The organism is Sphingopyxis sp. H073 (assembly GCF_001468395.1).
In the GTDB taxonomy this organism is placed as follows: Bacteria; Pseudomonadota; Alphaproteobacteria; order Sphingomonadales; family Sphingomonadaceae; genus Sphingopyxis.
Genome location: NZ_LNSG01000004.1, coordinates 339,917 through 395,945 on the forward strand (window position 1 = coordinate 339,917; position 56,029 = coordinate 395,945).

Genomic DNA, 56,029 nt, shown 5'->3' on the forward strand with positions numbered 1-56,029 from the left:
ACATCGGAAACGATCCGCGTCTCCGATTCGATCCTGCTCTATCGCTCCGGCGGCAAGCTGGTCTATCGCAACGATCTGAAAAGCGCCTGCCCGGGGCTTGCCCGCGACAGCGACATCATGGTCGTCGAGCAGTTCGGATCGTCGACCTGCTCGGGCGACTTTTTCCACCTCGTCGACCGGTCGAGCGGCATCCGCGGTCCGACGTGCGTGTTCGGTGATTTCGTCCCCTATCGCAAACCGGCGGGGGACGGGGGCTGAGCCACGAGGCTCGGTCGCAGGCGGGGCGCCGGTATGCGCCGAGCTCTTCGGGTCGCACCCCCGCCTGCACCTTGATCGATGGTCACCCCCCGTACAGGGCGGCGATCTTGTCCTCGTAAACCTGCCGCAGGATGTGGCGGCGGATTTTCATCGACGGCGTCATCTGTTCATTCTCGATCGTGAAGGGTTCGTCGGCGAAGTCGAACTTGCGCACCTTTTCGATCACCGACAGCTGTTCGTTGACGCGGTCGACCGCGGCGCGAACGGCGGCGCGGAACTTCTCATGCTCGCGGAGCAGCTTGAGGTCTTTCGGCAAGCCCTGCGCTTCGGCCCATTCGGTCGCCCATTCGGGGTCGGGCACGAGGATACCGACCAGATGCGGACGCTTGTCGCCATAGACCATCGCCTGCAGGATTTCGGGCTGGAGCGTCAGCATTCCCTCGACGCGCTGGGGCGATACATTGTCGCCCTTGTCGTTGACGATCAGATCCTTCTTGCGGTCGGTGATGACGATGCGGCCCTTTTCGTCGATATGACCGATATCGCCGGTGTGCAGCCACGGCCCCTTGTCGGGCTCGGCGGGATCGGGGACCAAAACGCGCTCGGTCTCGGGCTTGTTACGCCAATAGCCCTTCATCACCAGCTCGCCGCGCACGAGGATTTCGCCGTCGTCGGCAATTTTCACTTCGGTGTTCATCAGCGGCGGGCCGACGGTGTCCATCTTGAGCCCCACCGACGGGCGGTTACAGCTGATCACCGGCCCCGCCTCGGTCTGGCCATAGCCTTGCAGCAAGGTCAGCCCGATCGAATGGAAGAAGACGCCGATCTCGGGGTTTAGCGGCGCGCCGCCCGAGACGAGCGCCTTCATCCGGCCGCCGAAGCGCTGCTGGATCTTCGGGCGGAACAGCTTGTTGAGCAGGATGTCGACCGGGCGGTCGAACACCCCCATGCGGCGCTCATAATCCTTTTCGCCGACGCGCAGCGCTTGCCCCAGCATCCAGTTCGCGAGCTTGCCCTGCTTCTCGACCGACTTGATCATCCGCGCGCGGATCACCTCGAACAGGCGCGGCACGACGACCATGATCGTCGGCTTCGTCTCTTCGATGTTCGAGACGAGCTTCTCCAGCCCTTCGCTGTAGTAGATTTGCGCCCCGACCATGATCGGCAGGAACTGTCCGCCCGAATGCTCATAGGCGTGGCTGAGCGGCAGGAAGGACAGGAACACCTCCTCGTCGCCGATCCCGAAGTCGTTGACGAGCACTTCCGCGGCCCCCGCCGCATTGTGGAGGATCGCGCCATGATGCTGCATCACGCCACGCGGCGCGCCACCGGTGCCACTGGTGTAGATAAGGCAGGCGGTATCGTCGCGCGTCATCGCCTGCCCACGCGCCTCGAAGTCGGCGCGATACGCCTCGCCGCCCGCAACAAGCGGCTCCCAGTCGAGCACCTGCACATCGCCCTGCTGGCCGACGCGCATGTTCTCCATCGTGATCACGGTCTTGACGTTCGAACGCAGCACCGCGGGCATCAGCACGCGCGCGAGTTTCGCGGTCGAGACGATCACCGCACTCGCGCCGCTGTTGTCGAGGATATGCTGGTGATCGCGCTCGGTATTCGTGGTGTAGGTGGGAACCGTGATGCAGCCCGCCGCCATGATCGCAAGGTCGGCGATGCAGAATTCGGGGCGGTTCTCGCTGACCAGAACGACGCGGTCGCCGTCCTTCAGTCCCAGCTCGCGCAGATTGTGCGCGAGCGCCGAGACCTGGTTCGCGACCTGCCGCCAGCTCAGCGGGTGCCACGTCCGGTCGGCCTTGCGCCACAGAAACGGATCTTCGCCGCCGCGCCCCGCACGGTCGAAGAACATCGCGACCAGACTCGGGAAATGGTCGAGATGAGGGTTTACGAGCTTCATGCCTTCGTTTCTCCCGGGAGTGTCATTGGTGTTCTTGTCGTTGTTGGCAGGGTCTTAGCCCTGCGGCGGCGCGCCATCCACTGCCGATGTTCCGGGTCCGCGCGGATCGGCCGCGCCCTGCCAGCCCTTGTCGGTCCGCTCGACCGCGTTCAGTTTCGAGCCGAGATCGGTCGCGGTGAAGCTGTAGCCAAAGGGTTTCATCTTCGCGGCAATCGCCTGCCCCGCCGCATTATTCTCGATCACGACCCCGCGCTGGCCGAAATAGAGATTGGGTAGCTCCATCGCCGACTTGGCGTCGAGGCCCCAGTCGAGCACGCCGATCAGCGTCTTGGTCACGTGCATGATGATCCGCTTGCCCCCCGCCGAGCCGACTGCAAGCACGACCTTCCCGTCGGGGCCGTAAACGATCGTCGGTGACATCGAGGACAAGGGGCGCTTGCCCGCCTGGACGCGGTTCTGTGTCGGGATGCCGTCTTTTGCAGGCGCGAGGTCGAAGTCGGTGAGTTCGTTGTTCAGGAAATAGCCGTTCGCCATCAGCTGGCTGCCGAAGATGCTTTCGACGGTCGAGGTCATCGAGACGACGTTACCTGCCGCGTCGACCGCCACGAAATGCGTCGTTCCCTGCTCCTTGACCGGCGGTGCCTCGGCGCGCGGTTTAGCGCCCGGCGGCGCGCCGGGTTCGTAGCGACCGGCCGCGCCGAAAGGCGAAATGAGCTGGCGGCGCTCGGCAAGATAGGCCTTGTCGAGCAGCCCCTTCACCGGGACATCGACGAAATCGCTGTCGCCGAGATAGGCGGCGCGGTCGGCATAGGCGAGCTGCATCGCCTCGGCGAGCAGGTGCCAGCTCATCGGATTGTCCTTGCCCATCGCCTTCATGTCATAGGCTTCGAGCATCCCGAGAATGCCGAACACCGTCGTTGCGCCCGACGAGGGCGGTCCCATGCCGCAAACCTTGTAGATGCGATAGGTGGTGCAGACCGCAGGGCGTTCCTTTGCCTTATAGGCGGCGAGATCCTTGAGCGTCAGCTGGCTGGGGTTGCGCGGCGCCTTCGCGACCGCATCGCTGATCGCCTTGGCATTGGCGCCCGTGTAAAAGGCCTCGGGGCCGCGCGCGGCGATGTCGCGCAGGATCGCAGCATAGGCCGGGTTTTTGATCGTCGTGCCGACCGGCGCGGGCTTGCCGTCGACATAATAGATCGCGCGCGCCGCCGGGAACTCCTTCCACATCGGCTCGAACTGCACGAGCCAGCTGTTGAGAGCGGGCGTGACCTGATAGCCTTCCTCGGCAAGTTTGATCGCGGGCTGGAAAAGCGCCTTCCACTCGAGCTTGCCCCATTTCTTGTGCGCCATTTCCATCAGGCGGACGTTGCCGGGAACGCCGACCGACAGGCCGCCGGGGATGACGTCCATATAGCCGCGCGGCTTGCCGTCAGGGCCGAGAAAGCGGTCGGGCTTCGCCGCGGCGGGCGCGGTTTCGCGGCCGTCGATCGTCGAGATGCTGCCGTCGCCCGCGTTGTGATAGACCATGAAGCCCCCGCCGCCGATGCCGCTCGACTGCGGCTCGACAAGGGTCAGCACCGCGACCATCGCCACAGCCGCGTCGGCGGCGCTACCGCCCTGATGCAATATTTCGCGCCCCGCCTCGGTCGCGCGGGGATCGGCAGACGAGGTGACGCCTTGTGCGGCGGCGAGCGACGGGATGGCGAGGAGGAAAAAGCTGGCAGCAGCGAGGAGTCGTTTGATCATGCGCGCGACATTGGCGCGCGGCTCAATTCAGTGCAACCCTAACACGATCCTCCCTGTGGCGAAGCCCTGGGGAGGTGGCAGCCCAACGGGCTGACGGAGGGGCTTTGACGCTGCCCCTCCACCGCGCGCTACGCGCGCGGTCCCCCTCCCCATCGCTTCGCGACAGGGAGGATTATTCCCCTGCCCCGACTGCATCGGCAACGCGCGCGAAGCCATCGCGCGCCGCAAGCCTTTCAAGACCGCTTGCGATGCGCGCCGCAAGCCCCGGCCCTTCATAAACCATCGCCGAATAGATCTGGATCAGGCTGGCGCCGGCACGGATGCGGTCCCATGCCTGTTCGGGCGAGGCAATGCCGCCGGCGGCGACCAACGGCAGCTTGCCGCCGCTCGCGCTGCGGAAATCCTTCACACGCTGGAGCGCGAGTTCGGCAAGCGGGGCGCCCGACAGGCCGCCCGCTTCCCCCGCGTGGCGCGAGGCGAGCGGTGGTCGCGCGATCGTGGTGTTCGAGACGACCACCGCCGCGAGCCCCTTTTCGAGGGCAACCGCGACGATGTCATCGATGTCGGCAGGCTCGAGGTCGGGCGCGACCTTCAGGAAAACCGGCTTGGCCGCGTCCACGGGTTGCGCGGCAGCGACGCCGTCGAGCAGCGCCTCTAGCGCCCCCTTGTCCTGCAGCGCACGGAGCCCCGGCGTGTTCGGCGACGAAATATTGACCGTCAGATAATCGGCGAGCGGCGCCATCGCCGCGGCGCCCTTCGCATAGTCGGCGATGCGATCGATGCTGTCCTTGTTTGCGCCGATATTGATCCCAAGCGGTACCGGCAGGCCGTACCGGCGCAGACAGGCAATGCGTTCGGCTGCCTTTTCCTGCCCGCCATTGTTGAAGCCCATGCGGTTGATCACCGCGCGATCCTCGACCAGCCGGAACAGGCGCGGGCGCGGATTGCCCTCCTGAGGCAGCGGCGTCAGCGTCCCCACCTCTACGAAACCGAAGCCGAAATGCGGCATCGCGTGCGCGACGCGCGCATCCTTGTCGAAGCCCGGCGCGAGGCCGACGGGGTTCGGGAAATGCAGGCCCGCGAGTTCGGTCGCGAGCACCGTGCTGGTCAGCGCATGGCGCGCGCGCGGCAGCGGCTGGAGCGCGTTCAGCGTCAGATTATGCGCGGCTTCTCCGTCTGTCGCGTGAACAAGCGGACGGACGAGCGCATAGGCGGCATCGGCGGCGGAAGCAAAGAGCGACATGGCCCGCCATTGCGCGTGCCGGGGCGCTATGGCAAGCCCGAGCCCATTCAAAAAACAGGGAGATCAAAGTGTCGCAGTTCCGCCTAGCCGCCCGCCTGTCCACCGCGTTACCGGCCACGCTGATTCTGATCGCCGCGACCGCCTGTACGCCGGCGGCGGTCAGCGAGGCGCCCGCGACGGCATCGACCGAAGCCCCGCCGGTAGCGCCCGCAGGTGCGACGCTTGCGCAATTCTTCGATAAATATGACGCCGCGCAGCTCTCGCTGAGCCCGCAGGGCAAGGCCTATCGCGGCATTCGCGACCAGGACTACGGCCGCTGGAACGACGTCAGCGACGAGGCCGCGGTGGCGAACCAGAAGCTGCAACAGGCGAGCGCGGCGGCGATGCGGAGCAGCTTCGACCCCAAGACGCTCTCGCCCGACGACGCGCTCTCCTTCGAACTGTTCAACGCGCAGGCCGAGCGCGCCGACCGCCTGTTCGCCTATCGCGACCATGGTTATATCTTCGACCAGATGAACGGGTCGCAAAGCCAGCTTCCCGCTTTCCTGATCAACATCCACCGCGTCGCCAATGTCGCCGAGGCCGAGGCCTATGTGTCGCGTATCCGCGGGCTGGGGCCTTTGCTCGACGAGCTTTCGGCGCAGTCGGCCGCGCGCGCCGCGAACGGCTATGCGCCGCCCAAATGGGTCTATGCCTATGTCATCTCGGATATCGACAATCTGCTGACGCCCGACAATGCGGTGATCGAGGACATCGGTGCCAAGGTCGGCAAGCTCGAGATCGACGCCGCCGAGAAGGCACGGCTGATCGCTGCGGCGAAGGCGGCGTGGAACGAGAGCGCCGGCCCCGCCTACGCCCGGCTGAAAGCCGAGATGACGCGCCAGCAAGCCGTGGCGCCGACGCAGGACGGCATATGGCGGATGCCCGATGGCAAGGCCTATTATGAGGTGCTGCTTGCGAACTACACGACGACCGACATGACCGCGGCGCAGATCCACGACCTCGGCCTCGCCGAAGTCGCGCGGATCCATGGCGAGATGGAAGCGATCAAGAAGAAGGTCGGCTTCAAGGGGACGCTGCCGCAATTCTTCGAGCATCTGCGCACGAGCCCGCAATATTACTATACCACCCGCGAGGCGTATCTGGCCGACGTCGCGGCGAAGGTGAAGGCGATGGAGGCGCGGCTTCCCGCCTTCTTCAACACGCTGCCCAAGGCGCCGCTGCAAGTGAAAGCCGTCGAGGCGTTCCGCGAGAAATCGGCGGGCAAGGCCTTTTACCAGTCGCCCTCGCCCGACGGCTCACGTCCCGGCACCTATTATGTAAATCTCTACGATCTCAAGGACATGTCGAAGACCGAGCTCGAGGCGCTCGCCTATCATGAGGGGGTTCCGGGGCATCATCTGCAGCGCGCAGTGCAGACCGAATTGACCGGCCTGCCGCCTTTCCGGCGTTTCGGCGGTTTTACCGCCTATACCGAAGGTTGGGGCCTTTATTCGGAGGAGCTGGCGAAGGACATGGGCTTCTATTCCGATCCCTACAGCGATTTCGGGCGGCTCGGCATGGAACTGTGGCGGGCGTGCCGCCTCGTCGTCGACACCGGCATCCACGACAAACGCTGGAGCCGCGAACAGGCGATCAAATATCTGAAGGACAATACGCCGAACCCGCAGGGCGATATCGAGAAGGCGATCGAGCGCTATATCGTCTATCCGGGACAGGCGACCGCCTATCTGATCGGCAAGCTCAAGATCATGGAACTGCGGACGCGCGCGCAAGCCGCGCTGGGTTCAAAGTTCGACTTTCGCGCCTTTCACGATGTGGTGCTCGAATCGGGTCCGGTTCCGCTCGACACCCTCGAGCGGCGCGTCGATGCGTGGATCGCGAAAACGAAGGAACGTTAACAGACAATTGCGGGTTGACGCTTGGCGGCAAATAGAAAATTATAGTCGCGCCAAAAAGGCGGCAATAAAGCTGCCCAGGGTCGGTCTCGTCATGTCGGAAATCACTTCTACGCCATCGGGCGCAGACGGCGAAACGCCGTTCGAGCTCCAATATTTTCCGCCCGATCCCGATCTCGCGGAGATGGTCTCCAGCTTTTACTTCGTGCGCATCGATATGCCGGTGTTCGACGAATATGAGCGCGCCGACCGTCCGCAATTCCGCATCATGAGCAGCACCGCGGGCGAATATGTCTTTCCGGACGGCCATTGCTTTCCCGCCGCGCGCGCAACGATTGTCGGCCCGACAAGCGGGAGCGTCCGCGCGCGCGGGACCGGGCCGCTGCGCATCTATGGCTTCGGCCTGCTTCCCGTCGGCTGGGCGACACTGATGGGCGACCATGCCGACAAGATGACCGATCGTGCGATGGATGCCGCCGATCTGTTCGGCGACTGGATCGACGGCGCAGTCGGCGCGCTGATGGGAGCCGCGAACAACGACGAACGGCTCGTCATCGCAAACAATCTTGCGCGCGAGATATTGAAGAAGAACGAGCCCGCCCCCGCCTGGTTCACGCGCACGGTCGACCAGTGGCTGACCGAATCGCCCAGCCCGCAGGTACCCAAACTGGTCGAGGCGACGGGCATGTCGATCCGATCGGTCGAACGGATGACCAAACATTATTACGGCCTCTCGCCGCGGATGCTGGCCCGCAAATATCGCGCGGTCCGCGCCGCCTCCGCGCTCGCGCGTGGCCAGACGCTCGACGATGCGCAGCTTGGCGACGCCTTTTACGACCAGTCGCACCTGATCCGCGAGATAAAGCGCTTCGCAGGCGCGACGCCCGGCCAACTCGCCAATCCGACACGCTATACCGAGGCGACGACACGAGGGCGCAAGCAGCTCGCTGGCAAGGTCAGCCCGCTCGTTTCGGATACCTGACCGCGAAGCCCCCAAGCGACGAAACGAAATAAAATAGCGCCGAATGCCGATTTGGCGTTTTCGTACAATCGCGAATCATGCGTGGGGCATAATCCGTCCCTGCGACCCAGAAGAGCTCTTCCTCTGACGAGGACCGAGACCTTCATCTTGGCACCCGTTTGGCTTCGGCCGGGCGGGTGCCTCTTTTCTTTGGGGCCCGCAAACCAGCCTTTCTTGCGCCGCGCGAACCGCTCGCCTATATAAGTGGAGTAATTTGCTCCAGTTAAGAATCGTTCGCAATTCCAGCGGGAAGAAACGTGCGCCTGTCGAACCTTGCCGATTATGCCGTCGTGCTGATGAGCGCCGCCGCACGCCAATGCGGGTCGGTGGCAATTCACGCCGGCCTGCTCGCCGAGCAGACGGGCATTCCCGGCCCGACGGCGCAGAAACTGGTGAGCCAGCTCGCGCGCGCCGGCCTGCTCGTAGCCTCGCGCGGCAGCGGTGGCGGGGTGCGGCTCGCGCGGCCCGCAGCGGCGATCAGCGTCGCCGACATCATCGAAGCGGTCGAAGGACCGATCGCCCTCACCTCCTGCGTCGCCGAGGGGCGGCACGACTGTTCGCTCGAGGGAAGCTGCAAGGTCCAGCCGCATTGGGGCGTCGTGAACGGCGCGGTCCGCGCGGCGTTGCAAGAGATCAGCCTAGCGTCCCTGAGTGTCGCCCCCGCGAAGGGTGCCGGGAGTCACGTGCCTCCCGACACGGCCGCTGGAGGCAGCGCACAGACGACAACGGCCCCCGCCTTGGCGGGGGCGACGAGTTAGAGATATGACCGAGAACACCGAACTCCCCCTGAAGGATCAGGCCGCGCACGACGCCGCCGCAAAAGTCGCCGATTACGAGCATGGCTGGTCGTCGGCCATCGAGACCGACTTTGCGCCCAAAGGGCTCACCGAGGATACGGTTCGCTTCATCAGCGCCAAGAAGAACGAGCCCGAATGGATGCTCGACTGGCGGTTGAAAGCGTTTCGCCACTGGCAGACGATGGAGACGCCCGACTGGGCGAAGCTCAACGTGCCGCCGATCGACTATCAAGACGCGTACTATTATGCGGCGCCGAAGGCGAAACCCAAGCTCTCGAGCCTCGACGAGGTCGATCCCGAGATCCTCGAGGTGTATAGAAAACTCGGCATCCCGATCGAGGAGCAGAAGGTGCTCGCTGGCGTCGAGGGCGCGCGCAAGGTCGCGGTCGACGCGGTGTTCGACAGCGTCAGCGTCGCGACGACCTTCCGCGAGGAATTGAAGCGCGCGGGCGTGATCTTCCTGTCGATTTCGGAAGCGATCCGCGAATATCCCGAACTAGTGAAGAAGTGGCTTGGGCGTGTCGTGCCGATGCACGACAATTATTTCGCGACATTGAACTGCGCGGTCTTTTCGGACGGGACGTTCGTCTATGTGCCCGAGGGCGTGCGCTGCCCGATGGAGCTTTCGACCTATTTCCGTATCAACGCCGAGAATACGGGGCAATTCGAGCGGACGCTGATCGTCGCCGACAAGGGCGCCTATGTCTCCTATCTCGAAGGCTGCACCGCGCCGATGCGCGACGAGAACCAGCTTCATGCCGCGGTGGTCGAACTGGTCGCGCTCGACGATGCCGAGATCAAGTACAGCACGGTCCAGAACTGGTATCCCGGCAACGCCGAGGGGCTGGGCGGCATCTATAATTTCGTGACGAAACGCGCGCTCTGTCAGGGCAAGCGCAGCAAGGTGTCATGGACGCAGGTCGAAACCGGATCGGCGATCACGTGGAAATATCCGAGCTGCGTATTGAACGGCGACGACAGCGTCGGCGAATTCTATTCGGTCGCAGTCACCAACAATTTCCAGCAGGCCGACACCGGCACCAAGATGATCCACAATGGCAAGCGCACCCGCTCGACCATCGTCAGCAAGGGGATCAGTGCGGGGAAGTCGAACAACACCTATCGCGGCCTCGTCCGTGTCGCGCCGAACGCCGAGGGCGTGCGCAACTTCACCCAATGCGACAGCCTGTTGCTCGGTGACCAGTGCGGCGCACACACCGTGCCGTACATCGAGGTCCGCAACCCGAGCGCAACCGTCGAGCATGAAGCAACGACGAGCAAGATCAGCGACGACCAGCTTTTCTATGCAATGCAGCGCGGGCTGGGGCAGGAAGAAGCGGTCGCGCTCATCGTCAACGGCTTCGCCAAGGAAGTGCTGCAGCAATTGCCCATGGAATTCGCCGTCGAGGCGCAAAAGCTGCTGGGCATCAGCCTCGAGGGAAGCGTCGGATGATGCCCCAAACTGAGACAATCTTCCGCGCCTGGTCCGACCACGACGCCGAAGATGGGCGCTTGTTAACTATAATTTCCTCCAGTCCGCATCCGGGGACATGGCGAAACGCGCCGCTGTCCTATTATTTTCTTCGGTCCGATTCGGTCTGGAGGCAGCGCTATGGCACGCGGTTTGGAATTCAACTGGGCAGAGGCCGATCTGGTCGTACATCCGGTCCAGGCGATCGCCGCCTATCCTACGCAACAGGGCGTAGCCATCCGGCAGCAGAAGGGATCATCGGAGCGCGGAGATCGCGACGACGTGATCACCATTCCGCACCATGCCATAAACCTGCTGATCCGGCGCCTGCAGCAATTGCAGAACACCAGCGTGATCAGTCTGGAAGAGGTTGGCAATTCCGAACTGGTGGAAATCTTCGCCGCCGAATAGGCGCCGCCGGGCTCGCCGCTAGCCTTTCTTTGAGCGCGACGTTGATTGCGGGTGCGGCATATGCGCAGCCCGCGCAGGCCAGTGCGATGATGCTGGCTCAAGCCAACGACCGCTGCATGACGACCTACGCGGTCCGCATGACCAAGACCGATGCAGCCGACGATGCGATTTTTGCGGCCGCGACGGAGGGCTGCAAGGAACTGAAAACCCAGCTCTTCAGTGCGATCGACAAGGAATATCCGGTCGAGCAGGCCAGTGGCCTGAAGTCGCAGCTCGACGCGGCGGCAAAGCCGAACTTCATGACCTTATTGCAGAAGATGCGTACCGACCGCGTGCAACGCGGCGGAAATTGAACGGACATATGATGCTCAAAATCGAAAACCTCCACGCCACCGTCGCCGACAAGCCGATCCTGAAGGGTCTGTCGCTCAGCATTAATGCGGGCGAAATTCACGCAATCATGGGTCCCAACGGCGCGGGCAAGTCGACTTTGTCCTATGTTCTCGGCGGGCGGCCGGGGTATGAAGTCACCGAGGGTTCGGCGACCTTCGACGGACAGGATCTGCTCGATATGGACCCGCACGAGCGGGCCGCCGCCGGGCTGTTCCTGGGCTTCCAGTATCCGGTCGAAATCCCCGGCGTGTCGAACGTCCAGTTCCTGCGCGAAAGCCTGAACGCCCAGCGCAAGGCGCGTGGGCAAGAGCCGCTGTCGGGCGGCGATTTCCTGAAGCTGGCGCGCGAGAAGGCGGGGCTGCTCAGGATGGACATGGACATGCTCAAGCGTCCGGTGAACGTCGGCTTTTCGGGCGGCGAGAAGAAGCGCAACGAGATGGTCCAGATGGGCATCCTCGACCCCAAGCTCGCGATCCTCGACGAGACTGACAGTGGCCTCGACATCGACGCGCTGCGCGTCGTCGGCGACGGGATCAACGCGATCATGCGCCGCCCCGACAAGGCGGTGCTGCTGATCACGCATTATCAGCGCCTGCTCGACTATGTGCAGCCCGATTTCGTGCATGTTCTAGCCGCAGGGCGCATCGTCAAATCGGGCGGCCCCGAACTGGCGCTCGAGCTCGAACGCGAAGGCTATGCGGAGATCGCGGCGTGATCATTCCCCTGCGCCTTCCCTTCCATCGTCATGCCGGACTTGATCCGGCATCCATGACCGCGTGGGCCCCGGATCAAGTCCGGGGTGACGACGTGTGGGAGGTCGTGGTTTGACGATCGCCACACTTCCCACCCGGCGCGACGAAGCCTGGCGCTATAGCGATATCGACGCGGTGACCGCGGCGTGGCCGCTACCTGCGCCCGAGAGCATCATCGTGCCCGCGGGCGGTAAATTTGCACGCGCAATCGTGCAGGACGCCGGCGACATCCGCCAGATTGAACTGGTGCTCGGCAAGGGTGCGGTCGCTCATTTGCATGTTCTCAACATCGGCGGCGCCTATGGCCGTATCGAGCTCGCGGTGACGCTGCACGAAGGCGCCGACTTCAGGTTCGGGGCGGCGCAGATCGGCGGCGGCGAGCAGAATCTCGAGATCGTCACCACCGTCACACACGCCGAACCCGGCGCGACGTCGCGACAAGTCGTGCGGTCGGTCTTGGGCGGCACCGCCACCGGCACCTACCTCGGCAAGGTCGCCGTCGCGCGCGATGCGCAGCAAACCGACAGCGAACAGGATGTGAAGGCGATGCTGCTCGACCGCAGCGCGACCGCCAACGCCAAGCCCGAACTCGAAATCTTCGCCGACGATGTGAAATGCGCGCACGGCTGCGCGATCGGCGAACTCGACGCCATGGCGCTATATTATCTCCAGTCGCGCGGCCTGCCACCCGCCGAGGCGAAGAAGATCCTGCTGCAGGCCTTTGTCGCGGGCGTGTTCGACGGTGCGGAAGATGAGGAGCGGTTGCAGGCGCTGGCGCTGGCGAAGTTGGGAGAGCTGGTATGACCACCACGACCGCCCTCCGCACCTTCCCCGACGTCCGCGCCGACTTTCCCGGTCTGCCGCCCGGCTGGCACTATCTCGACACCGCAGCGACCGCGCAAAAGCCGCAGTCGGTGATCGACGCCACTGTCAACGCGATGGGCCGCGACTATGCGACGGTGCATCGCGGCGTCTATGCGCGATCGGCAGATATGACCCTCGCCTACGAAGCCGCGCGTCGGCGGATCGCGGCCTTCATCGGCGCGCGCGAGAACGACGTGACCTTCGTGCGCGGCGCGACCGAGGCGATCAACCTTGTCGCCTACTCGCACCCGCGAAAGGGTCGGGTGCTGCTCTCTGTGCTCGAGCATCACAGCAATATCGTGCCCTGGCAGCTTGCCGGCTGGCAGGTCGATGTCTGCCCGCTCACCGCCGACGGTTGTATCGACCTCGATGCGGCAGAGAAGCTGCTGACCCCAGACCACAATATGGTCGCCTTTGCGCACGTGTCGAACGTGCTCGGCAGTCCGCTCGACGTTGCACGCGCGGCGGAACTCGCGCACCGCGTCGGCGCCGAGCTGCTGATCGACGGCTGCCAGGCCGTGCCGCGGCTGCCTGTCGATGTCGTCGCGCTCGGCTGCGACTATTACGCCTTCTCGGGCCACAAGCTCTACGGCCCCACCGGGATCGGCGTGCTGTGGAGCAACAAGCTCGACAGCCTGCCACCCTGGCAGGGCGGCGGGTCGATGATCGACCGCGTTACCTTTGAACGCACGACCTACGCCCCCGCCCCTACACGCTTCGAGGCGGGCACGCCGGCGATCATCGAGGCGATCGGGCTCGCGGCGGCCGTCGACTATGTCGAAGCGATCGGGATCGACGCGATCCACGCCCACGAGATCGCCTTGGTGACGAGCCTGCGCGAACAGCTCGCGCGCAAGAACAGCATCACGCTCTACGGCCCTGAAAACAGCGCCGGAATCGTTAGTTTTTCGATGGCGGGGGTTCATCCGCACGACATCGGCACTATCTTGGACGAGAGCGGGGTCGCGATCCGCGCCGGGCACCATTGCGCGCAGCCGCTGATGGAGCATCTGGGGGTGCCCGCGACCGCGCGCGCAAGTTTTGGCGTTTACAGCAATCAGGACGATGTGGCGGCGCTGGTCGATGGCCTCGCCCGCGTCGAGAGGATTTTCGGATGAGCGAGGATCGCATGATCAAGGTGGAAGAAGTCGCGAGCGTCGAGGCGCCGCCGAAGGCGCGCGTCGAGGATGTCGAGACGGCTCCGGAAAAGCTGGAACGCAAGCGCGACTATCTGGAAGGCTTCCTGGCGGCCAAGCCCGCGGCGGTCGAGCCAGGCGCGGTTGGCGGCGATTTGTACGAGGCCGTGATCAACGCGCTGAAGGACATCTACGACCCGGAAATTCCGGTGAACATCTACGACCTCGGCCTGATCTACAATGTCGAGATCGACGAGGGGCATGTCATGGTCACGATGACGCTGACGACGCCGCATTGCCCGGTCGCCGAATCGATGCCCGCCGAGGTCGAACTGCGCGTCGGCGCGGTGCCGGGTGTCGGCGATGCCGAGGTCAATCTGGTCTGGGATCCGCCGTGGTCGCCGCAGAATATGAGCGACGAAGCGCGGCTCGAACTGGGAATGCTGTGATGACCGAAACGAAAACTCGTGCTCGCCCTGCTGCGGTGACGCTTACCGTCGGCGCCGAAGAGCGCATCGCGAAGCTGATGGCGTCCGCCCCCGATGGAGCGATCGGCGTCCGCCTGTCCACCCCGCGTCGCGGCTGCTCGGGGCTCGCTTACTCGGTCGACTATGTCACCGAAGAGCAGAAATTCGACGAGAAGATCGAGACCCCCGGCGGCATTTTCTACATCGATGGCGCGTCGGTGCTCTACCTGATCGGCAGCACGATGGACTGGGTCGAGGATGATTTCGCAGCGGGCTTCGTGTTCGAAAATCCGAACGCCAAGGGCGCGTGCGGCTGCGGCGAGAGCTTTACCGTCTAACTAGCGGCAGATCGACCAACCCGCCGTCCGCACCGCCATATCGAGGTGGAAATGATCGGCGTGCGCCGCATTATGGTCGGGTGACAGCACCGTAGAGAACAGGTCGCACGACCCGTCGCGGACCTCGTGCAGGAATTCGCTGCGCTTGTCGCCCGGCGCCCAGTCGTTGATCAGCGAAATGCGCGTCCCGTCGGCGAGAACGAAAGCCGAAATGTCGATCGCATTGGCGGTCGAATGCTCGCTCTGAGCCTCGCGGCCCGCGATCTTGCGGCAATTGTAGCTGCCGAGATTTTCGAGCTCGACGACATTCTGCCCGAAATATTTCCGCGCCGCGGGTTGCACGACATCGCGCGTCCAGAGCGCCATCGCCGCGGTCACGGCGCAGCCAGGCGCGGCATTGGCAGGGCGCATGGTGGGCACAAGAGCGTTGCCGGTCAGCACCATCCGCTGGGTCGCGCGGCACTGCCCCCTCCCGACGACAGGCCGTCTCTCATAGCCTGCCTTCGCCCGGTCGAAGGCAGCGAAGCAGGCGGCATCGTCACCCGCAAAGTTCATCAGCTTGCGGTGCGTCGCCCAGCCCTGCGGATGCTCGAATTCGAAACGCGCGCCGGGGAAATGCTCGGGATGCGCGCGCACCCACTGCATGACGCGGATTGCGCCGATCGCCAGCACGACGGCGATGGCGAACCAGATCAGGTAGGCGCGCAGGCTTTTCATTTGCCCCAGATGGCGCGCGGCGCACCAACGGGCAAGTTCAGAGCGGTTCGAACGTCACCGTCAGCCCGTCCTTCGGACGAGGGATAGGAAGCATCTGCCAATCGGGAGCGTAACCGTCACGCACCACGATGCGATGCGTTGTCACGACATGGTGAAAGAAGATTTTCGCCTGCATGTACGCGAAGTGCAACCCCAGGCACATATGCGCGCCGCCGCCGAAGGGCACCCATGCATATTTGTGCCGCTCGCGCGTTGCCTCGGGTGCGAAGCGCATCGGGTCGAACTTTTCGGGCTCGGGCCAATGCTCCTCCATCATATGCGTGAAGGCCGGACTGACCCCGACCGACGTACCCGCCGGGATACGATAGCCGCCATATTCGAAATCCTTTAGCGCGCGGCGCGGGAAGCTTGGCACCGGGGGGACGAGACGAAGCGACTCCTTGAACGCCCATTCGGTCAATTCCAGCTCGCCGAGGCCGTTATGCCCGACCCCCTCGCCCGCCGGCGCGACGCTCAGCATCTCCTCGCGCAGCCGGTCCTGCCACTCGGGATGTTTCGCGAGCTGGTACACCATCGTGGTGATCGAGCTGGTGATCGTGTCGTGCGCCGCCATCATCAGGAAATTCATATGATCGACGATCGCACCGGTCGTGAGATATTCGCCGTCATCGTCCCTCGCGCGGCAGATCTGGCTGAAGATATCCTCGCCCGCGCCGTCACGGCGCTCCGGCACCATCTTGCCGAAATAGTCGACGAGATAGGCGCGTCCCTTCACGCCGCGGCCCATTGCGGTGAAGGGCAGCGGACGGCGCACGACCCCGATCGACGCCTGCACCATGTCGACGAAGGCCTTGTTGACCTTGTCCGCCTCCGGCCCCCACGGGATGCCGAGGAAGCTGGTCGCGGCAAGGTCGAGCGTCAGCTCCTTGATCGCAGGGTAGAATTTGAAGGTCTTGCCGCTCCACGCGGCGACGCGGTCGCGGATTCCTTCGTTCAGCGAATCCGCATAGTGCCGCATCGGCTCGGGCTTGAAGGCGACCGACAAAACCTTGCGGTCGGCGCGATGCTTCTCGAAGTCCATCAGCATCAGCCCGCGCGGGAAGAGCAGGTTGAGTACCGGTCCCCACCCCTGTTCGGACGAGAATATCTTCTCGCGGTCGAACATCACCAGTTCGTTCGCCTCGGGTCCATGCAGCGCGACGCTGCGCCCGCCGAAGCTGTTGTTGCGATAGACGCGGCCATATTTGCCGACCATGCGCCGCGTGAACGAGGGATAATCGCGAAGTTGTTCGAGCGTGTTGCCGATCACCGGCATCCCGTCCTCGCCCGGTATATGGTCGAGCGCGGCGTCGGGATTGCGCGGCAGCCAGTGCGCGGTGTCGGGACCGAAGCGGCCTTCGGACCAGTTGAACTTCGCTGGGGCGTTCATGGAAAACCTCGTCCGTCGTTGCGATTGGCGGCAAGCTATCGAACTACTGACATCGATGCAAGTAGCGCGTGTCGCAGCGCCCGGACTCCATTCACCGCAAATTCAACTCGACTCGCGCAATCTCGCGGCAAGATGACGGGTCGCATCCGTTTGACCCTCAAAGGATAAAGTCATGGCCAAGGCATTCCGACGCTCCCTCGCTATGACGCTTGGCGCGCTTGCCACGACCGCGCTCGGCGGCTGCTATTATGGCGATGTGTACGGCAGCAGCTACGCCTCGGGCGGTGACTGCGCCTCGCGCTATGGCGCCGACTATTACGATTATGACGGTTATGCCTATGACGACGGCTATGGCTATGACTGCTATGATGCGTCGGACTATGGCGGCGGCTTCGCGCAGATCGGCTTCGGCGGCGGCTGGTACGACGATTATTATTATCCGGGCTACGGCCTCTGGCTCTTCGACAGCTATCGCAACCGCTATCCGCTGCGCGGCCAGTATCTGAATTACTGGGGCGGACGGCGCGCGTGGTGGAAGCATCATGGCGGCCATGGCGACGGCAACTGGAACCGGCCGGGCCACGGCGATGGCAATGGGCGTCCCGGACGTCCTGGCGGCTGGAACGGCCATCCCGGCGGCGACGGCCAGCACGGAACGCGCCCGGGCTGGGGCAGCGGCGGCCAAGGCGGCAATCCGCCGACCACGACCAATCCCGTTCGCCCCGGTGGCGGCCCCTCGGCCGTCCGCCCGCGCCCGCCGCGCGGCGAAGGCGGCAGCTATGTCCGCCCGCGTCCGGCGCCGCCGGTGGCGCAAGGCGAGGCGACGGCAGATCGGCCAGCCGGTGCGCAACGCCCGGTGCGGACATGGTCGCCGCGGCAGGGTGGCGGCACGCCGCGCGGTCCCGAGGCGGTCCGGCCGCGCCCTGCTCCCTCGATCGACCGGCCGGCTGCGGTGCGACCACAGGCCGCGCCGCCGTCCGCGGCGCCGCGCTACACGCCGCCCGCGCAGCGGCAGGCCCCGGCGCCCGAACGGTCGCAGCGGTTCGAGCGGTCGATCACCCCTGACAAGGACTGACGCGGCGCGTCAGGCATCGGCGGGCGGCGTCCGCTTGTCGGCGACCATATCCTCCTGAAGTTCGAGCCCGCGCGCGCCGTGGTGGGCGGTGTGCGCGGGGGCGTGCGGCCGCTCCTCGAAGGCGGGGTCCGGTTCTTCCAGCATCCCTTCCCATTTGGTGATGACGCTGGTCGCGACCGCGTTGCCGACGACGTTGGTCGCGGTCCGCCCCATGTCGAGGAAATGGTCGATCGCGAAAACGATCGCGACACCCTCGACCGGCAGGTCGAACATCGCGAGCGTCGCGGTGATGACGACGAGGCTGGCGCGCGGCACCGCCGCGATCCCCTTCGACGACACCATCAGGGTCAGCAGGATCAGGATCTGCGTCGCGATGGGTATGTCGATGTCATAAGCTTGCGCGATGAAGATCGTCGCGAAGCTGGCGTACATCATCGACCCGTCGAGGTTGAAGCTGTAGCCGAGCGGCAGCACGAAGCCCGAGATGCGGCGCGGCACGCCGAAGCGGTCGAGCTGTTCGAACAGTTTCGGCATCGCCGCTTCCGACGACGCGGTCGAAAAAGCGATCAGCAGCGGCTCGCGGACGTAGCGGACAAGCTCGACGATCCGCCTGCCGAGGAACAGCGCGCCGACGCCGAGCAGGATAACCCACAGCAGGACAAGCGAGATGTAGAATTCGGTCAGCAGCTCGGCGTAAGTGGCAAGGATGCCGAGGCCATATTGCGCGACGACCTTGGCCAGCGCCCCGAACACCGCGAACGGCGCAAGACGCATGACATAGCCGGTGATCTGGAGCATCAGTTCGGCGAGCGCCTCGGCGCCGCGGACGAGCGGCTTGCCCTTTTCGCCCAGCGCCGACAGGCCGACGCCCGCGAACAGCGCGAAGACGAGGATCTGGAGAACATTGTTCTCCGCCATCGCCTGGATGACATTCTTCGGGAAGATATGCTCGATGAACTCGAACATATCGAGCTTCTTGACCTCGCCGACCTCCGCCGACGAATGCGCGCCGACCGCGAGATGCAGACCGGCGCCGGGCTCGAGCAAATTGACCATGATCAGCCCGAGGCTGATCGAGATCAGGCTGGCAAGGACGAACCATGCGATCGCGCGGGTGCCGATGCGCCCGAGCGCCGAACTGTCGCCCATATGCGCGATGCCGGCGATGAGCGTGCCGAGGATCAGCGGCGCGACGAGCATCTTGATGAGGTTGAGGAAGATGGTGGCGAGGGTACCGAACCCCTTCAGCCAATATTCGAATTCGGGGCTGTCGGCGGGCACGAAGCTCCGCACGAGAAAGCCGACGACGATCCCGAGGACCATGCCGAGCAAGATGTATAAAGTGAGGCGACGTGCCATCCAGAACTCCCCTGTCCCGCTGGTGCGGGCGTTTCATCATGCGGGGGTAACAGGCTGGTCGGCGGCGGGCAATCTCAGGTCAGGAAAAACACGATCGCGAGGCACGTCGATACGCCGGTGATGATATTCAACGGCACACCGATCTTCACGAAATCGACGAAGCGATAATCGCCTGCGGCATAAACGATCGTGTTCGTCTGATAGCCGATAGGGGTCGCGAAACAGGCCGACGCACCGATCATCAGCGCGATAACCAACGGACGGGGATCGACGCCAAGCTCTGACGCCATTGCCAATGTCACGGGCGTCATCAAGGCTGCGACCGCATTGTTGCTGAGCAGTTCCGACAGGATCAGGGCGAAGAAGTAGATGCCGAATACCAGCACCCACGCCGGCTGTCCGGCAAGCATCGGCTGCGCCCAGCCGACCATCATCGCCACGGCCCCGCTCTGCTCGAGCGCTAGCCCGACGGCGAGCATCGCGAAGATCAGGATCAGCACATCGCCGTCGATCGTCCCCCACGCCTCCTCGCTGTCGATGCAGCGCGTCACCAGGATGACGCCGATGGCAATGATCGCGGCCACCCCGATCGACATGATATCCAACGCCGCGAGCGCGACGACCGATGCCATGCACAGGATCGCGATCCACGCCTTGCCCCGGCGAAAGGCGCGCACCTTCGCGAGGTCCGCGCCGATGAGGTGCGGATTGTCGCGCAGCGCCTCGACCTCGCGCGGCCCGGCCGCGACGAGCAGGCGGTCGGCGGGGCGGATGCGGACGCTGGCGAGGTCGGGGCCGGGTTCGTGCGCCGGACGGTCGAGTCCGATGATCCGCGCGCGAATCTTTTGCAGGAACGGAATATCGATCAGCCGCTGACCGATCGCCGGATGGTTCGATGCGATCATCGTTTCGACGACGAGGTCGCCTTCGGCAGGCTCCCCCCCGCCGATCCCGAGGCCGAAGCGGCCCTGCTCGCGCCAGGTCATGAGCGTCGCGCCGTCGACGCGGACGATCAGCCGGTCACCCGCGGCCAGAATCCAGCTGTCGAGGTCGGCGCCGCGCACGACCGCGGTGCCCCGGCGCACGCCGACGATACGGCCCGAGCGCGGCAGGTCCCGGAACGCTTCGACCGTCATGGCGACGAGATCGTCGTCCTCGCTCAAGACGAGTTCGGTCAGATATTGGTGCGCATCATGCGTCCCCGCGGGCCCGCTTATCGGCTTGTCCGAGGGCAACAGCCACCACATCAGTGCAAGGCCGATCATGCCCGACGCCGCGGTGACGAGGCCGATGGGGGTGATCTCGAAAATGCCGAAACGCTCCATCCCCGCCTGCCGCACGATGCCGTCGACCACGAGGTTGGTCGAGGTGCCGATCAAGGTCAGCGTGCCGCCCAGCACCGCAACGATCGACAGCGGCATCAGCAGCTTTTTTGCGCTCACCCCCGTTACCTCGGCAAGTTTCAGCACGATCGGGATCAGGACGACGACGACCGGGGTGTTGTTGAGGAAGGCCGAGGCGACAAGCGCCCCGACGAGCACTTCGACGATGGCGAGGCGCGGGTGTTTTTCGGCGCGCTTCATGATCGCGTCGGCGACGCGCTGGATCACCCCGGTGCGGATCAGCGCGCCCGACAGCACGAACATCGCGCCGATGACGATCGGCGCCGAATTGGAAAAGACCGAATAAAGTCCATCGGCATCGAGGATGCCGAGCGCGAGATAAGTGCAGGCGCCAAGGATCGCGATGACCGTCGCAGGCAGGCGCTCCATCAGGAAGCCGACAAAAATGCCGGCCAATACGAGCAGCGAAATGACCGCCTGATGCGCTTCGATAAAGGCCCTCAGCGCCTCGATCATGTCAGCCGTTCTGCGCCCTGTGCAGCAGCTTGTGGTCGGCGAGAACGAGCGCCATCATCGCCTCGACCACCGGCGCCCCGCGGATGCCGACGCAGGGATCGTGCCGCCCCTTGGTGACGATGTCGGCCGCCTCGCCCGCCTTGTTGATCGTCGGCACGGGGGTGAGGATCGAGCTGGTCGGCTTGAAGGCGACGCGCACGACCACCGGCTGGCCGGTCGAGATGCCGCCCGCGATGCCTCCGGCATTGTTCGACAGGAAATCGGGGCGGTTGCTGCCGTCGCTCGCCGGGCGCATCGGGTCGGCATTTTCCTCGCCGCGCAGGCGCGCCGCGTGGAAGCCCGCGCCGATCTCGACGCCCTTCACCGCGTTGATCCCCATCATCGCGGCGGCGAGGTCGCTGTCGAGCTTGGCATAGATGGGCGCACCCCATCCCGCGGGAACCCCGCTCGCGGCGCATTCGATCACCGCGCCCAGCGAACTGCCTGCCTTCCGGGCGGCGTCCATCAGCCCCTCCCAGCGCTGCGCCGCAGCCGGGTCGGGACAGAAAAAGGGATTGCGATCAATTTCTTCGAGGTCGAAGTTGGCGGGATCGATCGCATCGCCGCCGATCTCGGCGACCCAGGCGTGGATCTGCACCTCGGGAATGATCAGCCGCGCGACCCCGCCCGCCGCGACGCGCGCCGCGGTCTCGCGCGCGCTCGACCGGCCGCCGCCGCGATAGTCGCGAATGCCGTATTTCGCGTCATAGCTGTAATCAGCGTGGCCGGGACGATAGGCCTGCGCGATCTCGCCATAGTCTTTCGACCGCTGGTCGACATTCTCGATCATCAGGCTGATCGGCGTACCCGTCGTCTTGCCCTCGAAGGTGCCTGACAGGATGCGCACCTGATCGGGTTCCTGCCGCTGCGTCGTGTGGCGCGACTGGCCGGGGCGGCGCTTGTCAAGATAGGGCTGGATATCGCCTTCGGACAGCGAGAGACGCGGCGGACAGCCGTCGACGACGGCGCCAAGCGCGGGACCATGGCTTTCCCCCCACGTCGTGAAGCGAAGGACGCGTCCGAAGCTGTTGAAACTCATTGCCCTATCCCATCCGGCCGAATGCGGGAGCGTAGTCCGCTCGCCCGCCTAGCGGCCAAGCCGCGTCCGAGTCCAGCATCATCGCCATGAAATGCGGCCCCGCAAAGGGCGATGCGAAACGCGCTGCGAGGTCGGGCGAATAGCCGAAACGCGGGTAATAAGATTCGTGACCAAGGACGAAGCTGATCTGCACACCCTGTTTGCGCAGATCATCGAGCGCGGCGCGGATCAGCGCATCGCCGATCCCCTGCCTCTGGTGATCCGGGGCGACCGACACTGGCGCAAGTCCGGCCGCCGACAGCGCCGCGCCGTCGGCCGCGACATCCATCCGGCTGAGCAGAACATGCCCGACGATTGCGCCGTCGCGCTCGGCGACGAGTGACGTCAACACGTCACCATCGGCCTCGAGCATCCGCACCAGCCGCGCCTCGCCCTGATGCCCGAATCCGGTGCCGGCAAAGGCCGCGCGGATCACCGCGCCGATCGCGTCGCCATCCGCCGCCGTCGCGGCACGGATGGCGATGCCGTCAGGCAAGCGCAATGTCCGGCGCGTCTTCCTGCTTCATGCCCACCGTATGATAACCCGCATCGACATGGTGCGTTTCGCCCGTCACGCCGCTCGACAGGTCGCTCAGCAGGTAAAGCGCCGAGCCGCCGACGTCGTCGATCGTGACGTTCCGGCGCAGCGGCGCGTTATATTCGTTCCATTTCAGGATCAGGCGGAAATCGCCGATGCCCGAGGCGGCGAGCGTCTTGATCGGGCCGGCCGAAATCGCGTTCACGCGCACGCCCTGCGGACCATAATCGTTGGCGAGATATTTGACGCTGGTCTCGAGCGCCGACTTGGCGACGCCCATGACGTTGTAATGCGGGATCACCTTCTCGGCGCCATAATAGCTGAGCGTCAGCAGCGAGCCGCCGCCGGTGCCCGTTTCGGGATCGAAGGGCGTCATCATCGCCGCCGCGCGCTTGGCGACCGCGGTGAAGCTGTAGACGCTGATGTTCATCGTCATCAGGAAGTCGTCGAGCGTCACGTCGGCATAATGGCCGCGCAGCGCTTCCTTGTTGGTGTAGCCGATGGCATGGACGACGAAGTCGATCGTCGGCCAGCGGGCTGCCAGCGTCGCGAAAGCCGCGTCGAGATTGTCCATATCGGCGACGTCGCAATCGAGCAGGAAATCGCAGCCGAGTTGCTCGGCGAGCGGCTTCACCCGCTTTTCCATCACCTCGCCCTGATAGGAAATCGCCAGCTCGGCGCCATGCGCGTGCAGCGCCTTGGCAATGCCCCAGGCGAGCGACTTGTCGTTCGCGAGACCCATGATCAGCCCGCGCTTGCCCTTCATCAGACCCGTCATTTTTCTTCTCCGGCCTTTTTGTCTTGGATAATCACATCGTCCGCGCGCCCAATAGCGTCGTGGCCCAAATCCTCAACCTCGACGAGCGCGGCATTCAGTTCGGCGCCGATCACCATACCCAATCCGACGAGGTAGAAAAAGAACAGCGCGATCATCACGCCCGCAAGGCTGCCGTAGGTCGCGTCATAGCGAAACAGGCCGGCAAGCAGCGGAGGCAATGCCAGCGTGACCGCGATCCACCAGAGCGTCGTGAACAGCGCGCCCGGCCATTTGGGGAATTGCCGGGTGCGGTACTTGGACGGGGTCAGCGAATAAAAGAGCAGGTAGATCGCAACGAACAGGCCAAAGCCCGACACCCCGCGCGAAATGGCGACCACGCCCGCCGACTGATAGGCGGGCGGCAGGACACGCTCGACGAACTGCTCGATGCCCACGATCAGCACCTGCATACTGAACGAGATCAGCATCAGCACGACCGCGCCCGAGATGATGCCGATCGAGATCAGGCGGTAGTGAAAGAAGCCGCGCGAGAAATGCGTGCCATAGGCGCGGCGCAATATGTCGCGCATCGTTTCGATGAAGCTGCCCACGGTCCACAAGGCGACTAGCGCGCCGAGCCAGAGGAACAGCCCGGTGCGCGCGGTCATCACCTCGCGGATCGGGCCTTCCAGCGCCCGCGCCACCGTCGGCGGCATCACCGAGAACACCGCCTCGATTGCGCGCTCGCCGCCGAAACTACCGCCCAGAACGCTCAGCACCGCAGCGAGCAGGATGAAGAAGGGGAAGAGAGCGATCAGCGCGAGATAGGCGAGATTGCCCGCGTGGATGAAGCCGTCGGTGTACGTGCCGACGACAACCCGGCGAAGCACGTGAAATACGCGCGTTCCCGGCCCCAGCGTCTCGCGCCCGCGCTCGATGACCCCCTGCGCCCGCGCGCGCAGGTGCGTGCGCTTCGCGCGCTCGGCGCGGGCTTCGGGCGAGTGGGGCGAATGCCCCTCGGCAAGAAATTCCTGGCCGACTTCCTCGGCCACTTCGCGCTCAAGCGCGGCAGCGGCATTTTCCTGTCTGCGATCAGCCACGCATCACACGCCAAGATCCGCTCGCACCGCGCGGCCGTCGGTCCACCCCTCCAACGCCTTCGCAAGATCGGTATCGTTCGCGGGCAGGTCGACCATCAGCCGTACGAGCTGGTCGCCGCGCCCGCCGCCCTTCCGGCTGAAACCCTTGCCCTTGAGGCGCATGACCTTGCCCGAGGTCGAACCGGCTGGAATCGACAGCATCACCGGCCCGTCAACGGTCGGCACCTTGATCTTCGCGCCCCTGACCGCCTCGTTCAGCGTGACCGGCAGGTCGAGACGGATATTGTCGCCGTCGCGTTCGAAGAAGGGGTGATCCTTGACCGCGATGGTGACGATGCCGTCGCCATTGCCGCCGGGTCCCGGCTGCCCCTTGCCCGCAAGCCGCATCTGCGTGCCCGTCTCGACCCCGGCAGGCAGCTTGAGGTCGATCGTCTTGCCGTCCGACAGCGTGATCCGCTGCATGGCCAGGGTCGCGGCGTCGATGAAAGGGACCGACAGCCGATAGCCGACGTTCGCGCCCTTCGCGGGCGGTGCGCTGTGGCCGCCGAAGCCGAACGGCCCGCCGCCACCGCGGCCGCCGAACAGTCCCTCGAAAATATCTCCGAAATCGGCGCCGTCGCCGCCGAACCCGCCGAAACCGCCCTGTGGCTGGCCGCGCGGATCGCCACGAAACCCGCCGCCGCCGAAGCCGAAGGGCATCGCCGGGTTGCCCTCGGAGTCGATTTCGCCGCGGTCGAACTGCGCGCGCTTCGTCTTGTCGGACAACAGATCATAGGCCTTGGTCACGTCGGAAAATTTTTCCGCCGCCTTCGGATTGTCCTTGTTCCGGTCGGGGTGCAGTTCCTTGGCGAGTTTGCGGTACGCGGACTTGACCTCCGCCTCGGTCGCGCTCTTCGATATGCCAAGGGTTGAATAAGGGTCTGCCATCTGTCGTCAATAGCCCGATAAGTGACCGGCCGTGAAGGCCCATTAGCGGGCGATGTGGGAACATTGCGCGAAACGGTCAAGGCCGCCGCTTTCGCTCGACCATCGCTCCGCCCCGCATTATGACGCGCGCATGACCGACGATCCCTTTGCGCTGTTCGACACCTGGTTCACGGAAGCCCGCGCGAGCGAACCCAACGACGGCAATGCCATGGCACTGGCGACGAGCACGCCCGACGGGCGGCCTTCGGTGCGGATGGTGCTGCTGAAAGGCCACGGCCCCGACGGCTTCGTCTTTTACACCAACCTCGACAGCCGCAAGGGCGGCGAACTCGCCGCGAACGCGCATGTGGCGCTGCTCTTCCACTGGAAATCGTTGCGGCGGCAGATCCGTATCGAGGGGATGGTCACGCCGGTCGACGATGCCACCGCCGACGCCTATTTCGCCACGCGCAGCCGCGACAGCCAGCTCGGCGCATGGGCGAGCGACCAGTCGCGCCCACTCGATAGCCGCGCAACGTTCGAAGCCCGCTTCGCAGAAATGCAGGCGCGGTTCGAGGGGCAGGACGTGCCGCGCCCGCCGCGCTGGTCGGGATGGCGGGTCACGCCGGAACGGATCGAATTCTGGCAGGACCGCGAACATCGCCTTCACGAGCGTAACCTCTATGTCCGCAGCGGCGAAGGATGGACGAAAGGGCTTCTCTACCCATGACCGCGCTGCGTTCCTTCCCGATCACCCGCGTCGACGCCTTTGCCGACCGGCCCTTTACCGGCAATCCCGCCGCGGTGATGCCGCTCGATGAATGGCTCGGCGACGATCTGCTGCAGGCGATGGCGGCCGAGAATAATCTTGCGGAAACCGCGTTCCTCGTCCCCGATGACAGCGGCGAGGCCGATTACGAGTTGCGCTGGTTCACCCCGACGCTCGAGGTCGCGCTGTGCGGCCATGCGACGCTTGCCAGCGGGCATGTCCTGCTATCGGCGGCGCAATGGCGGAATGAAATGCGCTTCCGCACGCGCAAGGCAGGCATATTGCAGGTCACACGAAGCGGCGATGACGACGCCTATCTGATGACGCTCCCGGCCTATCGCGCGACGGCCAGGCCGCTACCCGACGTCGCGCGCGCTATGGGCGGCGATGTCGTCGAGACGCTGTGGCACGATAGCGGCTATGCGCTGATCGTCTATCACAGCGCCCAGGAAGTCCGCGCGCTGACGCCCGATCTCGCGGCGCTGAGCGAGGGCGACATCCTCTATATCGCGACCGCACCCGGCACCGGAGACCCGTCGGGCGCCGACGTCGTCAGCCGCGCCTTCGCTCCCGGCGCGGGGATACCCGAAGATCCGGTGACCGGATCGGCGCACAGCGTACTCGCGCCCTATTGGACGACGCGCCTCGGCCGCGATCATTTCGCGGCCTATCAGGCGAGCGCGCGCGGCGGGCATGTGGGGTGCCGCCTGGCGGGCGATCGGGTCGAGCTTTCGGGGCGCTGCGTGACGACGCTGGCGGGGGAGTTCCTGCTGTAGTTCAGGCGGGAGCGTCCCGCTTTGGTGTGGGGAGCCGCCCCTCAATTCTCGTCATGCTGGCTCCGCGATGGCTTCGCTGTTTCTGCATCGATGGACTAAGCTCGAATTTGACGCGGTGCCGAAGGAAACGTCGGGCCAATGATCCTGAAACAAGTTCGGAATGACGATGCCGTAAATGTCGTGGTCCGGCCGAAAATCACCTCTCAGGGATAGTCAGGCACCTTCGGCATCCCCGGCAGCGGAATGAACTCCTCGGTGTCGCCGGGGACGAGCGGGAATTTGCGCTCCTTCCAGTCGCGCTTGGCCTCGCTGATGCGGTCGCGCGACGAACTGACGAAATTCCACCACAGATGGCGCGGGGTCGTGAAAGCCTCGCCGCCGAGCAGCATCACGCGCGCATCGCTGTCGGCGCGCAATGTCATCGCCTGCCCCGGCTTCAGGATATAGAGGCTGTAGCGGTCGAGCGCCTCGTCATCGAGACGGGCGTCGCCCATCGCGACGAGCACCGCGCGTTCGTCGGCCTCGGCCTCGATCGGCAACGACGCCCCGGCGTTCATCAGGATGTCGGCATAGATCGTCGCGCTATGCTGCGTCGTCGGTGCAGTGACGCCCCACAGGCTGCCCATGATCACGCGCGCCGACACCTGCCCGTCCTCGACGATCGGCAGATCCTCGGCGGCGACATGCTCGAACGCCGGATCGACCTCTTCCTTGCCGTCGGGCAGCGCGAGCCAGGTCTGCATGCCCGAGATCGGCGAACCGCTGGCGCGCTCTGCCGGCGGCGTGCGCTCCGAATGGACGATGCCGCGCCCGGCGGTCATCAGGTTGCACGCGCCGGGACGGATCGTCGCATAGGTGCCGAGACTGTCGCGATGGTCGATCGCGCCCTCGAACAGATAGGTCAGCGTCGACAGGTTGATGTGCGGGTGCGGGCGCACATCCATCCCCTGCCCGATGTCGAAATGCGCCGGGCCGAACTGGTCGACGAAGATGAACGGGCCGACCATCGTCCGTTCCTTGTTCGGCAAGGTCCGCCGCACGTCGAACGCGCCGATGTCGTGGGTCGAGGGAGTGATGATCGTGAACATCAGCCGAGCCTTTCGAGGGTCTTGCGGGTCTTTCCTGTCTCGACATTGCCTGTGTTCAAGGTCGAATTGGGTTCGAGCAGCAGCACCGAGCACTCGCCGTCCAGCGCCTCGGGGCAATGTTCGACGCCGTGCGGGACGATGATGAACTCGCCGGGCTCGACGATGACGTCGCGGTCGCGCAACGCCATCTTCATGCGGCCGGCGACAACGAGGAAAAGCTCGTCCTCTTGCGTGTGGTGATGCCAGTCGAACTTGCCCTCCAGCTTGACCAGCTTGACCTGGAAGTCATTGATATCGCCCGCGACGCGCGGGTTCCAATGATCGTGGAAACTGCCGAAGGCTTCGGCGAGATTGACCTTGTCGATTGTCACGGCGCGGGCGCCCGCAAGATTTTTTCCATTGCCTTTCCCTTCGCAAGTTCGTCGATCAGTTTGTCGAGATAGCGGATTTCGCGCATCAGGGGCTCGGCGATCTCTTCGACGCGGATGCCACAAACGAGGCCCTTGATCTGGTCGCGGGCGACATTCAGCGCTGGCGCGTCGCCGTAAAACGCCCTGAGGTCCGCCTTCGTCGCGATCTGCACCTCCAGTTCCTTCTGACTATAACCGGTGAGCCAGCGAATGATCTCATCAACCTCGGCCTTGGTGCGTCCCTTGCGCTCTGCCTTGGCGACATAGTGCGGATAGACGCTGGCAAAGCTGTAGCCGTAGATGCGATGCTCATCCATGACCGACCGTCCTATTCTCCCGGAGCCGTCGCCCTGATCGCGAGCGCGTGGACGCGCTGGCCGGGCAGGTCACCAAGCGCCTTGTTGACCGCACGCTGCCGCGCGACGCGGCTTTGGCCGGCGAAGCCCGCCCATTCGATCCTGAGACTGAAATGCGACTCGCCCGACCCGTCGTCGCCGGCGTGGCCATGATGATTCGCGCTATCGTTGCTGAGGGTGAATATGGCGTCGGGAAAGGCTGCGGCGAGCAGGCTTTCCATCTCTTGCTGTGCGGGGCCTTTGCTGCTCATGGGGTTGACCATAAGCCGTCCATCGCCAAATTATAAGACCTCCCGAAGGACAGGTTCCCACCCCCGTTTCCGAAAGCCCCTTGTGCCGTCTTCCGCCCGCTCCCCCCGATTCCACGGCCGCATTCCGCGCGACGCCCCCTGCGCCGTTCCCGGCTGCCGCGAAGCCGGCGAATTTCGCGCGCCGGTTTCCTCGCACCGCTCGCCCGACGGCCCCCCGCCTTACCGCTACCTCTGCCTCGACCATGTTCGCGAGTTCAACGCGGGCTATAATTTCTTCGAGGGCATGACGGCCGATCAGATCATGGCGGCCCAGTCGCCGACCGCGGGCTGGGAAACCGAAAGCCGCGCCTTCCGCCCCGCGGGCAGCGCCGACCTGCCGCCGCGCTGGGCCGATTTCAAGGATCCGATGGACGCCGTCGGCGCGCGGTTTCGTCAGAGGATGGACGAGGCGCGGCGCGAGGCGGCCGACCCGCGCTTCAACCGCGAGGAACATCGCGCGATGCAGTTGCTCGGCCTCAATCCGGATGCCGACCGCAGCGCGCTCCGCCGCCGCTACAGCGAGCTCGTCCGCAAATATCATCCCGACCGGAATGGCGGCGATCGGAGTTTCGAGGCGAGACTCGGCGAAGTCGTTGAGGCATATCAACTCCTCAGGAAGACGAAGGCTTTCGCATAGGGAGAGGATCGATGACGGATCTCGACGAAGCGCGGATCGAGGTCGTGCGTCGGCACATGGCGCTGGAAATCACGCACGACTGGGATGGCGTTATCGCCACGTTCGAGCATCCCCGCTACGAATTGCTCGGCCCTGGCACGATCTTCGATGGCGAGGCGGCGGTGCGTTCCTATTTCACCACCTCGCGCGAGCCCTTTCCCGATCAGGCGAATGAAGTAATTTCGATTGCTGCCGACGCCGACACTGACACGGTCCTCGTCGAGTTCTGGCTGACCGGCACGCACCTCGGCCCTTTGAAACTTGGCCTCCGGACGATCGAGCCCACAGGCAAGGCCTTTCGTATCCGCATGGCGGCCAGCTTCGAATTCGCGCCGAGCAGCGACAAGATCGTCTGCGAGCGCCCCTATTACGACCAGTCGGCGGTGATGAAGGCGCTCGGACTGCTGTGACGACGTCCCAATAAGGCGTTGCAAGGCGCAACCCATGACGATACCGCGGCGGCGAAGTCCCGCCCCGCGGCGACTCTCCCTGACTATCGTATCGCTGGACAAAGAACATGACCGACATCCCGAACAGCCTGCCCGACCATCACGGTTCGACGCTCCTCGCCGCGCCCGATACCGAGGTCGATGCACGCGAGGTGTTCGGCGTCGATATCGACATGAAGATCCCGGCGTTCAGCGAAGCCGACGAGCGCGTTCCCGATCTCGACCCCGCCTATGTCTTCGATGGCGATACGACACTCGCGATCCTGGCGGGCTTCAAGTTCAACCGCCGCGTCATGGTCCAGGGCTATCACGGCACCGGCAAGTCGACCCACATCGAACAGGTCGCGGCGCGGCTCAAATGGCCGTGCATCCGCGTCAACCTCGATGCGCATATCAGCCGCATCGACCTTGTCGGCCGCGACGCGATCGTGCTCAAGGACGGCCAGCAGGTCACCGAGTTCCGCGAAGGCCTGCTCCCCTGGGCGCTGCAGACGCCGACCGCGCTCGTTTTCGACGAATATGACGCGGGTCGTCCCGACGTGATGTTCGTGATCCAGCGCGTGCTCGAGGCGGAGGGCAAGCTTACCCTGCTCGACCAGAACCGCGTGATCCGCCCGAACCCGCATTTCCGCCTGTTCGCGACCGCCAACACCGTCGGCCTCGGCGACACGAGCGGGCTCTATCACGGGACGCAGCAGATCAACCAGGGCCAGATGGACCGCTGGAACATCGTCGTCACGTTGAACTATCTGCCCGCCGCGACCGAAAGCGCGATCATCCTCGCCAAGGTTCCCGGCACCGACGATGCGACCGTCGCCAATATGGTGAAGGTCGCGGACCTGACCCGCCAGGGCTTCATCAACGGCGATATCTCGACCGTCATGTCGCCGCGCACCGTGATCAGCTGGGCGCAGAATGCGGCGATCTTCAACAATCTCGGCTTCGCCTTCCGCCTCTCGTTCCTCAACAAGTGCGACGAGGCCGAGCGGATGATCGTTGCCGAATATTACCAGCGCGTGTTCGGCGAGGATCTGCCCGAGGGGATCGTCGGCAAGTGATGCGTCCGCGCCACCTGATGGTGGCGGCCGCCGTGCTGGCGCTACCGGGCTGCATCTCGCCGGTCGGCTACGGCAAGGTTCGTCACGCCGACTATATCGCCGATCCGCGCTGCACCGCCCAGGCGGGCGCGACCATCGATGGCGAGGCGCTTCCGCTCTTCTTCGTCACGACGCGTCTTCCCGATTGCCGGACCGACGATGTCCGCCTGCTGAGTTACCGGGGCGACCGGGCGCGCTACGGTCGTTTCGCGTCGCCGCTCCAAAGCGACGTGGGCGGCAAGACGAAGTTGCGCACGCCGATGGCGTTCCAGGACGAAGGCGACTGGTGGCGCGCGTTGCAGGCGGAGACCGACCGGCGGCAGGGGCGCGTCCTGCTCTATGTTCACGGCTATCGCGAGACGTTCGAGACCACGTCGAAGGACGCGGCGCAGATCGCGCGGATGACCGGCTTCGACGGCCCGATCGTCGAATATAGCTGGCCCTCGCAGGGCGAGGTGCTGAAATATGCGGTCGACGAAACCAACATGTATCACGACGTGCGGAATTTCCGCGATTTCCTGCGCAGCCTTGCCGACAAGCCGTGGGTGAAGGAGATCGTGATCGTCTCGCATTCGCTCGGCGCGCGGCTGGTAATCCCGGCGATCGGGGCGGCCGACCGGCTGTCGCGCCGCGCCGAGCGCACGGGGAATATCTCGAACATCATCCTCGCCTCGCCTGACGTCGACCGTGAAACTTTCGAGCGCGACATCGTCGAAGAGGTGCTGGCACCCGACCGCGTCGCGCTCGGGCGGCGGATCACCGTCTATACCTCGCTGAAGGACAAGGCGCTGGCGCTGTCGCGGGCGCTTCACGGCTATCCGCGGCTCGGTTCCCCCTATTGCTTCGATCCGTTCCAGGCGGCGGACCTCAAGGCGAAGGGTCTGCCCGAGCGCTGCTACCCCGCAGGGGTTCCGGGCCTGACCGTGATCGACACGACCGATGTATCGCGCGGAGCCTCGGGGCACAGCAATTTCCTGCGCAGCGCGGTCGTGTGCCGCGATTTCATCGACGTTATTGCCGACAAGCCGGCACGGCCGCAGCGTGTCGCGACGCACCTCTCGCATGTCTTTCGCCTTGTTCCCGACCCCGCCGATCCCAAGCCGGACGACAATGCGGCGTGCAGCCGCACGCCCGGCGACGAAGAGGATTGAGCCGGGCGGTGCGCCTCCCTCTCTTCCTTCCATTGCAAAAGCTGGCTAGATTCGACTCGACATGGCAACCCAATCTCCCCTCGACGATCTGAAAGCCGCGCTGTCGAGCGTCGCGCGCGCGGTCACCCGCGACCCCGAGGTCGAGGTCGGTTTCACCGCCGACGCACCGGTGCAGATCGGCAAGGCGATCAAGGTGCCGACCCCGTCGCGCACCCTGCCCCGCGATCAGGTGGCCGAAGCGCGCGGTTTCGCCGACAGCTATGCGCTGCGAATGAAGCATCACAGCGACAAGATCCACAACGCCGCCCGCCCCGCCGAACCGCTCGCCGCCGCGGCTTTCGACGCGATGGAGCGCGCGCGGATCGAGGCGCTCGGCGCGCGCAACATGGCGGGGATGCGTCAGAATCTGTCTGCCTCACTGACCATGCGGATGCGCAGCGATCCGATCAGCCGCGCACAGGCGAAGGATGATGTGCCGGTGTCGAGCGCGCTCGAACTGCTGCTGCGCGAGGCGCTGACCGGCGAGCAGGCGCCGCAGGGCACGGAGACGGGGCTGTCGCTGGTGCGCGAATGGATCACCAAGGAAGCGGGCGGCGACATCGACGCGCTGGCGATGCTGATCGACGATCAGGCCGCCTTTGCCGAGACCGCCAAGGTCGCGCTCCGTCACCTCGACCTCATCTATGGCGACGAGCCGATGGAGGAAGGAAGCGAGGACACCGGCGAAGAGGATGAATCCGAGGCCGAGGAAAGTCAGGAGGAACAGGAAAGCGAAGACGGCGGCAGCGGCGAGAGCCAGGTCGACGCGCGCGCCGAGATGGCGGGCGATCAGGCCGACGATGGCGACAGCGACCCCGACGCGCAGGAAATGGAAGCCGACGGCGAGCCCGAGATGGGCGGCGAAGGCGACGAAGGGATGCTGCCCGTGCGTCCCAACCGCCTGCCGACCGACGTTCCCGATTTCAACTACGTCCGCTTCACCGAAAAGCATGACGAGATCGTCGCCGCGACAGAACTTTGCGACGCCGACGAACTGGCGCGGCTGCGCGCCTATCTCGACCAGCAGATGACGCATCTGCAGGGCGCGGTGACCAAGCTCGCGAACCGCCTCCAGCGCCGTTTGATGGCGCAGCAGAACCGCGCCTGGGACTTCGACCAGGAGGAAGGCCAGCTCGACGCCGCCCGTCTCGCGCGCGTCGTCGTCTCGCCGGGCAGTTCGCTGTCGTACAAGATCGAGCGCGACACCGATTTCCGCGATACCGTTGTCACTTTGCTCATCGACAATTCGGGATCGATGCGCGGACGTCCGATCAGCATCGCGGCGATCAGCGCCGACATCCTTGCCCGCACGCTCGAGCGCTGCGGCGTGAAGACCGAAATTCTCGGCTTCACAACGCGCACCTGGAAGGGCGGGCAGAGCCGCGAGGACTGGCTCGCCGCCGGACGCCCGCCGCATCCCGGCCGCCTCAACGACCTTCGCCACATCATCTACAAGCCCGCCGACGAACCCTATCGCCGCGCGCGCAAGTCGCTCGGCCTGATGATGCGCGAAGGGTTGCTCAAGGAGAATATCGACGGCGAGGCACTGATGTGGGCGCACCACCGGATCATCAACCGTCCCGAAGAACGCCGCATCCTGATGGTGATTTCCGACGGCGCGCCGGTTGACGACAGTACCTTGTCGGTGAACCACGGCGCCTATCTTGACCAGCACCTCCGCCAGGTGATCGAGTGGATCGAGAAAAAGTCGCCGGTCGAACTTTGCGCGATCGGCATCGGGCATGATGTCACGCGCTACTACAGCCGCGCCGTCACGATCATGGACGCCGAGCAACTCGGCGGTACGATGGTCGAACAGCTCGCAGGCCTGTTCGATATCGATTGACCGGGCGACTGCCCGAAACGAGTGGCCACGGGTGGGTGACAAGCCCTTATACCCTCGTTACAAACCTTGCCCGAAGCAGCAGGGACTCGCGGGGCTTACGACGGGAACCGCTGCATCATCATTGTGCTGAAGGGTCGCCGGCACGAACTGAGGACCGCACCATAGAGGGTGCCGGCTGAGGGGGCGACTGACCGTGAAAAAAGCATCCGATCTGTTCATCGAGTGCCTGGAGGAAGAAGGCGTCGAATATATCTTCGGCGTTCCGGGCGAAGAAAATCTCGACTTTCTCGACAGCCTCTCGCGCTCCAAGAAGATCAAGCTGATCCTGACGCGCCACGAACAGGGCGCGGGCTTCATGGCCGCAACCTATGGCCGCCACACCGGCAAGACCGGCGTCTGTCTCGCGACGCTCGGGCCGGGCGCAACCAACTTCGTCACCGCCGCCGCCTATGCGCAGTTGGGCGGGATGCCGATGATGATGATCACCGGGCAGAAGCCGATCAAGAAATCGAAGCAGGGCCGCTTCCAGATCCTCGACGTCTGCTCGATGATGTCGCCGATCACCAAATATACGCATCAGATGGCGTCGTCGGACAATATCCCGAGCCGCGTGCGCGAAGCCTTCCGCCTCGCCGAGGAAGAAAAGCCGGGCGCGGTGCATATCGAGCTGCCTGAGGATATCGCCGACGAGCACACCGACTCGACGCCGCTGAAGCGCAGCCACTCGCGCCGCCCGAACGCCGATGTGAAGTCGATCCGCGAAGCGGTGAAGGCGCTCGAAGAGGCGAAATCGCCGGTGCTGGTCATCGGTGCCGGCGCAAACCGCACGATGACCAGCCGCATGCTGCTGCAGTTCATCGAGAAGACCGGCATTCCGTTCCTCACGACCCAGCTCGGCAAGGGCGTGATCGACGAGCGCCACCCGAAATTCCTCGGCTGCGCGGCGCTGTCGGCGGGCGACTTCGTCCACCGCGCGGTCGAGGCGTCGGACTGTATCGTCAACCTGGGTCATGACGTCATCGAAAAGCCGCCCTTCTTCATGAAGCAGGGCGGCCCGACGGTGATCCATGTGTCGAGCAAGACCGCCGAGGTCGACCCGGTCTATTTCCCCGACATCGAGGTCATCGGCGACATCGCCAACGCGGTCTGGCAGATGAAGGAAGACATCGTCCCCAACGGCGGTTGGAAGTTCGACCATATGCTCGCCTTCCGCAAGGCCGAGGTCGAACATACCGCGCCGCTCGCCGCCGATACGCGCTTCCCGATCTTTCCGCCGCATCTGGTGCAGTCGATCCGCGACGCGATGCCCGACGACGGGATCATCTGCCTCGACAATGGCGTGTACAAGATATGGTTCGCGCGCGGCTATACCGCGTGCAAGCCCAACACCGTGCTGCTGGACAACGCGCTCGCGACGATGGGCGCCGGCCTGCCCTCGGCGATGATGTCGGCGATGGTCTATCCCGACCGCAAGGTCATGGCGATCTGCGGCGACGGCGGCTTCATGATGAACAGCCAGGAGATGGAGACCGCAGTGCGCCTCGGCCTCAACCTGACGGTGCTGATCCTCAACGACAGTTCCTACGGCATGATCCGGTGGAAACAGGCAAACATGGGTTTCAAGGATTGGGGCCTGACCTATGGCAACCCCGATTTCGTCAAATATGCCGAAAGCTATGGCGCCAAGGGGCATCGCGTCGAGAGCGCGGCGCATCTGAAAGAACTGCTCGCGCACACGCGCGACACGCCGGGCGTGCATCTGATCGACTGCCCGGTCGACTATTCGGAGAACGACCAAATTCTCAACATCGACATTAAGAAGCTGTCGAAGGAGCTTTAAGCTTTCAGCCCCTCCCGCTTACGGGAGGGGCTGCGAAGACTTGCGAGCTTGCTCGCTAGTCGCAGCGGGGTGGGCATCGCACCCTGCTGACCCACCCCCAACCCCTCCCGCAAGCGGGAGGCGGGAGAAGCTGAATGAAACTCAAGGACGTCTATCCGCTCTACCTCAACAACAAGGCGGTGCAGCCGAACACGGACCTTGCGGTGATCGACAAGTTCACCGGCGAGATCGCATTCCGTACCGCGCTCGCGACCCCGGACGTGATCGACGAAGCGATCGCGGGTGCCGTCCGCGCCGCCGAGCCGATGGCGCGGCTCGCGAGCTTCGAACGGCGCGATGTGCTCGCCCATTGCGTCGCGCGCTTTCAGGAGCGGTTCGACGAACTCGCCTATGCGCTGTGCGTCGAGGCCGGCAAGCCGATCGCCGACAGCGAAGGCGAGGTCACGCGCCTGATCGACACCTTCCGCATCGCCGCTGAGGAAGCGACGCGCAATTATGGCGAGATCCAGCCGCTCGATATCTCGCCGCGCGCCAAGGGCTATATGGGCATGTGGAAGCGCGTGCCGATCGGGCCGTGCAGTTTCATCTCGCCCTTCAATTTCCCGCTGAACCTCGCCGCGCACAAGATCGCGCCGGCAATCGCGGTCGGTTGTCCCTTCGTGATGAAGCCCGCGTCGATGACCCCCCTCGGCGCGATCATCATGGGCGAGGTACTCGCCGAATGCGACATATTGCCCGAGGGTGCGTTCAGCATCCTGCCCGCAAGCCGCGACGGTGCCGACCTGTTCACGACCGACGAACGACTGAAACTGCTGAGCTTCACCGGTTCGCCAGGCGTCGGTTGGGATCTCAAAGCCAAGGCGGGCAAGAAGAAGGTCGTGCTTGAGCTCGGCGGGAATGCTGCGGTGATCGTCGACAAGGACGCCGACCTCGACCATGCGCTCGCGCGGATCATCTTCGGCGGCTATTATCAGTCGGGGCAAAGCTGCATCCATGTCCAGCGCACGATCATCCACGAGGACATCTACGACCGCTTCCGCGACATGCTGACCGCGAAGGTCAAGACGCTGAAATCGGGCGATCCGAAGCTGCGCGATACCTTCATCGGACCGATGATCTCGGCGAAGGAAGCGCTGCGCCTGAAGGGCTGGATCGACGCCGCGGTGGCGGCGGGCGCGACCTTGCTCGCGGGCGGCGGATGCGAGGGCAACATGCTCGAGGCAACGCTGCTGGAGAATGTCCCCGATGACACCGACGTCGTGCGCGAGGAAGCCTTCGGCCCCGTCGTCGTCCTGTCGAAATTCGCGCAGTGGGAGGATGCACTTGCCGAGGTCAACGACAGCGAGTTCGGCCTGCAGGCGGGCATTTTCACGCGCGATATCCACAAGATACTCGAGGCGTGGGACCATCTCGACGTCGGCGGCATCGTCGTCAACGACGTCTCCTCCTACCGCGTCGACAACATGCCCTATGGCGGCGTGAAGGATTCGGGGCTCGGCCGCGAGGGCGTGCGTTTCGCGATGGAAGACATGAGCGAAATCAGGAATTTGGTGATCCGGCGAACCTGATTGGCACAGAAACTTGCCGTCATATGTGTCAAATCGGCAACGTCATCGAACTGAAGTCGAACTTTCATCATTTTGTCGCGGGTTCGCCGCGCACGCTGTAACAAAACTCCTGTCTAGGCCGTGGGCAGCCAAGGCTGCTTACGGAGTACGACATGGCCTCGATCTCGACCCTGCCGATCCCCGCCCGTTTTGCCGATCCCTTCACCACCGATCCCCATATTCCGGAACGCGTGATCGGCGAACGGCGAAGCTATCGCACCGTGTGGGTCAGCGATATCCACCTCGGCACGCGCGGCTGCAACGCGCCGCTGCTGATCGACTTTTTCGACCATGTCGATTGCGAGACGCTGTACCTGGTTGGTGATATCATCGACGGCTGGCGGCTCAAGAAGCGCCACTTCTGGCCGCCCGAGCATAATGACGTCGTCTGGCGCGTGCTGAAGCGCGCAAAGCGCGGCACGCGCGTCGTCTATGTCCCTGGAAACCACGACGAGATGGTCCGACCCTTTGACGGCTTCGACTTCGGCGGCGTCGAGATCCGCCGCGAGGCTGTCCACGAGACCGCCGACGGCAAGAAGCTGCTGATCGTCCATGGCGACGAATTCGACGCGGTGATGCTTGCGCATCGCTGGCTCGCCTTCGTCGGCGACGCCGCCTACACCGGGCTGATGAAGTGCAACGTCGTGGTGAATTGGGTGCGCCACAAGCTCGGCCTGCCCTATTGGTCGCTGTCGATGGTCGCGAAGCACAAGGTCAAGAACGCGGTCCAGTTCATCGGCCATTATGAGGAAGTCGTGGCGCACGCGGCCCGCGCCCGCGGGGTCGACGGCGTCGTCTGCGGCCACATCCACAGCGCCGAGATGCGCGAGATCGAAGGCGTCAACTACTATAATGACGGCGACTGGGTCGAGGGATGCACCGCGTTGGTCGAGCACCACGACGGACGCATGGAAATCCTGCACTGGGCGCAGGAAGTCGCGGCGCGCAACACCCCCGCGCAACTGTCGCTGCCCGCACCGGCCAAGGCGGCCTGAGGCGCGCCGCGTGAGAATCCTGATCGTCACCGACGCCTGGGCGCCGCAGGTCAACGGCGTCGTCCGGACATTGCAGGCGACGATCGGCGAACTTGGCGCCAAGGGGCATGAGGTGGGCGTGATTTCGCCAGACCTGTTCCGCTCGATCCCCTGCCCGACCTATGGCGAAATCCGCTTGGCCTTCGCAGGACGGCGTGCGGTCGGCCGGCGCATCCGCGCCTTCGCCCCGCAGGCGATCCACATCTCGACCGAAGGACCGCTTGGCCTCGCGGCGCGGCGCTGGTGCCTGCAGAATCATTTTCCCTTCACGACCGCCTATCACACGCGCTTCCCCGAATATGTCGCGGCGCGGCTGCCGGTGTCGCCCGACTTCGTTTGGCGCTTCATCCGCTGGTTCCACCGCCCGGCGCAGCATATCATGGTCGCGACGCGCAGCCTCGCGCACGAGCTTGCCGCGCAGGGCCTGACGCAAACGATGATGTGGGAACGCGGCGTCGACCATGCGCTGTTCCGACCCGACCGCGCCCCCCTCTGCGCGTTCGACGGCTTGCAGCGGCCGATCCAGCTCTACGTCGGCCGCGTCGCGGTCGAAAAGAATATCGAGGCTTTCCTCGAAACCGCGCAGCCCGGAACGAAGGTCATCGTCGGTGACGGCCCCGCGCTCACCGAATTGCAGGCGCGCTATCCCGAAGCCCGCTTCCTTGGCAAGCTCGGTGGCGAAACGCTCGCGGCCGCCTATGCCGGGGCCGACGTCTTCGTCTTCCCGAGCCGTACCGACACCTTCGGGCTTGTCGTCATCGAGGCGCTGTCGTGCGGCACGCCGGTCGCCGCCTATCCGGTTCCCGGGCCCGGCGACATCATCCGCGACAGTGCAGGTGCGCTGGACGACAACCTCGATCGCGCGATCGCCATGGCGCTGGCGTGCAGTCGCGCCGACGCTGCCGCGCTGGGCGCGCGCTACAGCTGGGAAGCCTGCACCGTGCAGTTCCTGCAAGCGCTGACCTTCGTCCCGTCAGGCGAGACCTCGGAAATCGAACCGCTGATGGCAACGCCCAGCCTCGCCTAGCGTCTGAACCCTAGAAAGACTTGCGCCACTCAAGCTCGACATAGCGGCCCAGCGGGTCGGTATATCCCGGCTGGTAGTTGATGGGCACCAGCCCGTTCGCGTCGGTGATGCGGCGCTGGGCGTCGAACAGATTGTCGACCGACAACCGCAGGCGCGAGCCCTTCAGGAAAGGAAGATTCTTCGTTATTTCGGGTTTCTGGCTGAAATCGACAAAGAAACGCAGGTTGAAAGTCGCTAGGTCGCCGAACTTCAGGTCGCCCGCGCTGCCGCCGGTGACCGTGCTGCCGCTGTCATATTTCGCGCTGACGCGCGCGCCGAGCCCCTTGTAGAAGACCCCGCCGTCCAGCTCGACGAGATTGCGGTTGCTGCCGCCGCCATTGCCCGTTGCCGAGCCGTTCAAAAGGTCGAGTTCGGGCACACCCGGACGGATCAGCACCGTGTCGGTCAGCTTGATCGTATGATAGAGCGACACCTGCCAGCGCCCGCCCTGCGGCTGGCCGAACAGGCCGGGACCGCCGCGACCGCGGAAACCGCCGCCTCCACCGCCGCCCGGACCGCCTGGGCCACGCGGGCGCTCGGCGCCGGGTGCGCCGCCGGCGGGGCGAGGCCCGCCAGTCGGTCGCCCTGCACCGGGTCCACCCTGCGCGGGCTGGCCGAAGCTCTTGCCGAAGTTGAATCCCCAGCGGATCTGCGAGTTTTCGGTGCGGTCGAAATTGACCGGCCGCTGGTCGAGCGCGACGAGGACGCCGTTCGCATCGCGCGTCACGCGGTCGGGGAAAGCCGCCTCGATTTCGGGCGTCAGCAACGGGAAGCTGTTCGCCGTGTCATAGCTCTTGTTGCGGTTGTAATTGACCGAGACATTCAGCCCGTCGACCATCGGCAGCGACCAGTTCAGCCCCAGCTTGAGGTCGCGGCGCTGTTCGGCGCGCAGAAACGGATTGCCGCCCGTCGTCGTTGTGATCTCGACCGTCTGGCCGGTCGCGAAGTCGTAATAGGTGACCGCCGGCGTCACCAGCGGCGCAGCGCCAAGTTGCTGGATACCCGGTGCAGCCTCATCGCTGTTGAAGCTCGCGATCAGCGATAGATTTTTCGTGATCCCCCAGTTGAGGTTCGCACCCCAGCTCGTCAGCGACTGGAAATCGCTGGGGTTCGCCGCCTGACCACTGAGCGTCAGCGACACGGTGCCGATCTTTCCCACATTATAATCGGGATCGAGCAACGGGATGGTCAGCGACCCGAACACGCTCGGCAGGTCACGGCCGAGGTCGCTCGTCGTGATCGCGCCCGAGCGTTCGGAGCGGCTGTCGTAGCGGATGCCCGAATAGCTCCCCGTCATCGACAGGCGGATCGGCCCCGCCCAGCCCTCGGTCACGGTGCCCGACAGATTGCCGCTGCCCCCGAAGGTCTGCTGGCTGCTGTCGAACCGGTCGCGCGCGCCGCTGTCGCGGTCGGTGAAGGTCCGCTGGTCGGCATCGGCATAATTGCCCGACAGCGACCAGCGCCAGTCGCCGAGCATTCCGTTGACGCTCGCGGTCGAGGTCAGATTCGTGCTGCGGCTGTCGCGGGTCAGCGGATCGTCGACATTACCGTTCCGCGGCCCGAGGAACGACAGGCTGTCGGTCTGGTCGAAGCGAATGTTGAGCGACGCGTCGGTGACCTTGTTGAGGCTGCGCTGGATCGTCCCGTCGATCGAATAAGTGTCGGATTCGGGGAGCAGGCTGCGTCCGGTATCGCCCAGATCGCGCTCGCGTTCCAGGAGCATCGTGCTGTGCTCCCAACCGCCATTGAGGTTGACGCGGCCGTTCTTGCCGATCGCGACGAAGCTCGGCTCGATCTCGCTCTGGAAGCGGCCGCCCTGCGTCGGGATGCCGCCCTCGGCCTCGATCGCCAGCTGGCGGAAATTGGGCTTGAGCACGAGGTTCACGACGCGCTCGTCGGCCGAATAGCCGTATTGGAGCGCGACTTCCTCGGGGAAAATCTCGACCTTCGCGATCGCCTCGGGCGGTAGGTTCCGCACCTCGCCGAAGCCACCGATACGGCGCCCATTGACCAGGATCACCGGCCGGCCGCTTCCGCGCCCGCGGCCCGAGCGCGTCTGCGGCGCCAGCGCGGTGATCAGGTCGGCGACGTTGGAGACGCCATAGCTCGCGATCGCCGCCTCATCGAGTTCGGCCTCGGCCGCAATATCGGTCTCGAGCTGGCCGGCAAGCCGCGGCGCGGTGACGACGATCTCGTCGCCGTCGATATCGTCATAATCGTCGTCGGCCGCCGACGGCGCGGGATCCGCGGCGGGCTGATCGGCAACCGCGACGGCGGCAGCGGCTCCTTCGTCCTCCGCCATCGCGGGCATCGCCAGCGACGCGCCTGCGGCCAGCAAGATCGCGCGCGTGGAAAGGGAGAGGCGATATTTTTTCATTGGGGAGAGGCCTTGTTCTTTGTCTATCTTGGTTTTTTCTTGCCACGCCGGGGCTTAACGCGGCCTGACACGGCTCTTTGTTCGCGGTTCAGCTATGTCGCAATTGTCGCAACAATGTGTCGGGGCCACCCCCGTTCCACAAACGACCGATATCGACCGCTGGACAGCAGGGGCGCGCCTCTTTATCGGCCAGCCATGCCGACTCCCGACTCTCCCATCGCCCCTGAATCGATCCTGATCATCGACTTCGGAAGCCAGGTCACCCAACTTATCGCCCGCCGCGTCCGCGAAGCCGGTGTCTATAGCGAAATCGTCCCGTTCAGCGCCGCCGAAGCCGCGCTCGCGCGGATGCAGCCAAAGGGCGTGATCCTCTCGGGCTCGCCCGCATCGGTTCCCGCCGACGGCAGCCCCCGCGCGCCGCAGTCGGTGTTCGACAGCGGCCTTCCCGTCCTTGGCATCTGCTACGGGCAGCAGGTGATGAGCCAGCAGCTCGGCGGCCGCGTCGAACCCGGCGGCGTCGACGGCGAGCGCGACGGCGAGTTCGGCCGCGCCTTCCTGACCGTCACCGAACCCTGCGTGCTGTTCGACGGGCTGTGGAGCGTCGGCGAACGCCACCAGGTGTGGATGAGCCACGGCGACCGCGTCACCGAGTTCGCGCCCGGCTTCCGCATCGTCGCGGTCAGCGACGGTGCCCCCTTCGCGGTGATCGCCAATGATGAGCGCCGATATTACGGCACCCAATTCCATCCCGAGGTCGTCCATACGCCCGACGGCGCCAAGCTGATCGCCAATTTCGTCCGCCACGTCTGCGGCTGCGCGGGCGACTGGACGATGGCCGAGTTCCGCGCGACCAAGATTGCCGAAATCCGCGAACAGGTCGGCGACCAGCGCGTCCTCTGCGGCCTGTCGGGCGGCGTCGACAGCGCGGTCGCGGCGGTGCTGATCCACGAAGCGATCGGCGAGCAGCTCACCTGCGTCTTCGTCGACCACGGCCTGCTCCGCATGAACGAACGCGAGCAGGTCGAGCGCCTGTTCCGCGATCATTACAATATTCCGCTGGTGGTCGTCGATGCCGAGGAGCGCTTCATGAGCGGCCTCGCGGGCGTCACCGACCCCGAGGCGAAGCGCAAGTTCATCGGCGGCGAATTCATCAACGTGTTCGAGGAAGAGGCGAAGAAGATCGGCGGCGCCGACTTCCTCGCGCAGGGCACGCTCTATCCGGACGTAATCGAGAGCGTCAGCTTCACTGGCGGGCCGAGCGTGACGATCAAGAGCCACCACAATGTCGGCGGCCTGCCCGAACGCATGAACATGAAGCTGGTCGAACCGCTGCGCGAGCTGTTCAAAGATGAAGTCCGCCTGCTCGGCAAGGAACTGGGGCTTCCCGACATCTTCGTCGGCCGCCACCCCTTTCCCGGCCCCGGCCTCGCGATCCGCATCCCCGGGGAAGTGACCAAGGAACGCTGCGACATCCTGCGCAAGGCCGACGCTGTCTATCTCGAGGAAATCCGCAACGCCGGCCTATACGACGCGATCTGGCAGGCGTTCGCGGTGCTGCTCCCGGTCCGCACCGTCGGCGTGATGGGCGACTATCGCACCTATGACAGCGTCTGCGCGCTCCGCGCCGTCACCTCGACCGACGGCATGACGGCGGACATCTATCCCTTTGATGCGACCTTCCTGTCGCGCTGCGCGACCCGCATCATCAACGAGGTCGAAGGCATCAACCGCGTGGTCTATGACTATACGTCCAAACCGCCGGGCACGATCGAGTGGGAATGATTCGGGGCACGAAAAGCCCCGAAACCATGTCCAACTTCGAATTCCAACTATTTGGAAAATTTATTTTGTTGTCGATGTCAATCGACGACAATCGGTGGGCAGCCTTCGTTTCTGGCGGGTCGGCTGTCGGCCTTGGATACCCTTGTGCCTTCCAGAAATCGTGGATACCGTCAGGGACACATCAGCCCACGGCGGCATTTTTTCTCTAACATTCGGCAAAGCAGTGGTTTTTCGGGCGGGAGAGCTGCGTTTTGAGGCTGACGGTATTTTTCAGTCGGGGTACGACTCATGCTAACCGATTCAGAACTCAAGCATTTGAAACAAAAAGAAAAACCATATAAGGTCTCGGACTGTGATGGCACGTATGTGCTGGTCAATCCCCGCTGCACGATTTCCTTTGTGTGTGGGCTACCGTCTGCATAGCAGCGAGAAAAGAGGCGCATCAAGAAAGCAAAGAGCTTTGGCCAGTTCGGCGAGAAATGGCTGCAAGCGGCTCCCATGGCCGACAGCACGCGAGCTATGCGACGGTCGATTTTCGCACGGGAGTTGCTTCCGATCAAGCCAGTCTTCTTACCGAGATCACCGCCGTTGTCAGGTCGGCCCGGACGAACTTGACACCGCCGATGGGCTCGGGGTTGTCGCGGGCCGCGGTGATGACCCGGGCGCCGCCGGCGAGAAAGGGATCGACGGTGGCGCGACCGAGACCCTTGGTGCCGCCGCTGACGAGCACCCGCTTCCCCGCAAATTCGTTCGGATCAGCCTGGATGCTCACAGCGTGATCTCCAGCGTCTTGATAGTCTCGTTTTCGAGCGCAAAGGCGTAGGTGAAGCGGATCGGGCTGCCTTTGAAGTGGCCATGGGCGGGCCCTTCGACGACAACCTTGCCGTCTTCATGGCGGAGGCTGTCCGGCGTGAAGATTGCTTTCACGGCCACGACTTCCTGTTCGAACAAGGTCCGGAGTGCTGCTTGGCCCGCGTGCGGACGCCCGATGTCGAAGAGCACCGCATCGGCGGCAAAAGGCTTCAGCATGGCGTCAACGTCGAGCCGTGCGTTGGCCTCGATATAATCGGCGATGGGTTTCGGCAACGCGTCGAGAAGCGCTTCGGCGCCGCCGCGCTGATTGTCGTGGGCACTGGTCTGCATCTCGATTCTCCTTCGGTTTGGCTTGCCTCCCAATTAGTGCTTGAACATTGTGCGAATAAGTAGGTCAATTTTGGATGAGTTGATGAAGGATTCGGGATAATGAACCGATTGGCGCTTCGAGATTTTGATGCCGTGATCGCTGTGGCGCGGCGGGCATCCTTCCGGCAGGCGGCCATCGATCTGGACATGTCGACGACCGCGCTCAGCCATATGATTGCGCGGATCGAAGCCGAGCTTGGGGTGCGGCTGTTCAACCGGACGACGCGGAGCGTGGCACTGACCGACGCTGGACGGATCTTCGTCGATCGCCTCGGCCCCTCCCTTCAGGATGTCCGCGACGCCATCGAGATCGTGCGCGAGCGCCGCGGGACGCCGACGGGCATACTGCGCATCAACGCGCCACCCTTCGCCGCGCGCTCGCCCGTCTTCACAGATCTTATCCTCGCATATGCCCGCCGATACCCCGACATGCATGTCGATCTGGTGACCGAAGGGCAGCTGCGCGATATTGTCGCCGAAGGATTCGATCTGGGCGTTCGCGTCGCCTCCCTTGTGCCGTCCGACATGATTGCGCTGTCCCTCGGCGAGGCCCAGCGCTTTGCCGTCGTCGCCTCACCTGCCTATCTGGCCGAGCGACCGCATCCGTCGATACCGACCGATCTTGCCGGCCACGCCTGCATCCGCGTTCGCCTTCCCGATGGCTCGCTCTACCGCTGGCATTTCGCAAAAGGCGGCGACACGGCGCAGCTCGAGGTGAGCGGGCCCATGACCTTCGATGACCTTCCGCTATCCCTTGCCGCGGTCCGGGCCGGCCTGGGCATCGGCTTCTTTTTCGAACAGGACGTCGTCCAAGATATCAAAAAAGGGACACTTGTCCGCCTGCTCGCAGACTGGACACCGCCCTTCCCTGGGCTTTGCCTATATTACCCCGGGAGGCGTCACCCTTCAGCCGGCCTCTCCGCATTTCTTTTGCTCGCACGCGAATTGGGGAAGAAGAATTAGCGGCGCTTGGCCAAGTTGATACGGTCGGGTCTCAACGCACCATTCACGATGACCGCCGTTCCCCAAAAGTCGGGAAGCTGCGGGCTGCTCGGCTTCGGAACCGCCGGCAACGACACGCATTCGGTGCAGTTCGAAGGGTCAGTCGCCTATCAGCTGTCGCGCCGCGCAGTGATCGGCGGCGAATATCGCACCAAGCCCGACAATCTGGCGATCGCGCGCGAGAATGATTGGTGGGATCTGTTCGCGGCCTATGCGTTGACAAGAAACCTTACCGTCACCGCGGCTTATGTCGATCTCGGCTCGATCGCCACCTTCGACAAGCAGCGCGGCGGATTCCTGTCCGCCCAGCTCGCCTTTTAAGGGGTCCGCCATGTTTCTGATCGCTGCCGCCCTGCTCCTGCAACCCGCCGCCGAACCGCCCACCGATTGGGACAAGGAATTCGGTGTCGAGGAAAAGCAGCGCGACCCGGCCACCGGCGAATTGCCGGTCGACCCTTATGTTCGGGACAATCGCAATGCGGGCGCAACGCCCTTTGCCGGCACCGCGATGGCCGAGGCCTTTGGCGGACAGGACGGCATCCGCCGCATCGCCAGCCGCACGGCCGAATTGTCGGAAGCCGATCCGCGCATCGCCGCGATCTTTGTGTCGCACGACATGGTCCGGCTGAAACGCACCTTGTTCGAACAATTCTGTTATATCCTGAACGCCGGGTGCGATTACAGCGGCCGCGACATGGCGGCATCGCACAAGGATCTGGGCATCCGGATGCGCGACATGAACGCGCTGGTAGAAAATCTGCAGGCCGCGATGCGCGAAGAAAACATCGCCTTCGCCGCGCAGAACCGGTTCCTGAGCAAGCTGGCGCCGATGTCGGGGGACGTAATCGTGCGGTAGATCCGCGCAGGGACTGCAAGTTCCGAGTCAGTTTGGGCCGGTGCGGATCTTTCAGATTCCCGGCCTGCGGCGCGCGACGATCTTGATCTCGACCAACCCCCGATCGGGGACCAAGCGGGTCACGCCGATCGCGGTCCATGCGGGGAATGGTCCGCGAATATAGCGATGCTTCACCTTCTTGAAGACTTCGATTTGCGCGGGCATGTCCGTGTGAAAGCTGGTCATCTCGACCACACCGTCAAAGCCCGCCCCCGAACGTTCGAGCACGTCGCCGATCCTCTGGAAAGCCCGCTCGAAAGCGGCCTCCTGATCGGCGATCGTCTCGTCCGGGCGAAGCCCCGCCACCACACCCGACAGCCAAACACGGTCTCCGTCGACAACCGCGTCCGCATAGCCCCATTCTTCCAGATCGCGTTGGCGTTCGCGTTGCACGGGGACGATGACATTCTGCGACGTGCGCGCATAAGGCTCCTCGGTCGCGCCGGCGGCCGGCTGTATCGCGGCGCCGGCGGCTGCGAGCAGGGAAAGCAGCATTGATTTTTCCTTATCGACGATGGTCACGGGATGGCGTGCGCGGATTGGCCCGCCTCAGGCGCTAGCGCGGGCGAAGCGCCGCGATCGCTCCGCTGTCCAGCATATCATGAATGGTCCCGGTGATGTCGGCGCCGGGATAGAGCGCGTGCGCGGCCGCCGTGGACACGCCGATCGTTTCACCGATGCGCAGGCCCGACAGGATACGGTGTGCGGCAGGGCCGATCCGGCGGGCCTCGACGCGATCGGCTGGACGGGTGATCAGCACCCCTTCCGCTTTCCATTCGGTCGCGACCTCGGCACGCGACGGTGCGAAATGGCCGAGCCAGATCGAGGGAGCGGGCACCGCGAACCATCCGAAACGCGTCGCGGCGTGCAGTTTGACGCGGCTCGCCGACCATTGCTGGGCTGTCATGGCCGCGATGACGTCCCGCGATACCGGCGTGTCGGCGGGCGCACGCGCCGCGGCGTGATGTAATCGGTCGATCGCCGCGACCGACGACAGATAGGGCAACACGCGGCCCAACTTGCGGCCCACGATCCATTCTGGAAAGCGACAGCCATAGGCGGCAAGGTTCGGGTCGGTCGGCGGCACTTCCGCGACGAACTCGGCCGCGAGGTCGGCAAAGGACAGATGTCCCAGGATCGCGCCGACCACCGGATAATTTGCGGCGAGCGCTTCGGCGGCGGCGGCCGACGGAATCGCATGATAGGCGGCGTGCGATACGCACGACCGCGAGCGCGTGTCGGCGACCGTCCGCCGGACGGCAGCAAGATCAGACATGATGGCATCCTCTCCACAGGATGGGTGTCGCGGCGCAGGGCCGGGACGCCTCGAAGATATTGGCGCGTCAGCGCTTTTTGGGGGTCAGCGAGCCGACGCCCTTCGGCGTCCTGATTTTCGCGCAGCTGCCCTTCGCGACATATTTCCAGGCATTGCCCTGATAGTCGGTGGTCGAGGTCCCTGCGCAGCTCGTACCCGGGCCTGCAGCGCAGTCATTCTTGCCCTTGAGCGCGATGCCATAGCATTTGTCCTTGCCAGGCTGCGGCGCGACCGGGCCCGCCTGGACGGCGGCTGTGGCGAGAACCGAGAGGGTGGCGGCGGCAAGCGCAATGGTCGACTTGTTCATGATGAAAACCTTTCCGTTGTTGGCGCCCGAAGGGCGTATCCGTTCTTTCGACCAAAACGGGTGCCGCGTCCGCTACCCAGAGCGCATCGTTTCGATGCGAAAGCCGTCAACCGCAGGTCGGCTCGACCATGTGGCCGCCGATCGCCTCATGCAGGATGAAGCCTTCGAGCGGGTCGAAATCGCCGCGCCACGGCGCCGCCTCCAGCGTCCGCATCGTGTCCGCATATCCCGCCTCGCGGCGCTGGCGAATGCCCGACGGGCTGAAGTCGATATCCTTGCTGTGATCCTCGTTCGCGAGCGCCGGCGCCAGCAGCCGGATCACATGCATCCGCGTCGGGCAGCCATAGGCCGCCAGTTCGGCGACGCCCGGCTTCGCGCGGCTTCCGTCGGGGAGTAGCGCGGTCAGTTCGGTGATAACGTGGCGGAGGCGGTGGAGCTGTCGCTGGCGGCGGATATGCGTGCCTGCGCGGCTCGCATATTGGACATCCTTCTGGCGGTTCATCACGTCCCAGATCGTCTCGGGCTCGGGTCCGTGCGAATTCCAGATATGGACCGCATAGACCATCGAATCGCGGCGCGGATTGTCGTCGAACACGACCTCGACCGGCGTGTTCGAGAGGATGCCGCCGTCCCAGTAAAGCTCGCCGTCGATCCGCACCGCGGGGAAAGCCGGCGGCAGCGCGCCCGACGCCATGACATGGTCGAGGCACAGCGGCCGGTCGCGCGAGTCGAAATAATGCATCTCGCTTGTCGTCACCGCCGATGCGCCGACCGTCAGCCGCATGTCGCCGCCGTTGATACGGTCGAAGTCGATCAGGTCGGAGAGTGTCGTGCGCAGCGGCTGCGTCGAGTAATAGCCCGCCTGCTCGGCGCCGAGTGTCGCATAGACGCTGCCGAAGGCGCCGGGATTCGGGGTAAAGAAGGTCGGCAGGCCGCCGACCACGGTCGTGAAGTTGCGAAAGAAGCTCGCGACCTGCGCGGGCAGCGCTTCGTCGAAGACATGGCCATGTTCGACACGGCGCCAGAATTCGGTGAGGCTGTCGAGCCGGTCGTCGAACGCATTGCCGGCGATGATCGCGGCGTTGATCGCGCCGATCGATGTCCCGATCACCCAATCGGGTTCGACCCCCGCTTCGTGGAGCGCCTGATAGACACCGACCTGATAGGCGCCGAGCGCGCCGCCGCCCTGCAGCACGAGCACCTGCTGGCCGTGCGCTTCGAGTTCCTTGGAAAGATTCATGCTTGGTCTCCATGCAGCGAGGCGTCGCCGCCGGTGATCAGCCGCGCGCCGCGTTCGAAAGTGAGGTAGTTCCAGAGCCAGTTCGCACCGACGAGCAGCCGGTTGCGAAAACCCGCGAGGAAGAAGATGTGCGCCGTGGTCCAGACGAACCACGCGAACACGCCCGACAGCCGCAGCCAGCCGAAATCGATGACCGCACGGTGGCGACCGATCGTCGCGAGATTGCCATAGTCGCGGTAACGGAAGGGCTTTGTGCGGCCGCGCAGGATCTGCTCGCCGACATGGCGTCCCTGCTGCTTCGCGACCGGCGCGATGCCGGGCAGGCAGCGCCCCGCGGCATCGGTGAAAGCGGCAGTGTCGCCGATCGCATAGACGCCGTCATGCCCCGGTACCGACAAGTCGGGATCGACGACAACGCGGCCGACGCGATCGGCTTCGACATTCAACCACGTCGCCGCAGGCGAGGCGCGAACCCCTGCCGCCCAGACGACGGTATGCGTCGGCACGCGAGTCCCGCCGACTTCGATATAGGCATCGGTGATCGCGCTGACGCGTTGATCGGTCATCACGGTGACGCCGAGATCCTCGATCGCCTTTCGCGCCTTGTCCGACAGCGCGGGTGGAAAGGAGGCGAGCAGGCGCGGGCCGGCCTCGACCAGCAGCACCTTCGAGCAATGCGGCGTGATGCTGCGGAAATCCTGCGACACCGATCGCCGCGCAAGCTCGGCAACCGCGCCCGCCATCTCGACGCCGGTAGGCCCGCCGCCGACGATGACGAAGGTCAGCAACGCCTGCCGCCGCAAGGGATCGGGCTCGGTCTCGGCGCGCTCGAGCGCGAGCAGCACCTTGCGGCGCACCGTCGTCGCGTCGTCGATCGACTTGATACCGGGGGCGTGCGCCTCCCACTCCTCGCGCCCGAAATAGCTGTGCCGCGCGCCGGTCGCGACGATCAGCCGGTCGAAGCGCAGCGTGCGGCGGCTGGCGAGCAGTACCCGGCGATCCGCCGCGTCGATGTCGACGACGGTGTCGAGCAGCACGCGGACATTCTTGTGATGGCGCAGGATCGAGCGGATCGGCGCCGCGATATCGGCCGGGGACAGTCCGGCCGTCGCGACCTGATAGAGCAAGGGCTGGAACAGGTGATGATTGCGCTGGTCCACCAGCGTCACGCGCACATTGCCGCGCGCGAGCGTGCGTGCGGCGGCCAGGCCGCCGAAGCCGGCACCGACGATCACGACATGGAGGGGGGAGCCGCCGGTTTTCATCGCCCGATGCTTCGCCACGAGAACCGGACCGGAACGCCGCGCGGGGGGACGGCCCCCTCGCCGCGCGGCGCCGGTTGCACCTGCCTGGACACGAAGAAAGCGGCAAGGTGCGGCGGCAACGGCGCGCGCATTCTGGCCGGGGGCGTCATTGCGCCGTCCATCCGCCATCGACCGGCAGCGCGGTGCCGGTGATCGACTGCCCACCCTCCGAACAGAGGAACGCCGCCAGCGCGCCGAGCTCGTCGACGCTCGCAAATTTCTTGCTCGGTTGCGCGGCGAGGAGGACGTTTTCGATCACCTCTTCGCGGCTGATCCCGCGCGCGTTCGCGGTATCGCCGATCTGGTTCTCGACCAGCGGCGTCCAGACATAGCCGGGGCAGATCGCGTTGCAGGTCACGCCGTGCCGCGCGCCTTCGAGGGCGACGGTTTTCGTCAGCCCGACGATGCCATGTTTTGCGGCGACATAGGCGCTCTTGAAGGGCGAGGCGACGAGGCCGTGCGCGGAAGCGACATTGATGATCCGTCCCCAGCCCGCTTTCTTCATCGGGCCGAAGGCGGTGCGGATCGCGTGAAACGCGGCCGACAGGTTGAGCGCGAGGATCGCGTCCCATTTATCCGCTGGAAAATCCTCGATCGGGCTGACGTGCTGGATGCCCGCGTTGTTGACGAGGATGTCGACGCGACCGAAGCGCGACAGGCTGTTGTCGACCAGCGCCACCGCGCCATCGGGCTGCAGCAGGTTGGCGCCGTCATAATCCACCCGGACGCCGTGCGCGTCAGCAAGCTCGCGGCGCACCGTTTCGATCTGCCCGGCGTCGCCGAGTCCGTTGATCACGATGTCGGCGCCCGCGGCGGCTAGCGCGCGGGCGATACCGAGGCCGATCCCGCTCGTCGATCCGGTAACGATGGCAACGCGCCCGGCGAGGGGCCGGGCGGGCTTGAGTTCGGCCAGCGGCTGAACGGTCATCATGCTTCTCCTCCATTGGGTCGGGAGAAACTATGCCGACGCCGACCCGGCCGCTGAAATGCCGTTCGTGCATCGAAACGATGCGGACAATCGAATGTCCGCGCGGCGGGGGCCCGGCTAGTTTGATGAAGCCCCGGGAAGCGGCGCAGCCGTTACCGACCCCCGCTCCCCTGCGTCGGCGTCGCCGCTTTCCGGGGCTTCAGCTTTCTTTCAGGCAAAAGGAATATCGCAATGACGTTCAATCGCATGACCCTCGCGGTTCTCGCGGCAACGGCCAGCTTCGTGGCCGCGACCCCGGCCTTCGCCGGCACCTGCCCCGCGGGCAAGACAGCCGCCAACGCGCTCGACGGCGCGCCGACCGCGCCCTCCAACGTCACCGACACCGTGATCGGTTCGGTCGACCTCGCCAAGGAAATCGGCGTTGCGAACCGCGACCTCAGGATGCGCCGCCTCGTCGTCCAGCCGGGCGGCATCGTCCCGCTTCACAGCCACGCCGGACGCCCCGCGCTGATCATCGTCGTGTCAGGCGCGGTCACCGAATATCGCAGCAGCTGCTCGGTCGGCATCGACCACGCCGCCGGCGACATCTCGAGCGAGTCCGACGGTATTTCCCACTGGTGGCGCAACAACGGAAAGACTCCTGCCGTGCTCCTGTCGGCCGACGTCAAGGCGCGCGACTGACCCAGGGCCAAGCGAGTGTGTCCAAGCCTCCGTCCCGGACCGCTCCCGGCGCGGCCCCGGCGCATTGTCGCCGGAGCCGCGCCGTCCCCGTTTTCGCGTCCCATATCCTTGCCCAAGGAAAACTGATTTGACCGACTCCTATCGCACCGGGATCGATATCCTCTCGCAAACCGGATCGACGCAGGACGAGCGTCGCAACCGCGCCGCCGAAGTCGCGCCCGACTTCGTGCGAACCGCCGTCGGCTTCACCTATGGCGACATTTTTGCCCGCCCCGGGCTCGACCTCCGGGTGCGCGAAATGGCGGCGATCGCCGCCTTCGCCGCGCTCGGCCGATCGACACTGCAGCTTCGCCAGCATGTCGAGGCCGCGCTCCATGTCGGCTGGAGCAAGGAGGAGGTGATCGAGGTGCTGATCCAGACCGCCGCCCATGCCGGTGTCGCGATGGCGATCGACGCCATCGCCGACTGCCACGACCTGCTTGTCGAATCCGCCGGCGCTTCTTCCGACTGCTGCTGATCTCAGACCGCGAGCGCGGGCCAGCCGTGCCGCCGCGCCTCGCGGACGAACGCGCCCACCGCGGGCGAATGCGGGCGGCCGCGCACCGTCGCGAGATAGACCGTGCGGCTATATTCGGGCTCGATCAGTGGTCGGACCACCAGGTCGGGATCGGTGACGCTGGACTCGGGGAAAAAGCCAAAGCCGAGACCCGCCTTGATCATCTTCTGCACCCGTTCGTCGCGCGGCGAACTGAACACCTTTTTCGGAAAAACGTGCCGCTTCACAAAATCGCGCGCGACCGTCTTGAAGACTTCGCAAGTCGATCGTCCGACATAGGGCTCGCCGTCGAGATCGGCGACCCGGATCGCGTTGCGTTCGGCAAGGCGATGCCCCGGCGGCAACAGGATGACGAAGCGTTCCTCGAAGATCGGCAGCTGATGGAATTGCTCGGGCAAATCGTCGGGCACGCCGACAAGGCTCAGGTGGATATCGCCCTTCTCCAGCGCGTCGATCATCATCGACGCCTCGCCGTCGATCACCCGCACCTCGATATCGGGATGCGCGGCCCGGAAACGGACGATCAGGTCGGCGATCAGATCGGGACCGATCGTGCACATCGCCCCCAGGGTCAGCGTGACATGCTCGGCCTTCTTCGCCGACGCTGCGGCCACCTTGGCGGCGCGCGCGCTTTCGGCGACGCTTTCGAGATAGGGCATCATCATCCGCCCGAGTTCGGACAGGTGCGTGTTGTTGCGCTCGCGGTGGAACAGCGGCCCGCCGAGTTCATGCTCGAGCTGTTGGATCGCGCGAGTCAGCGCGGGCTGGCTGACATTGCAATGTTCCGCCGCGCGCGTGAAGTTGAGCGTCTGCGCGAGCGCGACGAAATAGCGGATCTGTTGCATTTCCATAAGCGTCGTCCCCAAAGCAACGCGGCATCAAGACTATCAGCAACCAAGCGCGGCCGCCAGTTTTCAAGGCTTCGCGGTGCGAGCCTCGCCGGTTACAGCCGAAAGCCGGATCGCGAGCGCGATGGCGAGCGCCATCGTCGCGACGGCGACCCACGCATGCGGCAGCAATGCCGGCAGGCCGAGCAGGATCAGCCCGTCGTTGCTTCCCGGCACGAGCGAGGCGCCGATCCCCATCAGCGCGCCGCCGACGAGGCAGCGCAGCACGTCCGGAACGCGCGGTCGCTCGCGGCGCAGCTTGCCCGCGATCGCGCCGCCCGCCACCGCTCCGCCGAACAGCGCGGCGACCATCAGCACGCGCAGCGACAGCATCGCATCCATCGACCGCGCAAGTGCCGCAAGCGCGTCGGTATAGGCCCAATAGCCCGCGCTGAGCAGCGTCGTCACGAAGGTCACCGCGATCAGCAGCGTCGCTCGGTGCGGGTGCCACAGATGGCGTCCGATATGCCGGGCCGACATCGCCTGGATGACGCGCCAGATAGCCAAGAGCGCGAACAGCACCATGATGATTACGCCGTCGGGCCCGGCGCCGAACGATGACCCCGCATGGCCCATCGGTGCCTCCACCGGAATCAGGCAGCCGAGGAAGAAACCGACCGGTGTCGCCAACCACGCCCATTGCCCCGCCCCGATCCGGGCGACGGCGCCAAACACGCACGAGCGATTGACCCACGCGCCGACACCCAGCAGCACGCCGCCCGCGACGGTCCAGCCGGTGACAGCATAGGCGGCGGGCGTCATATGCAGCCATCCCGCCGCCGCCGCGATCGCAGCGAGCCCGCCAACCCAGATCGCGGCTTCGGCAAGCGCGGCGGCGCGACCGAAGCGCCGCTCGCTGATCGCCTCATCGAGCGCGGCCACCATACAGGTCGCACCGCGCTGGATGGCAAGCCCCATCAGCGCGGCGGAGACGAGCGCAACGGCAAGGATGCCGGCGGACGGAATCATTGCGTGGCGGCGCTCGCAATCGAGGCGGCGACCTCGCCAGCCATCTTGAACTGCGCGGCGCGGTCATTGATGCGGTAGCGCCTGGCGATCGCGCCGAAGTCGGTCCACGACACGGTGACGGCGCCCACAGCGTCCTCGGTCACGAGCATCCGCACCGGCCAGTCCAGCCCTGCGAGCGGGTTCGATTGCAGGAATTGCACCCCCAGCGGCGGGTTGCCGAACAGGACGAGCGTCGAGCGCTTCAGCGGCAGGTTCGCGCCGCGCGCGAGGTCGGCCTGGTCGATCGTCGCGAAATGGCGAATGCCCTTTACAGCGACATCGGCGGTAAGCTTCGAGACCGTTTCGTCGAAGCTGTTGGCGCTACGAAGCGAGAGGACATCGGCGGCTGTTTCGGCGCGGACGGCCGCCCGCTGTGCATGAGCGATCGGGACGGCCGCTACGAAGGAAGCGGAGATGAATAGCGGGATCAGAAACTTGAAGCGGTTCATGGGCGAACTCCTGCGAAAGATTGTCGCCGACAGTATCGTGCCCCGCCGCCGCGCAGGA

At 65.0% G+C, this 56,029-nt stretch carries 58 protein-coding genes (1 of these 58 only partly in view); 30 read left to right on the forward strand and 28 right to left on the reverse strand.

The features are described from left to right. Window positions 1-258, forward strand: partial view of a hypothetical protein gene (locus tag ATE64_RS09690; RefSeq protein WP_058455369.1) — the 3' portion only. It extends 183 nt beyond the left edge of the window; 258 of the gene's 441 nt are visible here — the last part of the coding sequence; its start codon lies off the left edge, out of view; its stop codon occupies window positions 256-258. An 82-nt stretch (window positions 259-340) separates the two neighbouring features. On the opposite strand, the gene ATE64_RS09695 is transcribed toward ATE64_RS09690, so the two are convergent. From ATE64_RS09695 to ATE64_RS09705, 3 genes are all read right to left on the reverse strand, one after another. Next, window positions 341-2,170, reverse strand: coding sequence for an AMP-dependent synthetase/ligase (locus ATE64_RS09695; RefSeq protein WP_197410148.1), 1,830 nt, complete (start codon window positions 2,168-2,170; stop codon window positions 341-343). A 54-nt stretch (window positions 2,171-2,224) separates the two neighbouring features. Continuing rightward, on the reverse strand, window positions 2,225-3,916 hold the full coding sequence (ggt, locus tag ATE64_RS09700; RefSeq protein WP_058455370.1) for a gamma-glutamyltransferase: 1,692 nt from the start codon (window positions 3,914-3,916) through the stop codon (window positions 2,225-2,227). 172 nt (window positions 3,917-4,088) lie between these two features. Continuing rightward, window positions 4,089-5,159 carry a quinone-dependent dihydroorotate dehydrogenase gene (locus ATE64_RS09705; protein WP_058455371.1) on the reverse strand — a complete coding sequence of 357 codons (1,071 nt, stop codon included), beginning with the start codon at window positions 5,157-5,159 and terminating at the stop codon, window positions 4,089-4,091. Between the two features lie 68 nt (window positions 5,160-5,227). On the opposite strand from ATE64_RS09705, the gene ATE64_RS09710 reads away from it, so the two are divergent. The 11 genes from ATE64_RS09710 (at window position 5,228) to ATE64_RS09760 (ending at window position 14,707) form a co-directional block, all read left to right on the forward strand. Then, a complete protein-coding gene (locus ATE64_RS09710; protein WP_058455372.1) occupies window positions 5,228-7,060 on the forward strand; it encodes a DUF885 domain-containing protein in 1,833 nt (610 codons plus the stop codon). A 91-nt stretch (window positions 7,061-7,151) separates the two neighbouring features. Further along, entirely contained in the window at window positions 7,152-8,039 is an 888-nt protein-coding gene (locus ATE64_RS09715; protein WP_058455373.1) for a helix-turn-helix domain-containing protein, read from the forward strand. 296 nt (window positions 8,040-8,335) lie between these two features. Then, a complete protein-coding gene (locus ATE64_RS09720; RefSeq protein ID WP_058455374.1) occupies window positions 8,336-8,836 on the forward strand; it encodes an SUF system Fe-S cluster assembly regulator in 501 nt (166 codons plus the stop codon). Window positions 8,837-8,840: 4 nt separating this feature from the next. Continuing rightward, window positions 8,841-10,328, forward strand: a complete 1,488-nt coding sequence (sufB, locus tag ATE64_RS09725) for a Fe-S cluster assembly protein SufB (RefSeq protein WP_058455375.1) — start codon at window positions 8,841-8,843, stop codon at window positions 10,326-10,328. A gap of 159 nt (window positions 10,329-10,487) precedes the next feature. Continuing rightward, entirely contained in the window at window positions 10,488-10,757 is a 270-nt protein-coding gene (locus tag ATE64_RS09730; RefSeq protein ID WP_058455376.1) for a hypothetical protein, read from the forward strand. Window positions 10,758-10,786: 29 nt separating this feature from the next. Continuing rightward, the gene (locus ATE64_RS09735) at window positions 10,787-11,110 is read left to right on the forward strand and encodes a hypothetical protein (protein WP_058455377.1); all 324 of its coding nucleotides are present in this window, start codon (window positions 10,787-10,789) and stop codon (window positions 11,108-11,110) included. A gap of 11 nt (window positions 11,111-11,121) precedes the next feature. Then, entirely contained in the window at window positions 11,122-11,865 is a 744-nt protein-coding gene (gene sufC / locus ATE64_RS09740; RefSeq protein WP_058455521.1) for a Fe-S cluster assembly ATPase SufC, read from the forward strand. A gap of 109 nt (window positions 11,866-11,974) precedes the next feature. Beyond that, window positions 11,975-12,706, forward strand: coding sequence for a SufD family Fe-S cluster assembly protein (locus ATE64_RS09745; RefSeq protein ID WP_058455378.1), 732 nt, complete (start codon window positions 11,975-11,977; stop codon window positions 12,704-12,706). Beyond that, a complete protein-coding gene (locus tag ATE64_RS09750) occupies window positions 12,703-13,884 on the forward strand; it encodes a cysteine desulfurase (RefSeq protein WP_156416495.1) in 1,182 nt (393 codons plus the stop codon). The genes ATE64_RS09745 and ATE64_RS09750 overlap by 4 nt, the downstream gene beginning before the upstream one ends. Then, on the forward strand, window positions 13,881-14,351 hold the full coding sequence (locus ATE64_RS09755) for an SUF system Fe-S cluster assembly protein (RefSeq protein WP_058455379.1): 471 nt from the start codon (window positions 13,881-13,883) through the stop codon (window positions 14,349-14,351). Before ATE64_RS09750 ends, ATE64_RS09755 begins: the two co-directional genes overlap by 4 nt. Next, a complete protein-coding gene (locus ATE64_RS09760; protein WP_058455380.1) occupies window positions 14,351-14,707 on the forward strand; it encodes an iron-sulfur cluster assembly accessory protein in 357 nt (118 codons plus the stop codon). Before ATE64_RS09755 ends, ATE64_RS09760 begins: the two co-directional genes overlap by 1 nt. Here ATE64_RS09760 and ATE64_RS09765 read toward each other — a convergent pair whose 3' ends face one another. Together ATE64_RS09765 and ATE64_RS09770 are read right to left on the reverse strand one after the other, a co-directional pair. Continuing rightward, the gene (locus ATE64_RS09765) at window positions 14,708-15,424 is read right to left on the reverse strand and encodes an extensin family protein (protein WP_058455381.1); all 717 of its coding nucleotides are present in this window, start codon (window positions 15,422-15,424) and stop codon (window positions 14,708-14,710) included. 37 nt (window positions 15,425-15,461) lie between these two features. After that, the gene (locus ATE64_RS09770; RefSeq protein ID WP_058455382.1) at window positions 15,462-16,853 is read right to left on the reverse strand and encodes a cytochrome P450; all 1,392 of its coding nucleotides are present in this window, start codon (window positions 16,851-16,853) and stop codon (window positions 15,462-15,464) included. Window positions 16,854-17,025: 172 nt separating this feature from the next. Between ATE64_RS09770 and ATE64_RS09775 the strand changes: the two genes are divergently transcribed. Further along, complete coding sequence (locus ATE64_RS09775; RefSeq protein WP_058455383.1) at window positions 17,026-17,928, forward strand: hypothetical protein; 903 nt, start codon at window positions 17,026-17,028, stop codon at window positions 17,926-17,928. Between the two features lie 9 nt (window positions 17,929-17,937). On the opposite strand, the gene ATE64_RS09780 is transcribed toward ATE64_RS09775, so the two are convergent. From ATE64_RS09780 to ATE64_RS09810, 7 genes are all read right to left on the reverse strand, one after another. Next, on the reverse strand, window positions 17,938-19,287 hold the full coding sequence (locus ATE64_RS09780; RefSeq protein ID WP_058455384.1) for a dicarboxylate/amino acid:cation symporter: 1,350 nt from the start codon (window positions 19,285-19,287) through the stop codon (window positions 17,938-17,940). A 74-nt stretch (window positions 19,288-19,361) separates the two neighbouring features. Further along, a complete protein-coding gene (locus ATE64_RS09785) occupies window positions 19,362-21,146 on the reverse strand; it encodes an SLC13 family permease (protein ID WP_058455385.1) in 1,785 nt (594 codons plus the stop codon). Window position 21,147: 1 nt separating this feature from the next. Further along, the gene (gene aroC / locus ATE64_RS09790) at window positions 21,148-22,224 is read right to left on the reverse strand and encodes a chorismate synthase (RefSeq protein WP_058455386.1); all 1,077 of its coding nucleotides are present in this window, start codon (window positions 22,222-22,224) and stop codon (window positions 21,148-21,150) included. Between the two features lie 4 nt (window positions 22,225-22,228). Further along, entirely contained in the window at window positions 22,229-22,759 is a 531-nt protein-coding gene (locus tag ATE64_RS09795) for an N-acetyltransferase (protein ID WP_058800336.1), read from the reverse strand. Beyond that, window positions 22,752-23,579 carry an enoyl-ACP reductase FabI gene (gene fabI / locus ATE64_RS09800; protein WP_058455388.1) on the reverse strand — a complete coding sequence of 276 codons (828 nt, stop codon included), beginning with the start codon at window positions 23,577-23,579 and terminating at the stop codon, window positions 22,752-22,754. The genes ATE64_RS09795 and fabI overlap by 8 nt, the downstream gene beginning before the upstream one ends. Further along, entirely contained in the window at window positions 23,576-24,658 is a 1,083-nt protein-coding gene (locus ATE64_RS09805; RefSeq protein WP_058455389.1) for a YihY/virulence factor BrkB family protein, read from the reverse strand. The genes fabI and ATE64_RS09805 overlap by 4 nt, the downstream gene beginning before the upstream one ends. Window positions 24,659-24,661: 3 nt before the next feature. Then, window positions 24,662-25,585, reverse strand: a complete 924-nt coding sequence (locus ATE64_RS09810; RefSeq protein WP_058455390.1) for a DnaJ C-terminal domain-containing protein — start codon at window positions 25,583-25,585, stop codon at window positions 24,662-24,664. Window positions 25,586-25,715: 130 nt separating this feature from the next. Between ATE64_RS09810 and pdxH the strand changes: the two genes are divergently transcribed. Next, window positions 25,716-26,294, forward strand: coding sequence for a pyridoxamine 5'-phosphate oxidase (gene pdxH / locus ATE64_RS09815; protein WP_058455523.1), 579 nt, complete (start codon window positions 25,716-25,718; stop codon window positions 26,292-26,294). Next, window positions 26,291-27,109 (forward strand): PhzF family phenazine biosynthesis protein, encoded by an 819-nt coding sequence (locus ATE64_RS09820; RefSeq protein ID WP_058455391.1) that lies wholly within the window; start codon window positions 26,291-26,293, stop codon window positions 27,107-27,109. The genes pdxH and ATE64_RS09820 overlap by 4 nt, the downstream gene beginning before the upstream one ends. Before the next feature lie 203 nt (window positions 27,110-27,312). Here ATE64_RS09820 and ATE64_RS09825 read toward each other — a convergent pair whose 3' ends face one another. Genes ATE64_RS09825 through ATE64_RS09840 form a run of 4 tightly spaced genes read right to left on the reverse strand, consistent with a single transcriptional unit; the run spans window position 27,313 to window position 29,184 of the window. Beyond that, a complete protein-coding gene (locus tag ATE64_RS09825; RefSeq protein ID WP_058455392.1) occupies window positions 27,313-28,197 on the reverse strand; it encodes a pirin family protein in 885 nt (294 codons plus the stop codon). Then, entirely contained in the window at window positions 28,197-28,568 is a 372-nt protein-coding gene (locus tag ATE64_RS09830; RefSeq protein ID WP_197410149.1) for a cupin domain-containing protein, read from the reverse strand. Before ATE64_RS09830 ends, ATE64_RS09825 begins: the two co-directional genes overlap by 1 nt. Then, complete coding sequence (locus ATE64_RS09835; protein WP_058455393.1) at window positions 28,565-28,924, reverse strand: DUF2200 domain-containing protein; 360 nt, start codon at window positions 28,922-28,924, stop codon at window positions 28,565-28,567. The genes ATE64_RS09830 and ATE64_RS09835 overlap by 4 nt, the downstream gene beginning before the upstream one ends. Window positions 28,925-28,935: 11 nt before the next feature. Further along, entirely contained in the window at window positions 28,936-29,184 is a 249-nt protein-coding gene (locus ATE64_RS09840; protein ID WP_058455525.1) for a BolA family protein, read from the reverse strand. 112 nt (window positions 29,185-29,296) lie between these two features. Between ATE64_RS09840 and ATE64_RS09845 the strand changes: the two genes are divergently transcribed. From ATE64_RS09845 to ATE64_RS09885, 9 genes are all read left to right on the forward strand, one after another. Next, a complete protein-coding gene (locus tag ATE64_RS09845; protein ID WP_058455394.1) occupies window positions 29,297-29,890 on the forward strand; it encodes a J domain-containing protein in 594 nt (197 codons plus the stop codon). An 11-nt stretch (window positions 29,891-29,901) separates the two neighbouring features. Continuing rightward, on the forward strand, window positions 29,902-30,339 hold the full coding sequence (locus ATE64_RS09850) for a nuclear transport factor 2 family protein (protein WP_058455395.1): 438 nt from the start codon (window positions 29,902-29,904) through the stop codon (window positions 30,337-30,339). Between the two features lie 107 nt (window positions 30,340-30,446). Beyond that, window positions 30,447-31,436 (forward strand): cobaltochelatase subunit CobS, encoded by a 990-nt coding sequence (cobS, locus tag ATE64_RS09855; RefSeq protein WP_058455396.1) that lies wholly within the window; start codon window positions 30,447-30,449, stop codon window positions 31,434-31,436. After that, window positions 31,436-32,626 carry an alpha/beta hydrolase gene (locus ATE64_RS09860; RefSeq protein ID WP_082657736.1) on the forward strand — a complete coding sequence of 397 codons (1,191 nt, stop codon included), beginning with the start codon at window positions 31,436-31,438 and terminating at the stop codon, window positions 32,624-32,626. The genes cobS and ATE64_RS09860 overlap by 1 nt, the downstream gene beginning before the upstream one ends. Window positions 32,627-32,687: 61 nt before the next feature. Further along, window positions 32,688-34,511 (forward strand): cobaltochelatase subunit CobT, encoded by a 1,824-nt coding sequence (cobT, locus tag ATE64_RS09865; protein ID WP_058455398.1) that lies wholly within the window; start codon window positions 32,688-32,690, stop codon window positions 34,509-34,511. 193 nt (window positions 34,512-34,704) lie between these two features. Beyond that, a complete protein-coding gene (locus ATE64_RS09870) occupies window positions 34,705-36,351 on the forward strand; it encodes an acetolactate synthase large subunit (RefSeq protein ID WP_197410151.1) in 1,647 nt (548 codons plus the stop codon). A gap of 134 nt (window positions 36,352-36,485) precedes the next feature. Further along, window positions 36,486-37,919 (forward strand): aldehyde dehydrogenase family protein, encoded by a 1,434-nt coding sequence (locus ATE64_RS09875; protein WP_058455400.1) that lies wholly within the window; start codon window positions 36,486-36,488, stop codon window positions 37,917-37,919. 152 nt (window positions 37,920-38,071) lie between these two features. Next, window positions 38,072-38,953 carry a UDP-2,3-diacylglucosamine diphosphatase gene (locus ATE64_RS09880; protein ID WP_058455401.1) on the forward strand — a complete coding sequence of 294 codons (882 nt, stop codon included), beginning with the start codon at window positions 38,072-38,074 and terminating at the stop codon, window positions 38,951-38,953. A gap of 10 nt (window positions 38,954-38,963) precedes the next feature. Then, window positions 38,964-40,019 carry a glycosyltransferase family 1 protein gene (locus ATE64_RS09885; RefSeq protein ID WP_058455402.1) on the forward strand — a complete coding sequence of 352 codons (1,056 nt, stop codon included), beginning with the start codon at window positions 38,964-38,966 and terminating at the stop codon, window positions 40,017-40,019. 10 nt (window positions 40,020-40,029) lie between these two features. Here ATE64_RS09885 and ATE64_RS09890 read toward each other — a convergent pair whose 3' ends face one another. Then, window positions 40,030-42,435, reverse strand: coding sequence for a TonB-dependent receptor plug domain-containing protein (locus ATE64_RS09890; protein WP_058455403.1), 2,406 nt, complete (start codon window positions 42,433-42,435; stop codon window positions 40,030-40,032). A gap of 195 nt (window positions 42,436-42,630) precedes the next feature. Here ATE64_RS09890 and guaA point away from each other — a divergent pair, with 195 nt between their 5' ends. Then, window positions 42,631-44,217: a glutamine-hydrolyzing GMP synthase gene (gene guaA, locus ATE64_RS09895; RefSeq protein ID WP_058455404.1), complete on the forward strand. Its 1,587-nt coding sequence runs from the start codon at window positions 42,631-42,633 to the stop codon at window positions 44,215-44,217. A gap of 556 nt (window positions 44,218-44,773) precedes the next feature. Here guaA and ATE64_RS09900 read toward each other — a convergent pair. Continuing rightward, on the reverse strand, window positions 44,774-44,989 hold the full coding sequence (locus ATE64_RS09900) for a hypothetical protein (RefSeq protein WP_058455405.1): 216 nt from the start codon (window positions 44,987-44,989) through the stop codon (window positions 44,774-44,776). After that, on the reverse strand, window positions 44,986-45,360 hold the full coding sequence (locus ATE64_RS09905) for a nuclear transport factor 2 family protein (RefSeq protein WP_058455406.1): 375 nt from the start codon (window positions 45,358-45,360) through the stop codon (window positions 44,986-44,988). The genes ATE64_RS09900 and ATE64_RS09905 overlap by 4 nt, the downstream gene beginning before the upstream one ends. Before the next feature lie 99 nt (window positions 45,361-45,459). Here ATE64_RS09905 and ATE64_RS09910 point away from each other — a divergent pair, with 99 nt between their 5' ends. The 3 genes from ATE64_RS09910 to ATE64_RS09920 are packed head-to-tail and all read left to right on the forward strand — an operon-like array spanning window position 45,460 to window position 47,257. Continuing rightward, entirely contained in the window at window positions 45,460-46,362 is a 903-nt protein-coding gene (locus tag ATE64_RS09910; protein WP_058455407.1) for a LysR family transcriptional regulator, read from the forward strand. A 6-nt stretch (window positions 46,363-46,368) separates the two neighbouring features. Beyond that, window positions 46,369-46,722, forward strand: coding sequence for a DUF3034 family protein (locus ATE64_RS09915; protein ID WP_231729064.1), 354 nt, complete (start codon window positions 46,369-46,371; stop codon window positions 46,720-46,722). Window positions 46,723-46,732: 10 nt separating this feature from the next. Next, window positions 46,733-47,257, forward strand: coding sequence for a group 1 truncated hemoglobin (locus tag ATE64_RS09920; protein WP_058455408.1), 525 nt, complete (start codon window positions 46,733-46,735; stop codon window positions 47,255-47,257). A gap of 51 nt (window positions 47,258-47,308) precedes the next feature. On the opposite strand, the gene ATE64_RS09925 is transcribed toward ATE64_RS09920, so the two are convergent. The 6 genes from ATE64_RS09925 to ATE64_RS09950 form a co-directional block, all read right to left on the reverse strand. Then, window positions 47,309-47,791, reverse strand: a complete 483-nt coding sequence (locus tag ATE64_RS09925) for a RidA family protein (RefSeq protein ID WP_058455409.1) — start codon at window positions 47,789-47,791, stop codon at window positions 47,309-47,311. 61 nt (window positions 47,792-47,852) lie between these two features. Further along, window positions 47,853-48,572, reverse strand: a complete 720-nt coding sequence (locus ATE64_RS09930; RefSeq protein WP_058455410.1) for a putative DNA-binding domain-containing protein — start codon at window positions 48,570-48,572, stop codon at window positions 47,853-47,855. Window positions 48,573-48,639: 67 nt separating this feature from the next. Further along, the gene (locus tag ATE64_RS09935) at window positions 48,640-48,918 is read right to left on the reverse strand and encodes a DUF2282 domain-containing protein (protein WP_058455411.1); all 279 of its coding nucleotides are present in this window, start codon (window positions 48,916-48,918) and stop codon (window positions 48,640-48,642) included. A 106-nt stretch (window positions 48,919-49,024) separates the two neighbouring features. Further along, complete coding sequence (locus ATE64_RS09940) at window positions 49,025-50,158, reverse strand: patatin-like phospholipase family protein (RefSeq protein ID WP_058455412.1); 1,134 nt, start codon at window positions 50,156-50,158, stop codon at window positions 49,025-49,027. Next, complete coding sequence (locus tag ATE64_RS09945) at window positions 50,155-51,423, reverse strand: NAD(P)/FAD-dependent oxidoreductase (RefSeq protein ID WP_058455413.1); 1,269 nt, start codon at window positions 51,421-51,423, stop codon at window positions 50,155-50,157. The genes ATE64_RS09940 and ATE64_RS09945 overlap by 4 nt, the downstream gene beginning before the upstream one ends. Before the next feature lie 145 nt (window positions 51,424-51,568). Beyond that, window positions 51,569-52,393, reverse strand: a complete 825-nt coding sequence (locus ATE64_RS09950) for a 3-hydroxybutyrate dehydrogenase (protein ID WP_269433221.1) — start codon at window positions 52,391-52,393, stop codon at window positions 51,569-51,571. 228 nt (window positions 52,394-52,621) lie between these two features. Here ATE64_RS09950 and ATE64_RS09955 point away from each other — a divergent pair, with 228 nt between their 5' ends. Together ATE64_RS09955 and ATE64_RS09960 are read left to right on the forward strand one after the other, a co-directional pair. Then, window positions 52,622-53,071: a cupin domain-containing protein gene (locus ATE64_RS09955; protein ID WP_058455414.1), complete on the forward strand. Its 450-nt coding sequence runs from the start codon at window positions 52,622-52,624 to the stop codon at window positions 53,069-53,071. Window positions 53,072-53,198: 127 nt separating this feature from the next. Beyond that, window positions 53,199-53,588, forward strand: coding sequence for a carboxymuconolactone decarboxylase family protein (locus tag ATE64_RS09960; protein ID WP_058455415.1), 390 nt, complete (start codon window positions 53,199-53,201; stop codon window positions 53,586-53,588). A 2-nt stretch (window positions 53,589-53,590) separates the two neighbouring features. Here ATE64_RS09960 and ATE64_RS09965 read toward each other — a convergent pair whose 3' ends face one another. The 3 genes from ATE64_RS09965 to ATE64_RS09975 form a co-directional block, all read right to left on the reverse strand. Continuing rightward, on the reverse strand, window positions 53,591-54,478 hold the full coding sequence (locus ATE64_RS09965) for a LysR family transcriptional regulator (RefSeq protein ID WP_058455416.1): 888 nt from the start codon (window positions 54,476-54,478) through the stop codon (window positions 53,591-53,593). A 63-nt stretch (window positions 54,479-54,541) separates the two neighbouring features. After that, on the reverse strand, window positions 54,542-55,483 hold the full coding sequence (locus tag ATE64_RS09970; RefSeq protein WP_058455417.1) for a YeeE/YedE thiosulfate transporter family protein: 942 nt from the start codon (window positions 55,481-55,483) through the stop codon (window positions 54,542-54,544). After that, window positions 55,480-55,971, reverse strand: coding sequence for a DUF302 domain-containing protein (locus tag ATE64_RS09975; protein WP_058455418.1), 492 nt, complete (start codon window positions 55,969-55,971; stop codon window positions 55,480-55,482). Before ATE64_RS09975 ends, ATE64_RS09970 begins: the two co-directional genes overlap by 4 nt. Window positions 55,972-56,029: the final 58 nt, after the last annotated feature.

What these genes read in the sequence shown, in the direction of transcription:
- ATE64_RS09695 (WP_197410148.1), bottom strand. Translation starts at nt 2,170, where the DNA reads ATGAAGCTCGTAAACCCTCATCTCGACCATTTCCCGAGTCTGGTCGCG.
- ggt (WP_058455370.1), bottom strand. Translation starts at nt 3,916, where the DNA reads ATGATCAAACGACTCCTCGCTGCTGCCAGCTTTTTCCTCCTCGCCATC.
- ATE64_RS09705 (WP_058455371.1), bottom strand. Translation starts at nt 5,159, where the DNA reads ATGTCGCTCTTTGCTTCCGCCGCCGATGCCGCCTATGCGCTCGTCCGT.
- ATE64_RS09715 (WP_058455373.1), top strand. Translation starts at nt 7,152, where the DNA reads ATGTCGGAAATCACTTCTACGCCATCGGGCGCAGACGGCGAAACGCCG.
- sufB (WP_058455375.1), top strand. Translation starts at nt 8,841, where the DNA reads ATGACCGAGAACACCGAACTCCCCCTGAAGGATCAGGCCGCGCACGAC.
- ATE64_RS09730 (WP_058455376.1), top strand. Translation starts at nt 10,488, where the DNA reads ATGGCACGCGGTTTGGAATTCAACTGGGCAGAGGCCGATCTGGTCGTA.
- sufC (WP_058455521.1), top strand. Translation starts at nt 11,122, where the DNA reads ATGCTCAAAATCGAAAACCTCCACGCCACCGTCGCCGACAAGCCGATC.
- ATE64_RS09750 (WP_156416495.1), top strand. Translation starts at nt 12,703, where the DNA reads ATGACCACCACGACCGCCCTCCGCACCTTCCCCGACGTCCGCGCCGAC.
- ATE64_RS09755 (WP_058455379.1), top strand. Translation starts at nt 13,881, where the DNA reads ATGAGCGAGGATCGCATGATCAAGGTGGAAGAAGTCGCGAGCGTCGAG.
- ATE64_RS09760 (WP_058455380.1), top strand. Translation starts at nt 14,351, where the DNA reads ATGACCGAAACGAAAACTCGTGCTCGCCCTGCTGCGGTGACGCTTACC.
- ATE64_RS09765 (WP_058455381.1), bottom strand. Translation starts at nt 15,424, where the DNA reads ATGAAAAGCCTGCGCGCCTACCTGATCTGGTTCGCCATCGCCGTCGTG.
- ATE64_RS09770 (WP_058455382.1), bottom strand. Translation starts at nt 16,853, where the DNA reads ATGAACGCCCCAGCGAAGTTCAACTGGTCCGAAGGCCGCTTCGGTCCC.
- ATE64_RS09775 (WP_058455383.1), top strand. Translation starts at nt 17,026, where the DNA reads ATGGCCAAGGCATTCCGACGCTCCCTCGCTATGACGCTTGGCGCGCTT.
- ATE64_RS09780 (WP_058455384.1), bottom strand. Translation starts at nt 19,287, where the DNA reads ATGGCACGTCGCCTCACTTTATACATCTTGCTCGGCATGGTCCTCGGG.
- ATE64_RS09785 (WP_058455385.1), bottom strand. Translation starts at nt 21,146, where the DNA reads ATGATCGAGGCGCTGAGGGCCTTTATCGAAGCGCATCAGGCGGTCATT.
- aroC (WP_058455386.1), bottom strand. Translation starts at nt 22,224, where the DNA reads ATGAGTTTCAACAGCTTCGGACGCGTCCTTCGCTTCACGACGTGGGGG.
- fabI (WP_058455388.1), bottom strand. Translation starts at nt 23,579, where the DNA reads ATGACGGGTCTGATGAAGGGCAAGCGCGGGCTGATCATGGGTCTCGCG.
- ATE64_RS09810 (WP_058455390.1), bottom strand. Translation starts at nt 25,585, where the DNA reads ATGGCAGACCCTTATTCAACCCTTGGCATATCGAAGAGCGCGACCGAG.
- pdxH (WP_058455523.1), top strand. Translation starts at nt 25,716, where the DNA reads ATGACCGACGATCCCTTTGCGCTGTTCGACACCTGGTTCACGGAAGCC.
- ATE64_RS09820 (WP_058455391.1), top strand. Translation starts at nt 26,291, where the DNA reads ATGACCGCGCTGCGTTCCTTCCCGATCACCCGCGTCGACGCCTTTGCC.
- ATE64_RS09825 (WP_058455392.1), bottom strand. Translation starts at nt 28,197, where the DNA reads ATGTTCACGATCATCACTCCCTCGACCCACGACATCGGCGCGTTCGAC.
- ATE64_RS09835 (WP_058455393.1), bottom strand. Translation starts at nt 28,924, where the DNA reads ATGGATGAGCATCGCATCTACGGCTACAGCTTTGCCAGCGTCTATCCG.
- ATE64_RS09840 (WP_058455525.1), bottom strand. Translation starts at nt 29,184, where the DNA reads ATGGAAAGCCTGCTCGCCGCAGCCTTTCCCGACGCCATATTCACCCTC.
- ATE64_RS09850 (WP_058455395.1), top strand. Translation starts at nt 29,902, where the DNA reads ATGACGGATCTCGACGAAGCGCGGATCGAGGTCGTGCGTCGGCACATG.
- cobS (WP_058455396.1), top strand. Translation starts at nt 30,447, where the DNA reads ATGACCGACATCCCGAACAGCCTGCCCGACCATCACGGTTCGACGCTC.
- ATE64_RS09860 (WP_082657736.1), top strand. Translation starts at nt 31,436, where the DNA reads ATGCGTCCGCGCCACCTGATGGTGGCGGCCGCCGTGCTGGCGCTACCG.
- cobT (WP_058455398.1), top strand. Translation starts at nt 32,688, where the DNA reads ATGGCAACCCAATCTCCCCTCGACGATCTGAAAGCCGCGCTGTCGAGC.
- ATE64_RS09875 (WP_058455400.1), top strand. Translation starts at nt 36,486, where the DNA reads ATGAAACTCAAGGACGTCTATCCGCTCTACCTCAACAACAAGGCGGTG.
- ATE64_RS09880 (WP_058455401.1), top strand. Translation starts at nt 38,072, where the DNA reads ATGGCCTCGATCTCGACCCTGCCGATCCCCGCCCGTTTTGCCGATCCC.
- ATE64_RS09890 (WP_058455403.1), bottom strand. Translation starts at nt 42,435, where the DNA reads ATGAAAAAATATCGCCTCTCCCTTTCCACGCGCGCGATCTTGCTGGCC.
- guaA (WP_058455404.1), top strand. Translation starts at nt 42,631, where the DNA reads ATGCCGACTCCCGACTCTCCCATCGCCCCTGAATCGATCCTGATCATC.
- ATE64_RS09905 (WP_058455406.1), bottom strand. Translation starts at nt 45,360, where the DNA reads ATGCAGACCAGTGCCCACGACAATCAGCGCGGCGGCGCCGAAGCGCTT.
- ATE64_RS09910 (WP_058455407.1), top strand. Translation starts at nt 45,460, where the DNA reads ATGAACCGATTGGCGCTTCGAGATTTTGATGCCGTGATCGCTGTGGCG.
- ATE64_RS09920 (WP_058455408.1), top strand. Translation starts at nt 46,733, where the DNA reads ATGTTTCTGATCGCTGCCGCCCTGCTCCTGCAACCCGCCGCCGAACCG.
- ATE64_RS09925 (WP_058455409.1), bottom strand. Translation starts at nt 47,791, where the DNA reads ATGCTGCTTTCCCTGCTCGCAGCCGCCGGCGCCGCGATACAGCCGGCC.
- ATE64_RS09930 (WP_058455410.1), bottom strand. Translation starts at nt 48,572, where the DNA reads ATGTCTGATCTTGCTGCCGTCCGGCGGACGGTCGCCGACACGCGCTCG.
- ATE64_RS09935 (WP_058455411.1), bottom strand. Translation starts at nt 48,918, where the DNA reads ATGAACAAGTCGACCATTGCGCTTGCCGCCGCCACCCTCTCGGTTCTC.
- ATE64_RS09940 (WP_058455412.1), bottom strand. Translation starts at nt 50,158, where the DNA reads ATGAATCTTTCCAAGGAACTCGAAGCGCACGGCCAGCAGGTGCTCGTG.
- ATE64_RS09945 (WP_058455413.1), bottom strand. Translation starts at nt 51,423, where the DNA reads ATGAAAACCGGCGGCTCCCCCCTCCATGTCGTGATCGTCGGTGCCGGC.
- ATE64_RS09950 (WP_269433221.1), bottom strand. Translation starts at nt 52,393, where the DNA reads ATGATGACCGTTCAGCCGCTGGCCGAACTCAAGCCCGCCCGGCCCCTC.
- ATE64_RS09955 (WP_058455414.1), top strand. Translation starts at nt 52,622, where the DNA reads ATGACGTTCAATCGCATGACCCTCGCGGTTCTCGCGGCAACGGCCAGC.
- ATE64_RS09965 (WP_058455416.1), bottom strand. Translation starts at nt 54,478, where the DNA reads ATGGAAATGCAACAGATCCGCTATTTCGTCGCGCTCGCGCAGACGCTC.
- ATE64_RS09970 (WP_058455417.1), bottom strand. Translation starts at nt 55,483, where the DNA reads ATGATTCCGTCCGCCGGCATCCTTGCCGTTGCGCTCGTCTCCGCCGCG.
- ATE64_RS09975 (WP_058455418.1), bottom strand. Translation starts at nt 55,971, where the DNA reads ATGAACCGCTTCAAGTTTCTGATCCCGCTATTCATCTCCGCTTCCTTC.